General features: G+C 61.5%; 50 protein-coding genes and 2 pseudogenes (1 of these 52 running past the window's edge). 31 read left to right on the top strand and 21 right to left on the bottom strand.

The window, feature by feature from the left end:
• The 5 genes from ACI3K3_RS09180 to ACI3K3_RS09160 all read left to right on the top strand — a co-directional run.
• On the top strand, positions 1-211 hold the end of the coding sequence (locus tag ACI3K3_RS09180) for an SDR family oxidoreductase (RefSeq protein WP_404913284.1). It extends 536 nt beyond the left edge of the window; 211 of the gene's 747 nt are visible here — the last part of the coding sequence; the start codon falls outside the window, past its left edge; the stop codon is at positions 209-211.
• A 4-nt stretch (positions 212-215) separates the two neighbouring features.
• Positions 216-980, top strand: a complete 765-nt coding sequence (locus ACI3K3_RS09175) for a lactonase family protein (protein ID WP_404913283.1) — start codon at positions 216-218, stop codon at positions 978-980.
• A 276-nt stretch (positions 981-1,256) separates the two neighbouring features.
• Positions 1,257-1,649: a type II toxin-antitoxin system RelE/ParE family toxin gene (locus tag ACI3K3_RS09170; RefSeq protein WP_404913282.1), complete on the top strand. Its 393-nt coding sequence runs from the start codon at positions 1,257-1,259 to the stop codon at positions 1,647-1,649.
• Positions 1,646-1,966 carry a helix-turn-helix domain-containing protein gene (locus tag ACI3K3_RS09165; RefSeq protein ID WP_404913281.1) on the top strand — a complete coding sequence of 107 codons (321 nt, stop codon included), beginning with the start codon at positions 1,646-1,648 and terminating at the stop codon, positions 1,964-1,966. Before ACI3K3_RS09170 ends, ACI3K3_RS09165 begins: the two co-directional genes overlap by 4 nt.
• A gap of 154 nt (positions 1,967-2,120) precedes the next feature.
• The gene (locus tag ACI3K3_RS09160) at positions 2,121-2,330 is read left to right on the top strand and encodes a hypothetical protein (protein ID WP_404913280.1); all 210 of its coding nucleotides are present in this window, start codon (positions 2,121-2,123) and stop codon (positions 2,328-2,330) included.
• Here ACI3K3_RS09160 and ACI3K3_RS09155 read toward each other — a convergent pair whose 3' ends face one another.
• The 6 genes from ACI3K3_RS09155 to ACI3K3_RS09130 all read right to left on the bottom strand — a co-directional run bounded on the left by ACI3K3_RS09155 (position 2,331) and on the right by ACI3K3_RS09130 (position 9,180).
• Positions 2,331-2,726 carry a tyrosine-type recombinase/integrase gene (locus ACI3K3_RS09155; protein WP_404913279.1) on the bottom strand — a complete coding sequence of 132 codons (396 nt, stop codon included), beginning with the start codon at positions 2,724-2,726 and terminating at the stop codon, positions 2,331-2,333.
• Positions 2,727-3,108: 382 nt separating this feature from the next.
• Positions 3,109-3,231, bottom strand: a complete 123-nt coding sequence (locus ACI3K3_RS09150; protein ID WP_404913278.1) for a hypothetical protein — start codon at positions 3,229-3,231, stop codon at positions 3,109-3,111.
• A 144-nt stretch (positions 3,232-3,375) separates the two neighbouring features.
• Positions 3,376-5,583 (bottom strand): hypothetical protein, encoded by a 2,208-nt coding sequence (locus ACI3K3_RS09145; protein WP_404913277.1) that lies wholly within the window; start codon positions 5,581-5,583, stop codon positions 3,376-3,378.
• A 135-nt stretch (positions 5,584-5,718) separates the two neighbouring features.
• Positions 5,719-6,561 (bottom strand): MFS transporter, encoded by an 843-nt coding sequence (locus tag ACI3K3_RS09140; protein ID WP_404913330.1) that lies wholly within the window; start codon positions 6,559-6,561, stop codon positions 5,719-5,721.
• Positions 6,562-6,582: 21 nt separating this feature from the next.
• Positions 6,583-7,224, bottom strand: coding sequence for a hypothetical protein (locus tag ACI3K3_RS09135; protein WP_404913276.1), 642 nt, complete (start codon positions 7,222-7,224; stop codon positions 6,583-6,585).
• A gap of 630 nt (positions 7,225-7,854) precedes the next feature.
• Positions 7,855-9,180 (bottom strand): Crp/Fnr family transcriptional regulator, encoded by a 1,326-nt coding sequence (locus ACI3K3_RS09130; RefSeq protein ID WP_404913275.1) that lies wholly within the window; start codon positions 9,178-9,180, stop codon positions 7,855-7,857.
• Between the two features lie 290 nt (positions 9,181-9,470).
• On the opposite strand from ACI3K3_RS09130, the gene ACI3K3_RS09125 reads away from it, so the two are divergent.
• From ACI3K3_RS09125 to ACI3K3_RS09105, 5 genes are all read left to right on the top strand, one after another.
• Complete coding sequence (locus ACI3K3_RS09125) at positions 9,471-10,241, top strand: Crp/Fnr family transcriptional regulator (protein ID WP_404913274.1); 771 nt, start codon at positions 9,471-9,473, stop codon at positions 10,239-10,241.
• Positions 10,242-10,458: 217 nt separating this feature from the next.
• Positions 10,459-11,046, top strand: coding sequence for a cysteine hydrolase family protein (locus tag ACI3K3_RS09120; protein WP_404913273.1), 588 nt, complete (start codon positions 10,459-10,461; stop codon positions 11,044-11,046).
• Positions 11,047-11,624: 578 nt separating this feature from the next.
• The gene (locus ACI3K3_RS09115; protein WP_404913272.1) at positions 11,625-11,963 is read left to right on the top strand and encodes a hypothetical protein; all 339 of its coding nucleotides are present in this window, start codon (positions 11,625-11,627) and stop codon (positions 11,961-11,963) included.
• Positions 11,964-12,107: 144 nt separating this feature from the next.
• Complete coding sequence (locus ACI3K3_RS09110) at positions 12,108-13,601, top strand: sensor histidine kinase (RefSeq protein WP_404913271.1); 1,494 nt, start codon at positions 12,108-12,110, stop codon at positions 13,599-13,601.
• Positions 13,602-14,086: 485 nt separating this feature from the next.
• A complete protein-coding gene (locus ACI3K3_RS09105; protein WP_404913270.1) occupies positions 14,087-14,500 on the top strand; it encodes a response regulator in 414 nt (137 codons plus the stop codon).
• A 710-nt stretch (positions 14,501-15,210) separates the two neighbouring features.
• Here the strand turns inward: ACI3K3_RS09105 and ACI3K3_RS09100 are convergent.
• The gene (locus ACI3K3_RS09100) at positions 15,211-15,384 is read right to left on the bottom strand and encodes a hypothetical protein (RefSeq protein ID WP_404913269.1); all 174 of its coding nucleotides are present in this window, start codon (positions 15,382-15,384) and stop codon (positions 15,211-15,213) included.
• A gap of 312 nt (positions 15,385-15,696) precedes the next feature.
• On the opposite strand from ACI3K3_RS09100, the gene ACI3K3_RS09095 reads away from it, so the two are divergent.
• Together ACI3K3_RS09095 and ACI3K3_RS09090 are read left to right on the top strand one after the other, a co-directional pair.
• Positions 15,697-15,924, top strand: coding sequence for a DUF3072 domain-containing protein (locus ACI3K3_RS09095; RefSeq protein ID WP_404913268.1), 228 nt, complete (start codon positions 15,697-15,699; stop codon positions 15,922-15,924).
• Between the two features lie 4 nt (positions 15,925-15,928).
• Positions 15,929-16,321: a GFA family protein gene (locus ACI3K3_RS09090; protein ID WP_404913267.1), complete on the top strand. Its 393-nt coding sequence runs from the start codon at positions 15,929-15,931 to the stop codon at positions 16,319-16,321.
• 235 nt (positions 16,322-16,556) lie between these two features.
• On the opposite strand, the gene ACI3K3_RS09085 is transcribed toward ACI3K3_RS09090, so the two are convergent.
• Positions 16,557-16,922, bottom strand: a complete 366-nt coding sequence (locus ACI3K3_RS09085) for a hypothetical protein (RefSeq protein WP_404913266.1) — start codon at positions 16,920-16,922, stop codon at positions 16,557-16,559.
• Between the two features lie 899 nt (positions 16,923-17,821).
• On the opposite strand from ACI3K3_RS09085, the gene ACI3K3_RS09080 reads away from it, so the two are divergent.
• The 5 genes from ACI3K3_RS09080 to ACI3K3_RS09060 all read left to right on the top strand — a co-directional run bounded on the left by ACI3K3_RS09080 (position 17,822) and on the right by ACI3K3_RS09060 (position 23,489).
• Positions 17,822-18,412: a hypothetical protein gene (locus ACI3K3_RS09080; protein ID WP_404913265.1), complete on the top strand. Its 591-nt coding sequence runs from the start codon at positions 17,822-17,824 to the stop codon at positions 18,410-18,412.
• A 155-nt stretch (positions 18,413-18,567) separates the two neighbouring features.
• Positions 18,568-19,182 (top strand): hypothetical protein, encoded by a 615-nt coding sequence (locus tag ACI3K3_RS09075; RefSeq protein WP_313434754.1) that lies wholly within the window; start codon positions 18,568-18,570, stop codon positions 19,180-19,182.
• Between the two features lie 80 nt (positions 19,183-19,262).
• Positions 19,263-20,033 (top strand): hypothetical protein, encoded by a 771-nt coding sequence (locus ACI3K3_RS09070; protein WP_404913264.1) that lies wholly within the window; start codon positions 19,263-19,265, stop codon positions 20,031-20,033.
• 4 nt (positions 20,034-20,037) lie between these two features.
• Positions 20,038-22,533, top strand: a complete 2,496-nt coding sequence (locus ACI3K3_RS09065; protein WP_404913263.1) for a fimbria/pilus outer membrane usher protein — start codon at positions 20,038-20,040, stop codon at positions 22,531-22,533.
• Positions 22,530-23,489 (top strand): hypothetical protein, encoded by a 960-nt coding sequence (locus tag ACI3K3_RS09060; protein ID WP_404913262.1) that lies wholly within the window; start codon positions 22,530-22,532, stop codon positions 23,487-23,489. Before ACI3K3_RS09065 ends, ACI3K3_RS09060 begins: the two co-directional genes overlap by 4 nt.
• A gap of 13 nt (positions 23,490-23,502) precedes the next feature.
• On the opposite strand, the gene ACI3K3_RS09055 is transcribed toward ACI3K3_RS09060, so the two are convergent.
• Complete coding sequence (locus tag ACI3K3_RS09055) at positions 23,503-23,937, bottom strand: hypothetical protein (protein ID WP_404913261.1); 435 nt, start codon at positions 23,935-23,937, stop codon at positions 23,503-23,505.
• A 418-nt stretch (positions 23,938-24,355) separates the two neighbouring features.
• Here ACI3K3_RS09055 and nhaA point away from each other — a divergent pair, with 418 nt between their 5' ends.
• A complete protein-coding gene (gene nhaA / locus ACI3K3_RS09050; RefSeq protein ID WP_404913260.1) occupies positions 24,356-25,738 on the top strand; it encodes a Na+/H+ antiporter NhaA in 1,383 nt (460 codons plus the stop codon).
• A 342-nt stretch (positions 25,739-26,080) separates the two neighbouring features.
• On the opposite strand, the gene ACI3K3_RS09045 is transcribed toward nhaA, so the two are convergent.
• Positions 26,081-27,043, bottom strand: coding sequence for a bile acid:sodium symporter family protein (locus tag ACI3K3_RS09045; RefSeq protein WP_404913259.1), 963 nt, complete (start codon positions 27,041-27,043; stop codon positions 26,081-26,083).
• Between the two features lie 703 nt (positions 27,044-27,746).
• Between ACI3K3_RS09045 and ACI3K3_RS09040 the strand changes: the two genes are divergently transcribed.
• From ACI3K3_RS09040 to ACI3K3_RS09005, 8 genes are all read left to right on the top strand, one after another.
• Positions 27,747-30,158, top strand: coding sequence for a TonB-dependent receptor (locus tag ACI3K3_RS09040; RefSeq protein WP_404913258.1), 2,412 nt, complete (start codon positions 27,747-27,749; stop codon positions 30,156-30,158).
• Positions 30,159-30,376: 218 nt separating this feature from the next.
• Positions 30,377-31,678: a CynX/NimT family MFS transporter gene (locus ACI3K3_RS09035; protein ID WP_404913257.1), complete on the top strand. Its 1,302-nt coding sequence runs from the start codon at positions 30,377-30,379 to the stop codon at positions 31,676-31,678.
• A gap of 143 nt (positions 31,679-31,821) precedes the next feature.
• Positions 31,822-33,024 carry an SRPBCC family protein gene (locus tag ACI3K3_RS09030; RefSeq protein WP_404913256.1) on the top strand — a complete coding sequence of 401 codons (1,203 nt, stop codon included), beginning with the start codon at positions 31,822-31,824 and terminating at the stop codon, positions 33,022-33,024.
• A 220-nt stretch (positions 33,025-33,244) separates the two neighbouring features.
• Positions 33,245-33,730 (top strand): VOC family protein, encoded by a 486-nt coding sequence (locus tag ACI3K3_RS09025; protein ID WP_404913255.1) that lies wholly within the window; start codon positions 33,245-33,247, stop codon positions 33,728-33,730.
• Positions 33,731-33,864: 134 nt separating this feature from the next.
• Positions 33,865-34,647, top strand: a complete 783-nt coding sequence (gene ygiD, locus ACI3K3_RS09020; protein WP_404913254.1) for a 4,5-DOPA dioxygenase extradiol — start codon at positions 33,865-33,867, stop codon at positions 34,645-34,647.
• Between the two features lie 41 nt (positions 34,648-34,688).
• Entirely contained in the window at positions 34,689-35,801 is a 1,113-nt protein-coding gene (locus ACI3K3_RS09015; RefSeq protein ID WP_404913253.1) for an acetamidase/formamidase family protein, read from the top strand.
• Positions 35,802-35,874: 73 nt separating this feature from the next.
• Positions 35,875-36,687 carry a TauD/TfdA dioxygenase family protein gene (locus tag ACI3K3_RS09010; RefSeq protein ID WP_404913252.1) on the top strand — a complete coding sequence of 271 codons (813 nt, stop codon included), beginning with the start codon at positions 35,875-35,877 and terminating at the stop codon, positions 36,685-36,687.
• 16 nt (positions 36,688-36,703) lie between these two features.
• On the top strand, positions 36,704-37,975 hold the full coding sequence (locus tag ACI3K3_RS09005) for a serine hydrolase domain-containing protein (protein ID WP_404913251.1): 1,272 nt from the start codon (positions 36,704-36,706) through the stop codon (positions 37,973-37,975).
• Between the two features lie 57 nt (positions 37,976-38,032).
• Here ACI3K3_RS09005 and ACI3K3_RS09000 read toward each other — a convergent pair whose 3' ends face one another.
• The 6 genes from ACI3K3_RS09000 to ACI3K3_RS08975 all read right to left on the bottom strand — a co-directional run bounded on the left by ACI3K3_RS09000 (position 38,033) and on the right by ACI3K3_RS08975 (position 46,000).
• Positions 38,033-40,375, bottom strand: a complete 2,343-nt coding sequence (locus ACI3K3_RS09000; RefSeq protein ID WP_404913250.1) for an acetamidase/formamidase family protein — start codon at positions 40,373-40,375, stop codon at positions 38,033-38,035.
• 123 nt (positions 40,376-40,498) lie between these two features.
• Positions 40,499-41,884: a peptidase M20 gene (locus tag ACI3K3_RS08995; RefSeq protein ID WP_404913329.1), complete on the bottom strand. Its 1,386-nt coding sequence runs from the start codon at positions 41,882-41,884 to the stop codon at positions 40,499-40,501.
• Positions 41,885-41,913: 29 nt separating this feature from the next.
• Positions 41,914-43,152 carry an MFS transporter gene (locus ACI3K3_RS08990; protein ID WP_404913249.1) on the bottom strand — a complete coding sequence of 413 codons (1,239 nt, stop codon included), beginning with the start codon at positions 43,150-43,152 and terminating at the stop codon, positions 41,914-41,916.
• 36 nt (positions 43,153-43,188) lie between these two features.
• On the bottom strand, positions 43,189-43,857 hold the full coding sequence (locus ACI3K3_RS08985; RefSeq protein WP_404913248.1) for a cysteine hydrolase family protein: 669 nt from the start codon (positions 43,855-43,857) through the stop codon (positions 43,189-43,191).
• On the bottom strand, positions 43,857-44,981 hold the full coding sequence (locus ACI3K3_RS08980) for an LLM class flavin-dependent oxidoreductase (protein ID WP_404913247.1): 1,125 nt from the start codon (positions 44,979-44,981) through the stop codon (positions 43,857-43,859). The genes ACI3K3_RS08985 and ACI3K3_RS08980 overlap by 1 nt, the downstream gene beginning before the upstream one ends.
• 47 nt (positions 44,982-45,028) lie before the next feature.
• Positions 45,029-46,000 carry a ribokinase gene (locus ACI3K3_RS08975; RefSeq protein ID WP_404913246.1) on the bottom strand — a complete coding sequence of 324 codons (972 nt, stop codon included), beginning with the start codon at positions 45,998-46,000 and terminating at the stop codon, positions 45,029-45,031.
• Positions 46,001-46,215: 215 nt separating this feature from the next.
• On the opposite strand from ACI3K3_RS08975, the gene ACI3K3_RS08970 reads away from it, so the two are divergent.
• Positions 46,216-47,046, top strand: coding sequence for an oxidoreductase (locus ACI3K3_RS08970; RefSeq protein ID WP_404913245.1), 831 nt, complete (start codon positions 46,216-46,218; stop codon positions 47,044-47,046).
• Between the two features lie 8 nt (positions 47,047-47,054).
• Here the strand turns inward: ACI3K3_RS08970 and ACI3K3_RS08965 are convergent, their stop codons facing one another.
• Complete coding sequence (locus ACI3K3_RS08965) at positions 47,055-47,216, bottom strand: hypothetical protein (RefSeq protein WP_404913244.1); 162 nt, start codon at positions 47,214-47,216, stop codon at positions 47,055-47,057.
• A 171-nt stretch (positions 47,217-47,387) separates the two neighbouring features.
• Positions 47,388-48,482 (bottom strand): TauD/TfdA family dioxygenase, encoded by a 1,095-nt coding sequence (locus ACI3K3_RS08960; RefSeq protein WP_404913243.1) that lies wholly within the window; start codon positions 48,480-48,482, stop codon positions 47,388-47,390.
• 537 nt (positions 48,483-49,019) lie between these two features.
• On the opposite strand from ACI3K3_RS08960, the gene ACI3K3_RS08955 reads away from it, so the two are divergent.
• Positions 49,020-49,523 carry a hypothetical protein gene (locus ACI3K3_RS08955; RefSeq protein ID WP_404913242.1) on the top strand — a complete coding sequence of 168 codons (504 nt, stop codon included), beginning with the start codon at positions 49,020-49,022 and terminating at the stop codon, positions 49,521-49,523.
• A 394-nt stretch (positions 49,524-49,917) separates the two neighbouring features.
• On the opposite strand, the gene ACI3K3_RS08950 is transcribed toward ACI3K3_RS08955, so the two are convergent.
• The 3 genes from ACI3K3_RS08950 to ACI3K3_RS08940 form a co-directional block, all read right to left on the bottom strand.
• On the bottom strand, positions 49,918-50,751 hold the full coding sequence (locus tag ACI3K3_RS08950) for a glycoside hydrolase (RefSeq protein ID WP_404913241.1): 834 nt from the start codon (positions 50,749-50,751) through the stop codon (positions 49,918-49,920).
• Positions 50,752-50,891: 140 nt separating this feature from the next.
• Complete coding sequence (locus ACI3K3_RS08945) at positions 50,892-53,825, bottom strand: TonB-dependent receptor plug domain-containing protein (RefSeq protein WP_404913240.1); 2,934 nt, start codon at positions 53,823-53,825, stop codon at positions 50,892-50,894.
• Positions 53,826-54,472: 647 nt separating this feature from the next.
• The gene (locus ACI3K3_RS08940) at positions 54,473-55,090 is read right to left on the bottom strand and encodes a LysR family transcriptional regulator (RefSeq protein ID WP_404913239.1); all 618 of its coding nucleotides are present in this window, start codon (positions 55,088-55,090) and stop codon (positions 54,473-54,475) included.
• A 102-nt stretch (positions 55,091-55,192) separates the two neighbouring features.
• Between ACI3K3_RS08940 and ACI3K3_RS08935 the strand changes: the two are divergent.
• The 3 genes and pseudogenes from ACI3K3_RS08935 to ACI3K3_RS08925 form a co-directional block, all read left to right on the top strand.
• Positions 55,193-55,840: pseudogene (locus tag ACI3K3_RS08935) on the top strand (MFS transporter); the annotation flags it as partial.
• Between the two features lie 79 nt (positions 55,841-55,919).
• Entirely contained in the window at positions 55,920-56,387 is a 468-nt protein-coding gene (locus ACI3K3_RS08930; protein ID WP_404913238.1) for an MFS transporter, read from the top strand.
• A 600-nt stretch (positions 56,388-56,987) separates the two neighbouring features.
• Positions 56,988-57,068, top strand: a pseudogene (locus ACI3K3_RS08925) (IS5/IS1182 family transposase); the annotation flags it as partial.

Raw genomic sequence — 57,068 nt, 5'->3', positions numbered from 1 at the left:
AAGGGGCATTCGCGTGTCGGTCATCCAGCCCGGCTCGGTAGAAAGCGATATGCAGCCTTGCTCAGCCGAGGCGCAACGCGAAGCCATCGCCAAAGGCGAGATGCTGTTCGCAGAGGAGATCGCCGAAGCCATCGTGTTCGTACTGACGCGCTCGGCCCGCTGCGATATCCCCATGCTGCGGATCGAACCGATCCGGCAGAAGACGGCGTGACGCCATGATCTGGATCGGCACTTTTACGGCGAAAGGCGGCGCCGGATTGCAAGGTCTGGAGAGGGCTGGTGGATCATTGTCGCTTGTCCCTGGCGAGGCGCGGATCCTCAATGCCTCGTTCGGAGTGTGGTCGGCGGAACGAGGCATCGCCTATTTCGACGATGAGCGCGATGTGGGCCGCGTATCGGCATGGCATCGCCAGAGCGACACGTGGATCGCACTGGGCGATGTTGAGAGCGGCGGATCGGCGCCTTGCTACTTGTCCCTTTCCCCGGATGCGACGCGATTGGCAGTGGCCAACTATGGAGATGGCACCCTCGCTCTGATTGATCTCGATCCTGTGACGGGTGCCGTCAAGGCAAGCTGCGATCAATTTCGGCCTCAAGGGCATGGCTTCAATGCCGGCTCCGATGCAGATCGCCAGGACGGACCGCATGCCCATTGCGCCGTGTTTGCGCAGGACGGGCGAGCCATCTACCATGTTGACCTTGGGCTCGACCGCATCTTCCGGCACCGCGTCGATGGCCAGGAAATAGCGGATACACAAATCGCTTTCGAAGCGCCTGCCGGATACGGACCGAGACATCTCCTCTTCCATCCGGACGGCGTTCACGCGCTCCTTCTGTGCGAACTTGCCGCCGAAATCCTCTTGCTGAAGCGACAAAGCTTTGGCTTCGAACTGGTAGAGGCCGCGCCGAGCGCGCCGGAACCAAGCGAGTCGAAGAACCGCGGCGGCCACCTTGCAATCGATGCGGCAGGGGCCATCTGAGTTTCCAATCGCGGTCACGAGTATAGGTGCCCCGACACGGGTTTGGCCGCGAAGGTGGGGTTTTCTGAAGCGATATAGAGGCTTGCCGCAGCTTCGCCCTGGCGTGAACCGGGACGCACGGATTTTGCCCCCCGACGCGGTTTTGGGCGCAGGAATGAGCAGCGGCTGAGATGGTGATGTGCGCGAAGCCCCAACTATGAACATAAGGTGTGACGCGCGTCGGAGGGCGGGTCAAGGCGACCTTGTTATCAGTAGCACTCAGTGCTATATAATCACATGACCAGCATCGCTCCCGCTCGCGCCTTCAAGTCCGCAGGTTTCTCCAAGTCGGCGCGCAAGGCCGGGATCACGGACAAGGCGCTGTGCAAGGCCATTGCCCAGGTCATGGCGGGCCAGGCCGACGATCTGGGCGGCGGCGTGTTCAAGAAGCGGCTGCATGATAACGACTATCGATCGATCGTGCTGGCCAAGGGTCGGGACTATTGGGTGTACGAGTATCTGTTCGCCAAGAAGGACCGGGCCAACATCGACGAGGCTGAGCTGAAGGGCTTCCGGCAGCTCGCCAAAGCCTATGCCGGGCTGACCGCCTTGCAGGTGGAAGCGCTGCTGGCCGACAAGGACTGGATAGAGATTTGCCCGGAGACCGGGAAGCAGGAGACCGCATCATGAGCAAGCAAAGCTACAAGAGCGACGCCTTCGCCGCGATTCACGCCTCGGCCAGGGCGCTGCACAAGGTCGGCGCGATCGACAAGGCGACCATGCGCGATTTCGACGCATCGTGCCTTTCTGTGCCGCCCGCCTTCACCCCCGAAGCCATCCAGCATCTGCGCGAGGCGAACAACGTCAGCCAGCCTGTGTTCGCACGCTATCTCAACACCAGCGAGTCGACGGTCGAGAAGTGGGAGACCGGGGCCAAGCGCCCCAGCGGCATGGCCTGCAAGCTGCTCGCCATCGTCCAGAAGCACGGGCTGCAAGTGCTGGCTTGAAGGGGCTGCGATGCTGCGCATCGAGCCGGTAATTCAGATACACACACCTCACGCACGGGTGCATGACGGGATTCCGCCGTTTTTCGAGAGTGCGATCCGCACCCTCGGGTGAGGTGCGCGGAACGGATCGGCGGTTTTCCGGGCTTTGCGGAGAGTGCGGATCGCACCCTCACGCGTCTTCGGCGCCGGCCTCGGCATCAAGGAGGGCAAGCAGCGCCTCAGCTTCGTTGGAGGCCTCCTCGCTGGCACTGCCGGCGACGTGCTGGGCATCCTGGCGGGCGGCGAGGCGGGATCGGATCGTCTTCGCCGGATGTGTGGCGGTGTGTACGGCTTTCAGCGCCTTGATGCTGCCCTGGGTGTATAGCTAGGTGGTCTTGAGGTCGGCGTGGCCGAGCATGGCCTGGATGAACCGCACGTCCGCGCCGTTCTCGAGCATAAGCGTCGCCATGGTGTGGCGGAACATATGGCACGAACCACGCTTGCCGATGCCGCTGTCATTGACCGCCTCGCGCACGATTTCGGCCAAGCGCTCCATCCCCAGGGCCTGTCCGAACGTCGAGAGGAACAGCGTGCCGTCATCGGCGCCCGAGGCCAGATCGGGGCGCACGTCGGCCAGGTATTTACCGATCCATTGCAGCGCCCGCGCGCCGACCGGCACCATGCGATCCTTCTTCCCCTTGCCCTCCCGGATCGCCCGTCGATCGCCCCCGATCCCCGCGCTTCGGCAGGGCATCGGCCCGTAAGACATCGTGGGGCGCATGTTCTCTGAGAACACAGCCAGCCCATTGATCCGGCACAGCTTTCCGAAGCCGCAAAAGCTGTACCACAGGAGAACACACGCTCCGACGCGCGCAACCAATTGCTCCATAACGATAATCACCTACACGCTCGTGCGTAGGGTGTGCGCTCCATTCTTAGGATTACCCGCCTCGATCGCGTCCACCAGCTCGGCCGGTGGATCGGCACCGATCGCGGCCTCCGGCGGGGCAGCCAGGCCGGGAGATTTGCGGTGCCGGGATTTCCAGAACAACATCAACGCGTTGACACGAACACGGCACCACCTGTCTCGCGGGCAGTGCCGCTTGTCTCCCTAAAAAACGACGTCCAGACAATAGCTTACCCCAAAGGGGGAGCCACTGCTTTTATCTTGCTTCCACATTTTCCAGGCCAGCCTCGATTGCCAGGATGATCTTCTCGGCTTTCAGCGAGGAGAAGCAGATGCCCTTGGCAAGCTCGTGTCCCATGATATGGCGCTTCCAGCGCATGTTCGTGCTTGCGCCAGTGCCTGAGGTCAGTGCCGCATATGCCGGCCACTCGTACCCGGATCATCACCCAGTCCTCGCCAGGCAACTCAGGGCGATCGACATCCTCGACGCTGAACGTGCCTGCGGTCGTCTTGAGCGCGGCCTTCATGCCGCTTGCGTCCAGGAAAGTAGCAGAGCCACATTGGCCGGAACCCATGCTTCGTAGCGCTCCTCCGCCCACTTCATCTCCATGACTTCCTGGTCTGCCGTCCAGAGCCGTGGCGCGATCCCCTTGCCCTTCGAGACGGTCGGAAGCAGCGCGAGGCGCACCCTCGTCGTATCGGGGCCGTCGATACGCAGATTGAGCGTCCCCGGATCGAGACGATGGATCGCCCGCACGAAACTATCGCAGAACAACAGGAACGGCGCATCTTCGATGCGGTGAAGACTTCGCGTCGCATAGACCAGCGCCGCGCCGCTCCCGTAGATTTCCTGACCGACCTGCCCGGCCTTTTGTCCGTCCGCATAGAGGTCCTCGAGAGGGAAGTTCAATTCTGGATCGATGTGTCCGTTGCGGATCTCGCCCGCGAGCGCTTCGGGTGGAATGGCATCGGGGTAGTAGTACCAGGCCCTGTCGAGAGCATGCCGGCAGAATTCGTTGACCAGCAGCTTGACGCTCGGGATAAGGTGCGGTCCGCCATAATCCAGATAGCGCTCGAACGCGGCATAGCTGTCAAAACACTCGTAGGCGGCCATATAGGGCGCATCCTGGAGGCAGGTGACACCCAGGAAGTTCGACCAATGACGCGCCAGGCCGATGTCGCTTTCCCAGATCTGGCTGTTGTGGAAGAAGCTGGCAAGATAGACGTAACTTTGATCCAGATGCTCCTTGCGGTTGGTGATGCGCCAGAGACGGATACAGGCTGCTGCGCCCCACGCGGTCAGGTTGGCCTGGTAGTTGAGGTCGAAACGCATACCCTCCGCTGCGGCGATCGCCTTTTCGGCTTCGCCCAGGAAGCGGTCGTCATGGGTAAGCTCGAAGGCCTGAAGCATGACCCAAGCATAAATCCCGCCGACGTCGGTTTGCCCCCGCTCATCGGCTTCGGCCACGTCGGTGATGACGCTGAAGTCGTCGATCTTGTACATGATCGGCCACTTGTATTTAAAGTGCCGGGCTGCCCGGATGCCATAGTCAATGGACGCCAGGAACAGCTCGCGGGCTTTCTCGTCGCCGGCAAGCGCCAGGTTCGAGAGGTTCAGGAGCGGGTGATAGAGATACCAGCTATCGATAGCATCGGCATCCTTGTCCTTGCCGACGTTGGGCAGGTAGCGGCGCAGAGTTTTCAGCTCGTCGTCGTAGAACTTGCCGATCCCTGCCATGATCTCGCGCGAGAGCGAATGTGGCTCTCCGGTCCAGCGGCTCCAGTCCTGAAGCGCGGAGGCGATCGACAGCTGGACCATTGCGTCGGGATATTCGCTCGCCGTGTAAGGGTGGAAATAGGTATGGCCGTAATGCCGAACCTTGGCTTCCGGCGCATTTTCAAGGTCCCACAAGGTCGCTTCGGCCCGCGCGTTCCAGTCGTGCAGAGCAGGCGTCGGGGGTGACAGCCAACCGTACACTGCCCCCAGCATGTCCAGGAATTGCCAGGCGGAATCCGTCTCTTCCTGTTGCGGATAGGCTCGGATGGACAGGATGGTGTCGTAAAGCGTAACCTTCTGCCCTGCCTTTAGGATCGCCTTACCGGTCTCGGGATCGACCGGAGGCCGATAGCCCAGATCCGGCCAGTCGCCGCCCACCGCTTCCGTCGGCTTGCTGCCGGTCATGTTGAAATAGTCGTTCAGGGCCGTCAGGTTCTGGAGGTACAGCACTTTGCCGAAGGCCGGGCGTTCCAGCGTGAAATAGAGCAGCCCAGTGTTCGTCTTGCGCTGACGCGCCTCGATATGGCCAAGCGTCTGCGCCGCGTCCCCCTTGGCGTCGAACGGCACAAGGTCGCGCGGCACCCATTCGATCGACAGGTCGCGCTTGGGTTTGAACCGAAGCGTGGCCCGCAATTGTTCCAGGCCGAAAGGATCCGCCGTGAGCACGAGCCGGCTGGTGCCAAGCGACCCTTCGCATTCCACCGCAGCGATCGCGCCGGGAACCTTCAAGCCGCGGCAGCGCGCATCCGGGCTGAACACGGGCATGCGCAGGGCAAGTCCGCCGGCATCGCGCCGGCGCATCACGATCCACAGCGTGTCATCCACAAGCCGCACTTCAATGTCGAGACCACCCTGGCGCGCCTTTGCCACGGGCGTCTCCGACGTCTCCCGCAATATCGCGCTTGCCCGGACAGTGACGGGATCAATGGCCTGTGCCGTGTCGGCCTGCGACATTTCGTGCTCTCCTTCAGACGATCTCGCTTGTCTCCTCAATGCCGCAAAGCGCGACCGGTTTCGGAAACCCGATCCAGGTTTATAAGTCGTCAGTGCCATCCGTGGCCCAGGCCCGCCTTCACCGAAACGAAAAGGTCAGACAGCGGGAAAACGCCGAGCGTTCATGCGCTTCCAGCGGCGGCGGACTCGTTCTTCTCGCGCTAAGCCTGCGGGAAGCTCCGTTATCGCACGCAGACCGGTGACCGTCGAAAAATTCTGGAATGTCGATCGCGTGCGGACGAACATGTGGCGCACCACTTCGCTGCGATCGATCTCACCCTCCTCTCGAACGACCGAAAGACGGTGCAAGGCATAGATGCCAAGCACGCCAGAGATCAGAAAGTAGAAGTCCCAATGCATCAGCCGGGCATCGATCAGGCCCGTCACGCCGTTGGGGTCGATCCAACGTAGCGCCAGTTCGAGCCGCCGCGCGGAAAAGAAGTCGGCCAGCAATCCACCAATAATAGGCGCCACACCGGCTGCGATCGCGGAGACCAGGCTGTTGACTGCAATGTAGGCCGTAGACTCTCCGCGAGGCGACAGCTTGAGAGCGATGTTCGTCACGGCCAGGGTGGCCCCGCCCATTGCGCCGCCCATCATGAGGTGCAGCACTATGAGCCATGCCAGGCGTGCTCCCTCACCATCGATCTGGGAGGCGCCGGTCATGCCGATAATGCAGAGGATATAAACCGGCGCAGAGATCCGTAGGACGGACTTGTTGCTGAAGGCGTCCGTCAGCCGCCCCCACTGCTTCAGCATCAGCGCATTAGCAATTTGGCTCGCGATGTTGAGGCCCATGACACTCGTCATGCCGTATCCGAGTTGCTTGACCAGAAAGACGGTAAAGAATGGCGTAGCGAAGTTGATCGCGAATTGCCAGGCGGCGACGAACACGATCAATCGGCTAAAGTTGGGGTCTTTGAAAGGACGGCGCAACACTTTGGCCAAGTTCAGCCGCGCTCACTGGGAGGCGGTCATGGCCGGCTCAGGCATGCGGGCAACGATGACGGCGCTCAACATGCCGAATACGCAGCCGGTGCGGTAGAGCAGGGCGAATGTCGCATCGGCGGAGACCAGGCCCCGCTGGGAAAGTTCCAATCCTCCGGCCGCGATCAACCCGGCCGCCAGCAAAGTGATCGTGGCATAAACGGTGCGGCGTCCGAACAGATCGCCCATCCGTTCCTCGGGGACAAGATCTCTCAGCCAAGCGTTCCACGCACATCCCCCCACAGCGCCGAAAAGGCAAAGCACGGCCGTGGAAAGGACAAGCAAGGGTAGGGCGCCGTTGCCGAAGAACGGGAGCACTGCGATAACCGCCAGGGCGAGCCTCCCAATCACGCTTGAGATCACGGCGATGCGCTTGCGGGCACGTACACGCTCGACCAGCCAGATTCCCGGCAATTGGCCAAACTGCGCGAAAAATGGGACGGCGGCCAGCAAGCCGATCATCAAGTTGCTCGCGCCCAGATGGAGCGCAAGCGCAGGCAGGATTACGCCGGTGGTCAGGGCGGCTGTAGTATTGGAAAAGGCACCTTCCACGACAAGCTGGCGCAGCCCTTCTTCACGTCGTTCCGATGTCACATGGCCTTCCGGCGAAAGCATCGATCAGGATCCATCTACGGTCAAACCCGAGGAATTCAGGCCTACCCGTCAGCCAGAAGCTGCCAGGTCGTTTCTGGTTCGCCAAAATTAACATGAATGGACAATCTGGGGCTTTGGTGACCATTGGCATGATCGATGTTGGTCTGAGGCTCTCGTTGCTCGAACCAAACAGTTCTGATTGGTCACTCGGCTTCTTGAAGGGCCTAAAGGGCCCGTTACGCCGGGGTGCGCTTGGGGTGGGGTCCGCCGAAACTGCGATGTTTTCGGGGAGCGAAGCCGCCGCGACAGCGCAGGGATCCTTCAAAAAAGTAACTCATCATGCACACTATGATTATTTCCGCGCGGATCGGACCGCGCTGCCGGCAGCTGCTGCCTCAGCGCGTCCGATCTTCTGCCGCGTTTCAGCGTTGCTCCCCCTGATAAAGCCAGCGCGAACGACCTTTGGTGAGACCTTTTACACAAGTGTCGAAAATAATTGAGAATTGATGCATGCCTAAGCGGCCTTTCGAAGGCGCCGAACGACAGAGGAACGGTTTGAGCCCTGTCGGGCTGTAGCGACGCAGCTGACAGCGAGCGTATTCTGCGCCGCCGGCGCACTTTTGCGCAAAAGCGAAGATCGATTGGTGACGGCTATGCTTCGAGCCGGCGGCTCGCAGGCTTCGTCGGCGCGGGATCCGGATCCTCCAGATCAAGGTAGGCACCTTCAAACTGAGCGATGGCCATTATCGCTGCGAGCGAGGGAAGTGTGAGACGCTTGCTGCGCAGCTCGATGAGCCCGGAGCGACGAAGTTCCTGGATGACCCGGTTGGTATGTACCTGAGTCAAGCCGCACGCTTCGGCGATCTGGGTCTGGGTGACGGGAAAGGGGCAGACGCCATGCGAAGCCATGCCGATCTTTTCCTGCCGCAGGTAGATCTCGCATAGCAGATGCGCCACCCGCTCCTTCGCACCCATCTGCCCTATCACCGACGTCCAGCGGCGCTGGATCGATAGCGAAAGCATCTGGTTTCTCCAGAAGCTGCGGGCAAGGCGGGCGTTGCCCGTCAACAAGGCCCGAAATTCTAGTTTTCCGACAATCGACACGGTCAGGGTTGTCACCGCCGTTATCGATTGCTCCATAGGTGCCCGCGACGTAAGATCGTTGCAGCAAAGATCTCCCGGCATGGCGAAAGCGACGACTTGTCGCCGCCCGTCAGCGAATTGGATAGCCTGTTCAGCCCAGCCGCTGATAACGATCAAAACATGGGCGGTGCAATCACCCTGGCTGAGCACGAGTTGCCTCGGACGATAAGTGCGCAGGCGCTGCGCGGCCGCAAACTCCAATACGATCTCCCGGGAGTTTTGCCGGGTGGGCGGTCGTTCGGGATTAGTGCTGCTCTGCTGCGCGGTCCACATAGGGGCCTCCAGAATCGTGTACGGCGGATGAACAAACTCACACCCCTGCGACCAGCGCACATTCACATAGATTAGTGGAATGGAAGGTCTATTCTCCATTGACCCGTTGCACAGAGCGCTTAGGCCTTGCGGTGTACTCAAGTTAATTGAAGATAATGCAGCTGTCTTCGTATGGCCTTCTCCTGTCATTTCGAAAAAACCATGCAGACAACCAAGGATCGACTGCGCCAGCCCTTGGTTTGTCCGCAGCAACGGAGACGTCATGACCGTAGAGCAACAGGGCCCGGCAGATCCGGAAAATATCCGGCAGACATCAAGGCCGTGTCGGCCGAAACAATAAGCGATGCCATAAGCTATGTGTAAGGCAATACGCCCGATGACGTCGGGATGGGCAGGAATGTGCAGGTGATTGTACCAGGCGCGCCCGAAGAGGCGCCAGCGCCTGATGCGGCAGAGCACTTGCTCGTCTTCAGAAAAGCCGACCGAAAGCATGCTTTCGCAGCCCGCGTATCTGGAGCCGCGAACCGGCGGCAGATGGCATTGACACATCGTCACGCCCACGATCGCGGCGGCCGAACCATCACAGCTGACGTTCGCTAGCTTCTAGTCGGCATACTATTGTTGAGAACAAAGTTCCGATACCATCACCGCGAACGCGCGCGATGTATCTGATAGAGCTCATCAAATAGGCAAGTAAATGAAAGCTCACTACCGGCGAGGATGTGCCCTTTTTGGTGATTAGCCAACGCGCGCTTTGCGAAACTGTTCCGCTTTCGACACTTTGGCTAACTTATGTAAATGCCGCCATTTCACGAGCATCCGAATGGAACGGGAACTCTCGGAGCCCCTGAATGCAGTCACCTTACCATCATCCTCCTTACCACCGACTGACCGAATTCGTGCCCTTGAGCGCGGAAGAAATGTCCGTAGCAAGCCGGTGGCTAACCGATCGGCGCCGACTATGGAGAGGGAAAGCTATCCGCCATGAAGGCGAGGCGGTGAACGGGGTGTTTTTTCTTCTCGAAGGATGGGTCGGCTCTTCGCTGTTGCTGCGCGATGGAAGGCGCCAGATCGCGAAAGTTCACCTTCCCGGAGATATGCTGGGCTTTCCCAGTCTTGCGCTAAGCCATGCAGGAGAGACGCTGGAAGCACTGACCGATGTGACCGTCTGCTCTCTGCCGAACGCGGCGATTGGTCGGATTTTCGAGGAACTGCCTAGGCTGGCCTTGGGGCTATTTCTCAGCACGCAAAGGGAAAGAGTAGCCCTCATGCAGAAGTTGTCCTGGGTGGGTGCGACATCTGCGATCGAACGGCTTTCGGCCTTTCTGCTCGACCTTCATCACCGCTTGGAAGCAGCCGGCCTGACAGAATCTGGCAGCTTTGATCTTCCAATTACGCAGCAACAACTTGGCGAACTGCTTGGACTTTCAACGGTGCACATCAACAGGACCTTCAAAAGTCTGGACGAAACGGGGTTCATCGCCCGGTGTCGAGGTCGGTTAAAGATCGACGATTTCGAGGGGCTGCGTCGACTTGCGGCCACTTCGCCTCCGGAATTTGCAGGAACGGCGGCTTGGACCCGCTTGAGGGGATCAGAAACCTTCCGGAAAGGAACGCAATAAAGAGGCCGCTACCGGGGTAGTGGCAGCGGCCTCTCCCGTCCCGTCATACGATTCAGGATTGGAACCCGGACTCAGCGGCTTCTTGACGGATAACTTCAGGTAAACCGCAGGGTTCCAGAAATATGATCCATGCTATGGCGGGGCATCAAAAGTGACAAGGCAGGCACGAGCAGGGGAGAGACGCGTTTATTTGGTAGGCCGTAAAGGAGGCTAGGGAATGGATGACGAACTGCGAACACAGTCGAACAATCGCGCTGCCCTGTTGGTCATGGACATGATCAATCGTTTCGATTTCGAGGGGGCGGACGCCTTGGTAGGCAAAGCACGAGAGGCCGCTAAGGTTATCACGCGGTTGCGCCGGGAGATGAACGCTACCGGAAGCCCGGTCATCTACGTCAACGACAACTTCGACGAGTGGCATTCCGACCGATCCCGGCTGATAGCCAGCGCCTTGGATGGCGGGCGGGACATAGCCAGGATCGTCGAACCGGCCGAGGGCGATTTCTTTGTCATCAAGCCGCAGTTTTCTGGGTTCTACGCAACAAACCTCGCGGTCCTTCTGCCTAAACTGGGGGTTTCCCGACTAATCCTGACGGGGGTGGCGACCGATATCTGCGTGCTTTTCACGGCTGCCGATGCCCATATGCGCGATTACGACATATGGGTTCCGGCCGACGCGGTCGCCGCCGAATGCGACAAACGGTCGCAATGGGCGCTGGAGATTATGCGAAACAGCTTGGGCGCGCATACCGAACCCACTGACGAACTCACGCTCGCGAAGTGGCTGAGCAACGGTTTGCGGTAAAGCAAGCGCGATCGCGCATGAATATAAACGGGGCGGGCCCGCACCTTCGTGGCGTCCGGGCCCTCGACTCTTCGAGAGTCCCTTTCCAAGAGCACTGCACTGTCCCCGATACTCGGCTGCTTCCGGGATAGAGCCCAGATTTCCCGCTGTATCGCCGCGTATCTCTTCCGCGAACCAGGCGCAAGTTCGGGCGAGGCCTTCTGCCAAGGCCATGGGTGGTCGCAATCCGAGCAGGCTGCGCGCGCGATGTCTGGCCTGCGGCGGCGCGGATCGTCCATCGGCAAAGAAAGACGAGCGCGCTGGCCTCGCGGCCGACCATGTCCCGTACCGCCTCGGGGAGAGGTGTCTCAAGTACTAAAATTCGTAAACAGCTTGAAGATTTTTTCCGGAATTATGCTGCATAACTCGTCGGAAAATCGACATGTGTTCACTGACAATCCGAGGTTCATGTTAATCATACCTGTTCTCATCGTAGGTTGCCGAAGGCTTCAAGCCATCGGGTCTATGCAAGCGATATTATAAACCGGATATTGGCAGCTCTTGGATCGTTGCATGACTAGACGAGGCGCTTTGGCGCGATGTCGACAAGGACTTACAGCGTGGCATGGTACATAGACGCGACTCTCATCGAGGCGAGCGACGGGGACAAGTCTTGGTGGGACGGCGAGTTTCTGCCCGGAGCAAAGGTGCCTGTCGCAGGCATCTTCCGCTGCATCGGATGCAGCCGCGAAATAGCGCTCGCCCGTAATGGCAATCTGCCGCCGGGCGGCCATCACCAGCACGAGGAGAAAGCGAGGCCGATAGCCTGGCGGCTCATCGTCCGCGCGAATACGTCGGGCCATGCAACGATGCGCGCAATAGGCGGTTGCCAGGCGGCGGCCAGCAGGCGTCGTGGCGGAGAGACGGTGCCGACATGAGGCGGGAAGACCGGTTTCATCGCGTCTCGGGTGTTGCGCTTGGCGGAAGAGTGGCGGATAATCCGCGCAGGGTAAGGCTTTATCTATTGGCGAAGCCGCCCGCCCGATGCGGATCGAAAGTTGCTGGGTGGAGTTAAGCGTCTGATGTCGAAAGTGGGGTGCGAACCACAGGTCGCGGCGGACTCGATGCAGGAACGTGTGGCGCGGCATGACTGGGGCGCAGCGCTTGGGCCGAAGTCGGACTGGTCTCCTGTTCTGACGACCACGTGCGAGATGGTGCTCGCGCATGGCTTCCCGATGGTGCTGCTCTGGGGCGCCGATCTCATCCAGATCTATAACGACGGCTATGCCGTGATTTTGGGGCGCAAGCATCCCGCAGGCCTAGGTCAGCCGACGCAAGAGTGCTGGCCCGAAGTCTGGGACATCAATGGCCCTATCTACCAGCGCGTCTGGATGGGCGAGACGATCACCTACGAAGACAAGCTCTATCCGCTGGAGCGAGATGGAGCTCGGCGCGATGCCTGGTTCACGCTTACCTACAGTCCAATCCGGGAGAATGGCGTTGTCGCCGGGATTCTCGTCACTGTTTTCGAGACGACCAAGGCCCATGTCCTGGAGCATGAGCGCTCGTTCATGGAAGCCGATCTGCGAGAAGCGGAAGTGCGCTCGCGAACGCTGGTGGAGGGCATATCCCAGGCAGTTTGGGAAAGCGACGAACGGGGCATGGTCGTAACCGGCAGTCCCAGTTGGCAGGCTTACACCGGGCAGAAAGGGAAGACGGCGCGCGACGGAGGCTGGATGGAAGCCGTTCATCCTGACGATCGGCAAGGCGTTCTCAGCGCATGGCGGGAAAGCATGGAAAGACGGCACCCGGTCGATACAGACATGCGCCTCATGCACGCGCCCAGCGGTAGCTATCGCTGGAGCAACTTGCGGGCAGTGCCTTTGCTTTCTGATGAGGGCGCGGTCGAGAAATGGGTCGTGATGAACATCGACATCCATGATGCGCGAGTGCTGCGCGAACGCCAGGAGGCCCTGCTTGCGGAATTGCAGCACCGCGTTCGCAACATCCTGTCGCTGATCCGCTCAGTCTTTTCCCGAACTCTCGAGGCTGGCGGTTCACTAGATAACATTGCCGATCATTTTCGCGGAAGGCTCGACAGCCTGGGACGAACCCAAGTGGGCGTCGCCCGGAACGCCCAAGGCAAAGTGAACTTGGAAAACATCATTCGCGATGAATTGCTGAGCGTAGGGGAAAGTGACGGCCCCCGATTGTTAATTGAAGGGCCGGAAGTCGAATTGTTCGGCAAGCAGGCGGAAGGGATTAGCCTGGCGGTCCACGAATTGACCACGAATTCACTTAAGTTCGGCGCCTTGAAGTCGGGGCGTGGAAACCTGTCGATTTCATGGTCTGTGCATCACTCCAAGGCGGTTGGCCGCCATCTGGAATTCGTTTGGGAAGAAACGGGGGTGCCGGTCGTCGCCGTGCAGCCAGCCCATCATGGTTTCGGAACTGAACTCATCGAAGAAGCCCTGCCGTATCAGCTGAAGGCTGTTACCGTGCTTGAATTTCGTAACGGCGGGGTTCATTGCCGCATCCATCTTCCGCTTCCGGGTCCAGCCCGGGAGATGATCTGACGGCCTTTCAGCTCGCCGGGGCAGGGGGGTGCAACTTTGCGGCTTCCAGCTTGATAACACCCGCATAGCTGTTTTCCTCGACGAAGCCCGATGAAAGCCCTCGTTGATCCGCCGCGTGATCGCCGCGCGCTCATCTTTCATACGATAATCCGAGCGTGCCAGCTCCACGAACGACGCGCCAAAATCGGCTTCGGCTTGCCCGGTATGAAGTGAGGCATCAGGTTGTCACGCGGCTCTTTCACTTCGTTGCGCATGGCGAAGTTTCAATTGTAAACGAAAGCCTTGAAAGCTTTTGACACTGTCCGGAAGCCGCCCGGCATGCAGCCGATGATTGCTATTAGCCTCATTGTGCGGCGGAACGAAGATACAAGCTGGTGAGTTGAGGGTCAATGCACGTTCGAACAGCCCTGGAAAGTCATATTCAGCCCTAGAAAGTCATAATGTATTTACGGAGTGACGTTGGGAAAGGGATCGGAGAGTTCGACATGACGCCAAACGATCAATCGACAGTATCGTCATTCGAAGACCAGAAGTACCTGACGCGGAAGTCAATCCTGATCATTGAGGATGACTATTTTATCGCTTTCGACCTGCGCGGCGTTCTCATGGATCGCGGTGCAGACGTCATTGGACCGATCTCCGATCCCGACGCGGCGCTCAAGCTTATCGAATCCAATGCCTCTTTCGACGCTGCGGTTGTCGACATCAATCTGCATGGTGAAATGTCATTTCCGCTGGTTGACGAATTGATCAAGCGGGATGTTCCCGTCATGTTTCTGACGGGGTACAGCGCTGATGTCGTTCCCTATCGACTACGTCACCTGCCGCGCCACCAGAAGCCTTTATCGCTGAAATCGATCGCCGAAGTTGTACGCAACTTAATCGAGGGGCATCGCTGAACCTATGGGATGAGCAGCCTATTTTGCTCAAGTCGCAATGATAGCGAGGCTTCTCATTTGGTCTGAGCGCTGATCCGGAAATCTCGTTGCGGGAGTGACAGTGGTTTGGGGCGATCTGGCAGACAAGGACTGGGGCCAAGAGGGAGATGCGCGCGTCCTGGTCCTCATAAAGGGGCGGGATACGAGTGCCATTCTACGCCTTAAGGCTCCAAGGCGTCGGTAAGGCGTCAGACCATCTGTCAGTTACCTTCCGCAGACGTCATTCAGCTGGCGCACTCCGAATTGACCGATTCAGGTCGCTGGCGCGTTCGTAGGTAAGTTCATACCGCGCCGGCACTATGGCAAGATCGCTCTATCCTTCGCCAGCGTCCTCAACTTCGCCGTGATACCCAAATGGCTGCAACACTTTGATTTGGCAGGGTAGCGGCTTTTCCCATAGATTTTAACATAATGCTTATTATCCTTTCGGTCTTATGTACGCGCAATTTGGAAATGACACCCCCCGCTACAGCCACCGCATGGAGAAGAAAGCTCGGCCGTTCCGAACACGCCACCAGCTTGACTAGGATCGTTCCTCCGCCCGGAAGGTGATTTTCGTCGCGATGGCCTTCGTAGAACCAGCCGCATTGACAAACCAGATGGCTCAGCGCCCGGCCATCGAAGCCAACCTCAAACCAGTTCCGCCGACGAACTGGACCATGCCTTTCCGGCTACGGCAAGAAGTCGGCGATACACAATGGTCGATCGAAAGCCGCATTGTGTGCCACGATAAGATCGGCTGAGGTAAAGATGCCGCCAGCAAGCTGCTCGTCGATCGGCTCGCCTGCCAGGATTTCGTCAGTGAGACCGCTAAGCATCGTGATGCGCGGATCGAGTGTTCCCACTTGGGACGCCGGCCGCGAATTGATGATAGTTGAGTACGGCCATGGTCATGGACCTGCTCCTAACCATCAAGCCAGACTTGGGAAACACCGCCTAGCAGCAAAATAGGAATGTTGTCGCCGAACCGAGATTCTCGGGAATGCGCGAACACGACACCAAGGGAGAATTTCACCGATTAAGGCGGCGCGGCATCACCTCAAACTCCGACCTGTGATTTTCCGATAGCCAAGGATAACCTTTTTGGCAGTTAGAATCCGGAACCAAGTCGGTGAAACGGCCGTTATCAGAACGAACAGCGAACAAGGAGCGCTTTCATGGCTGAGGAACTGCATAATCCCAAGCTTGATGACAATCCGGGATCCAACACCGAGAAGAACCCGGCAGACTGGGTCTCAGGTGATGATCCTATGACGGGTGCCCAAGCTTCTTATCTTACCACGCTAAGCGAGGAAGCGGGAGAAGACCTGCCGCCCGAGGGTCTCAGCAAGGCAGAAGCTTCGCAGCGGATCGACGCCTTGAAAATGAAACTCGGCCGGGACTAAAGTCTTGGAACAGGTCTGCGGCGGATGCCTGTGCGGTTCAGTCCGCGTGGCCGCAGTCGGCCAGCCCTATCGGGTCGGGATCTGCCACTGCCTCGATTGTCGCAAACATCACGGCGCGCTGTTCTTCGCCGCCGCCATATTCCCTCAAGCTGCGGTGACGATCGCAGGCACCACCAAGCATTATCGAGGAAGGCATTTCTGTCCGGAATGTGGGTCGTCCGTCTTCGCGCGCCATGGCGACGAGGTTGAAGTGCACCTCGGAATTCTTGATGCCCCAAACCAGTTTGCACCGACTTACGAGAACTGGACAGTTCGTCGCGAAATCTGGCTGCCAGACTTCTCGGTCGGCCACCGCTACCCGCGTGATCGACAAAACCAAGGCCGTGCAGAAAACTAGCCGCTATCAGGAGAGGCAAGTCCGGCCCTTGTCTGTCGAAAATTGGTGCTCCCATGCGGCGGCGCCTGTGTTTTGTTTGCCTGCCTGTGTTTTGCCTGCCTGGTAGTTCACCAGCTTGCCGTAGAAATGCGGTCGAGAAGAGATTGCTATCTGGCCTGACGGCACAGCGATCGGCCCCGACATGCCTCAAGCGCCAAAAGCGTGAGCTCGTTCCCTACTTCCAGCATTGATCCATTCAGCGCTGTTCCCTTAGCTCCCCTGCCTGATCCTTCAGTGATTTAGCTCTCTGCTCAGCCGCCTTTCGGATATTTTCTGCCTGGTCTTCGAGCTTGTCTGCTTGAGCATCAGCTTTCGCCTGGATGACTTGCCCTTCGTATTCAAGAGCATCTGCCTGGGCTTCCCGAGCTTTCGCGGTGGCGCGATCGATCCGATCGGCTGCCTTTCCCGCGCGTTCGCCAGGACCATTGCCTTCGTAGCGCAATCCCGCAGCCTTTGCTGCCGCCTCATCTTTTGCGGCACCCGCTTTCTCCTGCGGGCCGTCACAGGCGGCGATCATGCAGGCCAATGCTGCAGCGGCTGTCAACGTGGTTATCATCTTCATGCAGCGTTAACTGCCTGCCGCCCGTCTCGTTCCGCGCGCATCATGAAGCTGGGTCTTGTCAGCAGCGCCGTGAACTTCCTGCTCACGGGAGATTATAATCCTGATGGGTAACGACAGATGCGTTTTAGGCACCACGAAAGCACAGGTTCGAGAACACTCGCTCGCCTTCCTTCAGGAGTTTGTAGAGCTGTTCTACGGTGCCGGCTTCATCTAGGGACTAGTCTGCTAAGGTCGTCTCGACGAAAGCTTCCTGCTTGCCGCCATGGCCAGGCACAAGGCTACGATCGAATGCGTCGACGCGTTCGCACAGACCAATTTCAGGCCTTGGATGGTTCACCGTTCCCGCCGTGACCTTTCACGGCACCGCCGATGAAGCCTTTCCTATCAATCCTTCAGGTCGCGTCGGCGCGGCCGGCTTCGCTAGTGCGCAGTTCGTCTAGCATGAGAACGAGCCGCAAGCCCTCTTCGCCGCGCCTGCAAGCTGAACGAATATCTCAGCAGATTCCTCGGTCGTATTCCGCGCCAAGCGTCGTAACGAGGCTCGGCCTTTCTCCCATGACCCTGGAGCTCGCATCCTTCACAACCTTTTCCCCTGACGTGCGAACAACCCCATTTGATTCAAAATTTAGCTAACTCCGCTTAAGCCGATGCGCGATTCGCGTTCACTCGCTAGCAGCACGCGTTAGAGGAACGACCTGAACGTACGACATAATTAGAGATTCGCTTCATAGTTCCCCTGTAAACTGTCCCAAAATGAACAAAGTCGGTGTTAACTAACATTTAGCAATTGCCTCTTGGGCTTAGCCTTTCTAAGCCCCCGACGGCGCCCGGTGCGGGGCGTACTGATGTGGACGACAGGGGCTAATCATGCCGTTCACACATTAAGCGGGGGCTTGATGATGATTGACTATTCATGGCGGCTGTCGCTTGCCGCCATCAAGGCCGGCAGCATACTGCTTGCCGCGTTTCTCATCATCGTGCCGGCGCAGGCTGCAACCGAGTCCGTGGCGATAGATGTCGTTGCCCGCATCAAGGAACGGTGTGGCTTCGCCGCCAATGGCCCCACCAGCATCAACGCGCCGCGCGATCTCGAAGGCGCCGCCAACTTCTTTCTGGCAGTTGGGCTCGACTGCAACACACCTTATGCCCTGGGCGTAACGTCGCAGCGCGGCGCGCTGACGAATGTCGATGCGAACGACGACGGATCGGGCTTTTCCTTCAGCAAGCGCTACCGGGTTTCGGTCATGCTCGAAACCGACAAGGGTGCCGTACGCAGTGCGCCCTGTGCGTCCGACGAGATGGCGGACGGCGGACAGTGCGCTTTCGCAAGCCTCGTTCCCGGACGCGGCCTCAAGTCCGGCGCTGGCATCAGTGTCGGTCGCAATGCCGTGATCTCGATCGAGTGGGCGGCGCAAGCTCTTAACCAGCCCCGCCTTGCGGCGGGCCGCTACAAAGACACCCTCATTCTGGTGGTTGGGCCACGCGCATAATTGCAGTCCAGCCACACGGAGGGCGGAGCGTTGGGTCGACGCACCGCTCAACCATCGGCCGCCTGTCCCGGTAGCCGGTGCAAGTCGCAAGACCCGCGAAAGCGGTCTTCAATTCTCCGACGCGTTCCTGCGTCAAGATACTCAAGGAGTTGAATATGAAGCGTTCGATCCTCGCCGCCAGCGCGGCAGCCGTTTTCGCAGTCGCCGCCGGTTCGGCCCACGCCGCCGATACGCGCATCGACATCAATGCGCAGGTCGACAGCAAATGCGGCATCTCTTCGCAGGCTTCGTCGATCACCCTGGGCGATCTGACCGATGCCAATGCCAAGGTCCGTTCGACCGTTACCGAAGAAATCGCCCAGAAGCTGACCGACGCGCGCGTCGTTGCCTTCTGCAACAACGGCGGCAGCAACGTCCGCGTCGCCCGCGCCGTGCTCGCCCTTGACGGCGCTTCCGGCACCGGCCTCGCCCAGGGCGATTTCGCCCAGTTCATCCGTTACAACCTCGACACCTCGATCAACGGCCTTGCCCTTGACTCGACCTCGACCGACGGTGGCTCGACCGTGGCTCAGCGCTTCGGCGGCCACGACAGCCTCAGCTCGGCCGCAACCCGCGTCCAGTTCGTCAAGGCTGCCAGCCAGGGCGCCGCTGTAGCCTCGTCGAACGGCTCCAGCCGCACCGCCACCAACTGGTCGTCGCTGACCGATCGTCGGCTGGCTGCCGGCAACTACTCGGGTTACGTCTCGATCGAACTGACCCCGGCTGCCTGATGTTGCTCGGAGGCGGACGCTTGCGTCCGCCTCCGGCTTCTCCTGCCCCTGCCCTTGGCCCTGCTTCCCGAGACCTCCTCATGACCACGCCTTTCGCCCGGCGCGCATTGCGCCCGCTGCTGTCGTTCCTCGCGCTGATGGCGACCACCGGCCCCAGCCTGGCTTTGAACGTGCAGCCCGTCGTGGTCGACCTCCAGACGGCAGGTCGCCGGACTTCGGCCATCGTCACATTGCAGAATACCTTCCCCGACACCGTGCCCGTCGAAGTGACGGTCCACCCCGTCAACGTCGTGAATGGGGAACTGCGCGAAGCTGAGGACGTCGAAAGCGACGATGTCCTCGTGTTCCCCAGCCAGGCGACCCTTGGCGGCAACCAGTCCCAGGCGTTCCGCGTCCAGTGGATCGGTCAGCCGCTGGAAGGCGAAAGCCGTCACTTCTATGTGACCATCGCGCAGCTTCCGGTTGCCATGCCGGAAAGCCAGAACGCGATTCAGGTCCTCCACCGCTTCAAGGTGCTCGTCAGCGTCGGGACGAACGGCGACATGCCTTCGCTCAAGATCGTCGAAGCCAAGGTCGGCACGGATGCAGCCGGAAAGCCGCAGCCGGTCATCACGATCGCCAACGACGGTGCCAATTACGGCTACGTCGCCACCAACCGCATGACCCTGATCGAGCGGCGCGGGGACGGTTCCGAGGCTTATCGCAAGACCTTCGAACCCGAAGAGATCCGCGAGAGCATGGGCCTCGGACTGGTGCCTTCCAAAGCCAGTCGAATTTTTCCTATCAACGTCGAACTCCCGGATGCCGGCGGCACCCTTTCGGTCGAACTGAATTCAGCCGGAAGCAAATGACGCCGTGGCGAACCGCCGTTCCCTCTATCTCCTGGGCCTTGCAGGCCTGGCGCCGGGATTGACGCTGTTCGGTTCACTCGCTGCATATGCGCAGACGAATGCGCCCTCGCTGGCTGAAAAGCCGACAGCTCCAGGCGAACAACCCGCCGTTTCCCCAGAGCGCCTCAACCGAACCGGGCGCGACATCCCCATGGGAGGGCCGCTGTCCGACAACGGCTTCGTCCTGGGCGAGGTGTCCTACACGCTGACTGCCGACGACCGCATCTTAGTCGACACCCAAGAACTGCTTGCACTGCTGCGCGGCGTTCTCTCCACCGAGGCGTGGACAAGGGTTGCCGCCGGTATCCAGAGCAAGGCTGCAATCTCCACCGGCGACATGCAGGCGCTAGGCATTGGTCTCGCTTACGACCAGGCCAGCCTCGGCCTGCTGATGACGCTGGACCCCACCCTTCGCGTGCGACAATCAATCCGCGTCATGGGCTACGACCCCGTGGCAGGACCGATCCAGCCTGCTGAAGACGTCTCTGCCTATCTCACCGCCTTCGTGAACAGCGACTACGTGCACAAGGGCAGCCGGACCGGGTTCCAGACCCCGAATATCGTCTTCGACAGCGCGATACGGGTCAGCGGTTTCGTCCTCGAGAACGAAGGCAGCATCCAGGACCGCTTCCGGCGTGAAGGCACCCGCATCGTCTATGACGACGCGCGAGGCACCGCCCGATATACCGCAGGCGATCTGGAACCGGTATCGCGCGGTTTTTCCGGATCCAGCCCGATGGCGGGCCTCTCGCTTTCGCGGGTCTATGCCGACCTCGATCCGCAGCGCAACATCCAGCCGCGCGGGCAAAGGTCGTTCACTCTGACCCGTGCCTCCACGGTGGAAACGATCGTCAACGGGCAATCGGTTCAGGTGACCCGGCTCAATCCGGGCACTTACGACATCGGCGATTTTCCCTTCGCGCAAGGGTCCAACGACGTGAGGCTGATCGTCCGTGACGACAGCGGCCGCGAGAACGTAATCTCGTTTTCCATCAATTTCGATCGGACCCTACTTGCCGCCGGCCTCAGCGAGTTCGGGCTCTATGGCGGCGTGAAAGCGCCGTTCGGTACCGGCGGCCGCCGCTACAGCGACGATCCGATCGCTTCCGGCTTCTATCGCCACGGCCTGACCGAGGAATTGACGGTCGGAGGAAACTTCCAGCTTCAGCGCCGGGGCGGCGTGGGCGGCGCCGAGGTTGTCTGGGCCTCGCCCGTCGGCACCCTGGCCTTCAACCTCGCCGGCTCGCATAACAAGGACGTCGGCAGCGGCTATGCCGTCAATCTTGGCTACGAGCTTTCGCGCGTTGGCACGGGCGGCAACGCCCGCTCGCTGACAGCTTCCATCCAGGCGACCAGCAGGAACTTCGCGCTGCCGGACAGCCTCTCAGCCAGCAACCCTTACGCGCTGGATCTGGGCGCAACGTACTCCCAATCGCTCGGCGCCGACCACTATTTCAGCCTCGACGGGTTCTATTCGGTTGCTCGCGGCGATCGGAAGGATCAGTCCACCGCCCGCGCCACGTACGGGTGGCGGCCCAACCAGCGTCTGCTTTTAACGGCGGAAGCATCCTACCAGAGCAGCGAGCGAAGGTCCGGGCCGGGCGCCCGGGTGTCGCTGATCTACCGCTTCGACCGCAGCTCGAGCGTCACCGCCGATCTCGATAGCCAGCGCGAGCGTGCCCGCCTCAGTTACCAGCGCTCCAGCGGCACCGGTGTCGGATCCTACAATGCCTCGGCAAACATCGACCGGGTCGAGGATTCGGTAGGCGTCAATGCCGCGGCAAACGTGCTCCTCAACCGAGCGGAACTCGGCGCGGCCCACAACACATCGTTCTCGAACAGCGGCGCGATCATCGACCAGCGCACATCGCTGCGCACGGCTTTCTCTGTGGCCTATGCCGGCGGCAGTGTCGCCCTGTCCCGGCCGATCTACGACAGTTTCGCGATCGTGAAGCCTCATGCCTCACTGGAAGGCAAGTCCGTCTACATCGATCCCCGCAAGGACGAGTACGTCGCCAAGTCCGGCAGTTTCGGCGGCGCGGTCATGTCGCAATTGACGTCCTATTCTCCCCGGCTGCTGACCTATGACGTGCCCGAGGCGCCCGCCGGCTATGACATCGGATCGGGCATCGTCCAGTTCAGGCCGCCCTATCGCTCAGGCCATCTGGTAGAGATCGGGTCGGACTACTTCGTCACTTATACCGGCCAATTGCTGATGCCGAGCGGCGCGCCGCTCGAGCTGGTGGGCGGCAACGCTTTCGAACTCGCGGCGCCTGATCGCAAGCCGGTACAGATGTTCACCAACCGCAGCGGCCAATTCGCTGTGCAAGGTCTGCGTCCAGGCAAATGGCGCATCGAGATGCCCATGAACGATGGCAAGCTCGTCTACATGATCGACGTGATGACAACCGAAGCCGCATTGCAGCGCGGCGGTGCATTGAAGCCCGAGGGAACCCCATGAAGATCGCCGCCACGCTCCTGACCTGCGCCGTCCTCACCTTGGTCCTGCCTGGGGCGGCCAAGGCCAACTGCGCCGATTTCCGCGCCTCCGCGAGCGAACTCACCCTCGACTACGATCCGTTCAATCCGGCCGAAGTCGAGCGGAACTTCACCATTCACGTCCGGCGCCTGGATCCGCGCGTCACAGCCGTGCGCCTCGTGCTTGCCAATCCCGGCGCGATCAATCGCGGCGCGGCGCTGGGGCGGAGGGATTCGGTACGCTACGATATTCGCTGGGTGCGGGATGCTGGCCGCATGGTCTTGGTCTCCGGCGCGGAACAGCCCAATCCGACCAACGGGGCGGTCGTTCAGTTCGGGGCCGGCGCCAGCGGAGACAACGTCAACGAAAGCTTCCGCATCCAGGTACCGGCGGGGCAGGGAATCGTCGCCGGAAACTATTATCAGCCGCTCGAACTGCGGTTCGTATGCCTTGCAGGCCGCGAAGAGCTTGATCGCGGCATGCAGCTTGGCAGCCAGGTCGCGGTCGATCTGACCGTGCCGGAACGTATTGCAACGTTCGTCGGATCGATGGGTACGCAGCGCGGACGTATTGATTTCGGAGATGTGGACGGCTCCAGCGGCAACGTCATCCGCGGTCTCACAGTGACCGCCCAGTCGACAGTGCCTTACGAAATCCGGGTGGACAAGGAGCGCGGCACCATGAAGCGCTTTGCCGGAGATGACGCCGCCCTTCCCTACGCGCTGAAGGTGTCGGGTTTCCCGGTGGCCGACCGCTCGATGATCGCTTGCAGCCAGACGCCGGCTCCGGGTGGGCGAAGCCATGGCGTGCAGGTGGAGCTTGCCGGAAACGATCTGCATCGCCTGCCGGCAGGTCAGTATGCCGACGTGGTCACCCTCACGTTCTCACCCCGCCTTGGACTTTCGGGCGGCGAGGGCTGCTCGTCGGTCCGCCCCTGATTGGCCTTGCAGCTTAAAACACTGCGCCCTTGGGTTCGGCTTCGAGACTAAAGTCCATATCCACGGCCGGCGCCTGGTTCAGGACCAGCCGGAGCTGGCGCTCCCGATACGCGGGGGTGCGATTATCGACGATCACCGTGTGCGTCTGCGTCGGTGAGAGCGGTACACGAACGCCGCCAACATCCACCCAGGCATCCACCAGCCCGGCAGGATGGTTGAGCGTGATCTTGTAGCCGGCGAGGCTGTTGCACAGTTCGCGCATCATGCCGAGATCGTTGGCACCGGTTTGGATGGCATGCGCGGGCGGCGCGGAGATGCTCACCTGACAGACTGTGGGTACGCGGCCGGTCACGGCAATCGAAGCGCCGTCGTAAGCGGTGGCGGAAGCTGCGGGAAAAAGCAGCAAAGCTGCTGCCAACGCGCAACGTTTCATTCCAGACGTGAGCATGTTACCCTCCTGCTGAAATCGACAATCGCGTGCCGAACTGAAATCGACGTAAAGCGCTTTAGTTAACAAGTTCCTAGGCTCGCGAAGGCTGCGTCTGGGTGCGATCCCAGTCGTCCGATCTCCCAAGTTTTGCCGACACTCTGCTTCGAACCGAAATGGTGGAAAGCTTCCCTGCGTTCATATAAATGCGCGACCTTGCCAGGCGTTGCGGCGCGCTGAAGGCGCGGGGCGACACTGCACGGCGCCTCCCGGATGCATCCTTTCCAAGCCACGGGCAAATATTCCGCTTTCGGAAATCAGCATCGCGGGTCGAGGCGCATATGTTCTGGGTTAAGTGGCTGCAACGTAAGCGCCGCCGTAACCGTTTCATAAGGGTGACGATACATCACAAACTGATATCTTATGAAGAGCTAAAGTCGTGGGCCTAAATCCACGCGTATCAGGCCGGGTTGCGGCGCGAGCTCAGCACTCGCCGGCTGCTGGCATAGTCCAGAGATTCTCGCCGTTCTTCGCATTGGGGGAGATTTCTGGAGGGCCCTTGCTAGTGGCCTCGTTGATCGCGCTGGTTGCGGTGAATTCTCCTTGGGGTGGGGCATTTGAAGCGATATGGGACGGTGTTCTCCGGTTCAGTTATGCCGATCTCGAGATCGGCATGTCGTTGGCCGAATGGATCAATGACGGATTGATGCCGTTGTTCTTCCTGATCATCGGCACAGAGGTTAAGCGCGAATTCGTCAAGGGTTCGCTCTCTTCCTTGAAGACAGTAGTTTTGCCGCTAGCAGGAGCAATTGGCGGACTGGTTATTCCGATCGCGTGCTTCCTCGCCATCAATTTCGGTCAGTCTACAAGCCACGGCTGGGGGATTGTCGCGGCGATGGATACAGCCTTCAGTCTCGCGATCGTAGGAGTTTTCGGCACCCGGCTGCCGGTAACCGTTCGCGGTATTCTGCTCGGCTTCGCAGCGATCGACGATGTATTCGGCCTGCTTGTTATTGCCTTCGCCTACACGCCCACATTCCATCCCTGGTATCTTGGTGTTGCTGCTGGAGCCTTTGCAGCCATTCTCGGCCTTCAACGGCTGCGCTGGGTGAGTTCACCTCCTTACGTTGTCCTTGGAATCCTCGTCTGGATCGGCGTCCTGGGTTCCGGCGTTCATCCAACTATCGCCGGTGTGGCCGTAGGTCTGCTGCTACCAACCACATCGCGGCTCTCCGAACGTCGCTTCGTCGAGCGGGTGCAGCGACCAATCGATAAGGTGAAAGAGGCAGCGATCGCCGCCAGTGAGGCGGGCGACGCTAGCGAGGCGGACGCACATCGCCTGCAAGCTCAGCGGGGTCTCGGATATATCCACGAAATGGCTGCAGCCACTGACGAAGCGGCGTCGCGCTTGATTCGCGTTCTGACCCCTTGGGTGTCTTATGCAGTGCTGCCCCTTTTTGCGTTGTCCAACATCCGCGTTCGGTTTGCTACAGAGTTGCTTGCCGATGCCTGGCAGGCGCCGCTGGCGGCGGGCATTATCGTGGGCTTGGCGATCGGCAAGCCCGCCGGCTTCCTGTTCTTCACATGGCTTGCAGTCCGATTGCGGTTTGCCGTGCTACCGGAGGGCATGACATGGACGGCCATGGCGGGAATCGGCGGGGTCGCGGGGATAGGTTTCACCCTCTCGTTCTTCATCGCCGAACTCGCTTTCTCCAATCAGGTTCAGTCCGAAGTTGCGGGTCTCGCCGTCTTCAGCGCATCGCTGCTCGCCGCCTTCGCGGGATTTGGATTGTTCAGCCTGGCGGCCCGCAAGGAGGTTTAGGCACATGAGGCATCCCAGCAGCAAGCTCAGCGACAGCGCCGCGTTGATCGAGAGGAGGTCCGCTTCCGCCACCCCGGCTGTCTCGTTAGTGCTCGCAACAGGCAGACTTGGTCGACAGCAAAGCGTCCACATTTGAGCCGACTTTGGGCCGATAGGGGAAAGTCCGGTTCGGCGCGCAAGCCAAGAATAGTTGCCATTTACCCATCATGGCTCACAACAGATTGCGCCGTTTTAGCAGTTGGCGAGACCGTCACCTTAATGCGAGAAGCGCTGATCGGCACATATGAGCCCCTGGTCAGAGATGTCGCCCGCAACTGAAGCTCCAGATTGAGTCACGAATGATCAGAGCTCTCGCGTGGCGATCTTTCGAGCAAGAACCGCACAGACCATCAGCTGAATCTGATGAAAAAACATCAGCGGCAGGATGATAGCGCCGACTTGCGCCGCCGGAAACAGCACTCCTGCCAGCGGGACGCCGGTCGCCAGGCTTTTCTTCGAACCACAGAACAGAACGACGATCCTGTCCTCCACGCTGAAGCCGAACATCCGGCTCATCAGGCTGCCGATCGTCATGATTGCCGCTAGCAAGGTCAGTGAAAGCGCCACAACCAAGCCCATCTCGCCGAGCGTGACCTTGCGCCAGATACCTTCAAGAACGGCTGCTCCGAATGCCGAATACACGACCAGCAGGATCGAGGCTCGATCGGTGTAGCCTAGCACCTGCTTATGTCGCTGCACGAAACTGCCAATCCACGGGCGGAGCAGGTGACCGGTCAGAAAGGGCAACAGGAGTTGCAATGTTATCGTGACGATTGCATCCGTCGAGAAACCTTGCGCATTGCCGGTAATGAACATCGCCGTAAGCAATGGCGTGATAAAGATGCCTGCAAGGTTCGAGAACGAGGCGCTGCATACCGCGGCCGCCACATTGCCCCGCGCGATCGCCGTGAAGGCGATGGAGGACTGGACAGTGGAAGGCAGCATCGTCAGGAACAGCAAGCCATTCCGCAAAGAGGGCTCGACCCCGGGGATCGCCCAGACGCCAAGGCCAAGCACGGGAAAGATCACGAAGGTGAGGCAGGCGACTGTCAGGTGCAGCTTCCAGGCGCGCACCCCGTCCAGGACCGCCGCACGCGAGAGCTTGGCACCATGCAAGAAGAACAACAGCGCGATGGCGGCACCTGCCACGCCGCCCACGATTTCGGTCGCCGCGCCCTGCGGCGGGACAAGCGAGGCCAGCCCTACAGTCGATAGGAGCAGCAGCAGATAGGGGTCAACGTTCAGGCGATGGAAGAGAGGGAGCATGGACGTTCCTGACAGCAGGGAGAGGAAGATGCGGTTTCCTGACGCGCTCGGGTCACGCTCAGTTCTGACTTCGCGAAGACATGAGGCCCTTGCGATCCGAGGTGTCGCGATCGGAGGCGTTGCGACAAGAGCCTGCGCCAACTACCGAGGCTTCAGGGTGCACTAGTAGCGATGGAATTTCCTTCCGCCGAAGCAGACCTGAACCAGCGCCATCGTCTCGCGCGCTCTGCCGGTCGTCGCATCCGGATGGCCCATGTACAGGTGCCGACCTTGCCCAGCTGATCGCCATCCCAGTATGCCGCGATCGCGCGCAAAATGTGCAGTAGCAGAAGCTTGGGTCATAGCAGTGCATCTTCCATCGATATGGGCTCACGCCTGACCAGCCTGTGACAGCAGAGAGCCGGCGCGTCTTGTCGCTGGCAACCTGACGACTTTGACCGGGCACGCCATAGCCATGGCTTTCGCGGTGCAACACGACATCCCTTCCCGGTATCGGCACATGCTTCAGCACCGAAATACCCGCGCGGCTGCCTTCAAGCCTTTGCGCCTCGCCATCGCCTGCCGTGGTGATCAACTACTTATTCGCAAGTGCACAAGACCGCACGCTCGCGCTGCGGCCAAGTTCATCGTCAAGCGGCCGATCCAGCAGCAAGCATGAGCCGCAAGCCCGGGAATCGACATACGACCTGTTCGGGGACCTGATATGAGAACCAAATCTACTTTCGCCTACGCCCTGGCATCGGGCATCTCGTTACTTGCATTCACTTCGGCCAATGTTCAGGCGGCGGAAACCGACGTCGCGCCCGCAGCTGTCGCCGATGCTGCTGCCGCCGAGGGCGGCATTACCGACATCGTCGTTACCGCAGAGCGGCGTGACGTCAGCCTGCAACAAGCCCCGCTTTCGGTAAGCGCGGTCACTGCCGACATGCTGAGGGCGGCAAACATCAACGATGTGACGGGCCTAAACGGTACCGTGCCCGGCCTCGTCGTGGCAAAGAGCGGCGGCGGCGAGCGCATCATCACGATCCGCGGGATCGGCTCGGAAACGCCGGAGAACACCAATACTCAGCCAGGCGTATCCTACCACATCGACGGCGTTTACATTTTCAACTCGATCGCCGCGAGCGCGGCGTTCATCGACGTGGCGCAAGTCGAAGTGCTGCGCGGACCGCAGGGTACGCTGTTTGGTCAGGGATCGACCGGCGGCACCATCAACGTCGTCACTATCGAACCGAGCACCGACCGCACGACCGGCAACGTCAACGCTGGCTTCGGCAACTACAACTACATGGAAGGCTCGGGTGCGCTCAACGTACCGATCTGGAATACTCTCGCGATCCGCGGCGCCTTCCAGTACACCAAGCACGACGGCTATGCCCATGCCACCCAAGTGCCCGGCATCAGCAAGTACGATCTCGACGATCAGGACGAAACCGGCTGGCGCCTTGCCGCCAAGTGGCAGCCGGCGTCGAACTTCTCGATCGTGCTGAACACGATACAGTTCACTTCGAACACCAACGGCCCTGCGCAGAAGAATATTCTCGATCCGAACCCCGATCCGCGCGAACTGACGCAGGATTACCCAGGCCGCTCGAAGGTCAAGACGCAGCTCTACACTGGCGTGGTGAAGTGGGAAACGCCATTCGCCACGATCAAGTCGATCACTGGCTACCAGAAGCTTCACTCGGAGCAGGCCTGGGATGCGGACGGCCTCGACACCGCGTTGTTTTACCAGAACTCCTACAATCCGATCAGCTTCACCGGTGTCAGCTACGACCACGTGCCGCTTTGGGCTTCCGACACCAAGAGTTGGAGCCAGGAGCTTAATCTCACCTCGACAGCCGAGGGTCCGTTTCAGTGGGTGCTCGGCGGCGTCTACCTGCATTCGAAGAACAGCCAGTACATCAACGAGTATCGCAGTGACGACGACAACTTCCTCCAGGCCGCCCTTCCGCAGGACACGACCTGGAACGATCCGCTGGTCGCCAACCTGACTTACGCCGAGCTGTCGCAGATCAAACGCGAGCTCTACGCCTTCTTCGCGCAGGGAACCTACAACCTCACTAACCAGCTCAAGCTGACCGCCGGCTTGCGCTACAACCACGACAAGGCCACCGGGATGTATGATTCGATGTCGGGTGGCACGTCCAACCAGACATCGGGCGCCTATCTCCAAGCCTCACCAAGCGGCAGCCGCCGGGCCGATGCCTGGACCGGCAAAGTGGCATTGGACTACCAATTCACGCCGCAGAACATGCTTTATGCAAGCTGGACGCGCGGCTTCAAGCCTGGCGGGATCAACTCGGCAGCTTCATCAGGAAGCAGCGCCTACTACGCACTTGGCTGGACGGATGCCATCCAGCCGACCTACAAGCAGGAGACGGTCGATTCCTTTGAGATCGGCTCCAAGAACCGCTTCCTGGGCGACACCCTGCAGCTGAACGCCTCGGCATTCCTGTACAACTACAAGAACATGCAATTCCTGGAGGAAGACCCCATCCTCTACGGCGAGGGCATCAGCAACGCTCCCAAAGCGCGCGTCTACGGCCTCGAGCTCGAAGGGATCTATGCGCCGACCGAGCACTTGCGGTTCGATGCCTCGATGTCCTGGCTGGAAGGCGAATTCACCTCGCACTACGCCGCCCTCGATCCCTCTGCGGCAGCCTCCGCGCAGAATGCCGCCGGTTTTCCGGATTGGCTGTTCTGGACCAACTACTACGACGCCGCAGTGGCCCGCAACACCGCCCGCGCCGACATCAAGGGCAATCGCATCCCCAAGCTCCCGCGATGGCAAGGCAACATCGCGGCTACCTGGAATGGCGACGTTGGCCCAGGCACGCTCACGGCACGCGCGCAACTGATCTACCGCGGCAAGTACCAGTACCGCCTGTTCAACAACGGCGATGTCGACCTCACGCCCTCGTACACGCAGGTGAACGCGATGCTGAAGTACGAACCGGCCGGCACCAATACCAACGTAACCCTGCGCGTGATCAACCTCTTCGACGAGGACGGCATCAATTCGCGCTTCTCCGATCCCTACGGCAGCGCGCAGGTCATGGACACCTACATTCCGCCGCGCCAGGTGATCCTCTCGGTGGGGTACAAGTTCTAATAGCCCGGCGGGTCGCACCGACGGAATGCGCAGAACGCGCCGGTCTCGTGGCCGGCGCGTTTCTTGTTGCATCGCAAAAAGATGGCGTCTCTCCTCTGCGCGACAGCTTCGATCAACTATCTAGGCGCCGACCATCAAGAGTGTGCAGTCGCAGCATGAGAGCCTGCAGGGCGTATGGAACCGGTGATTCCGCCCGGATCGAGCCCGCAGGAGTTGCAATGCCGCGCAGTGTCATGGTCATGTTCGCCGCCTCGCTGGGCTTCTTCTTCGTCACCGCGACCACGTTCACCTCTCTTGGCTACGTGCTATATTCGATGGTGGGCGACCTCGGCTGGTCCAAGGCCGCCGCCGGCCTCAGCTTCTCGCTGCTGGGCCTGGCCTGCGGTCTAGCGAGTCCGCTGCCCCCGATGCTGATGAAGGTTATCGGCACCCGCATGACGATGTTCGCAGGCTGCCTCGTGCTGGCAGCCGGCTTTTTCATCGCCTCTCAGATCGAGCACCTCTCGCTGTTTTTCGTGGCGACGGCGCTGATGGGCATCGGATTTTCGCTCGTCGCGCCCTCTCCTGCGGTTTATCTCCTGGCCACCTGGTTCCCGCGCGCTTCGTCCCGCATGATCGGGTTCTACTTCATGACCGGCGCGGCAGGCGGCATAGCCGGACCGCTGATCGTAGGCTCGATAGTGGGCTTGACCGGCGATTGGCGCCTGCACTGGATGGTTATGGCGGCCGCCTCGCTCGGACTGGGCGCGATCTGCCTGCTCTGCATCCGCGACGCCGTGAAAGTGGAGAGCATTGAGCAGGTCAAGGGTGCCGGCCACCACCAGGACGGGGCTCCCGCGGCTTCCACCTGGACCGTGCGCCAGGCGCTGCGCACACCGTCCTTCCTGATCCTGGCCGCGATCATGTCAGTCGTGCAGTTGGTCGTCACCACCACGCATTCCACGCTCGTCTCGCATATCGCCAACCTTGGCGCGGGTGCGGCGCCGGGCGCAATCGCGATGAGCCTGCTGGCCTTCGCCGGAACCGGCGCCAAAGGCTTCACCGGCACGCTCAGCGAACGGATCGATCCGCGCCGTATCCTGATTGCAGGCCTTTCCTTGCAGGCGGCGGCCATGGCGCTGCTATGGAGCACGGGCGATGTGCTGGTAGCCACTGCCGCCGCCGCGGTCTTCGGTCTCGGCTGGGGCATGGCCTGGCTTTCGGCGCACATCCTGCTGCTGCGCTATTTCGGGGCAGCTATTGCCGGAGACATGACCGCGATGGCGACGACGGCGACCACCGTCGCCGTGCTCGGCCCGATTGGCGCCGGACGCCTTGCCGACTTGACTGGCAGCTATGCCGAGGCGATGCTGGTCTTTGCAGTGCTGCTGGCGGGCGCCACGTTGGCCGCCATCATCGCCCTGCGCGCGCCGGCCGCACCGCCGCGCGCAATCGGCGAAAGCCATGACGGCCGTCCCGCTCCTGCCGGTATCGTGGCAGCCGAAGCGCTCGAGGAAGGCGAGCTCCAGCCAGCCGAATGAAACCCCGAGCGCGGTTCGCGCAAAGTGCCAAAAGTCCCGGCGTCCAGTGCAAAGAGCCCGCACCGCCCACCCGCTAGTTTGCCCGAATTGACCGAGGGCACCGACAGGGTCCTCTAGGTTCGCATGAGACGGGAAGGGCAGGAATGACCATACTCAACGACCAGTTCTTCGACAGCCTGGCAAGCTCCACGCTCGACACGCTGGAAGCCGAAACGCTTCCCGCCGCCTGCTATTCCGACGAGGAGTTCCACGAATTCGAAAAGGCCGCTCTGTTCGAGCATGAATGGCTCTGCGTCGGGCGCGCGGAATGGCTGGAGGAGCCGGGCGACTTCTTTACCGTCACCCGTGCCGACGAACCCATCATCGTTTCGAAGACGCGCGACGGGTCGATCAAGGCGCTCTCGGCGGTGTGCCAGCACCGGGCCATGCTGGTCGCCGAAGGCCACGGCAACGCGCGCGCCTTCGTCTGCCCCTATCACCACTGGACCTACGACCTCGACGGCACGCTCGTAGGTGCACCGGCCATGAGCCGCACCTGCAACTTCGACAAGAAAAGCGCTGCGCTGCCCGAGATTCGTCATGAAATCTGGCATGGCTTCATCTTCATCAATCTCGATGCCGAGGCCGCCCCACTCGCCCCGCGACTTGCCGGCGTGGAAGATGTCGTCGCCAACTACGCGTTTGAGAACCTGCGCGGCCCGCGTCCCGAAGAGCCCACGATCTTCCCCTGGAACTGGAAGGTCATGCTGGAAAACAACAACGACGGCTATCACGCCAGCCGCCTCCATGCCGGGCCGCTGCACGATTTCATCCCCAGCGGCCTCGCGAGCTTTCCCGAAGTGCCTGCCGACTCTGCCGGATATTATCGACTGAACGGCACGCTCCACAAGAATGCCGCTTTCAATGCCACGCAGAAGGCGGTTTTCCCGGTGTTTCCGAAGTTGACCGAAGAGGAGCAGAATCGCCTGCTGTTCGTGAACCTGCCGCCCAGCCTCTCGCTGGTCGTGCTGAACGACACCGTGCTCTACCTGATCATGGACCCGCGGACTGCCGGCAGCCACGCGCTCACCATAGGCACGCTGATGGTGCCCGAGGCCATGGACGATCCTCTTTACGAGCTGAAGATGAAGATGAACGACACAGCGGTCGAAGAAATCGTCGGCCAGGATTTCCACGTCGACGAACTCGTCCAGCAAGGCCTGCGTTCCCGGTTCGCACCACGCGGCCGCTACTCCTGGCAAGAGGGCGCCCAGCGGTTGCTCAATGTCTGGCTGGTCGATCGCTATCGCGCCGAATGGGATCGCCGCCGCGGCCCTTCCGCACCGATCACGCGCCTTCACGCCTGACATATCAGCTGACCAAGCGGCTGCACCGCCCACCATTCCCGACGGCTGCGGCGTCCGACTTCGGTCGGGCGCCGCCTTTTTTTGTTCGTCGCGGTCGCAGCGCGGCCACGTCGCGGCGGCGCGCTAAATCAAGGATTCGTGCGCCCTGTGCCGCGCATGCAAACTCCGCACCGCTAGGCCTTGGAGCGCAAGATCATCTGGTGCCAAGGGAGCCCTCGCAATGACCAACACGCTCATCTTCGTCGACCTCGCAACCGACGATCCCGCCAAGGCGGGCGAGTTCTACGCCGAAGTCTTCGGTTGGGAAAACGATGCTCGTCCCCACGGGATCTACCATCGCATGGTTCCCGGAGGCTTTTTCCAGCACAAAGACGGCACCGACAGCCAGATCGGCAACCTTCACCTCGGCATTTTCGACGCGAACAATGCCCGCCCTCATCCGCGACCCGAGGGCGTCGAGCCACGAACACTGGCGAACGACGGCCGCAAAGCTCGTATCTGGGTGCTCGTCTCGGACGACGACAGCCACGAACGCATCCTTTCCGCCGCCGAGAAACTGGGCGGACGGGTGCTCTGGCGCGATCATTACTGGGCCGAATTCAATGGCTATAACCACGCATTCGCCGATCCCTGGGGCAACGAGATAATCCTGTGGGGCAAAGCTGGCGAAAATGCCGTGGTCCCGGAAAACTACACCAAGGAATGAAGGAGCTTACGGGCTGCCGCGTCGGCGGCAGCCCTCCACGAAGCTCGCGCCAAGTTCTTGTGCGCTTGTCCGCAAGACCATGCTTCCTCGCTGTCCCTAGCTTCCAGCCTTGAGCACAACGGAGAATTACGCGAATGAGCCGTCTTCCGATCGTCTTCTACGGTCACGGCAGCCCGATGGTGGCGCTGGAAAAAAGCGACGTGACCCGCAGCTGGAATGCGATCGCCGGCCGCATTGGCAAGCCGCGCGCGATCCTGTGCATCTCGGCCCACTGGCAGTCGCGTGGCACCGCCGTGACGGCTATGGCGCAGCCTCGCACGATCCACGACTTCGGCGCTTTCCCGCAGGCGCTGTTCGACGTGCAGTACCCCGCGCTTGGCGACCCGGAACTGGCAGAGCGCGTAAGCGAACTGCTGAGCCCTATGCCGGTTAAGCTGGACGCCAACTGGGGCCTCGACCACGGCACCTGGTCGGTCCTGGTACACGCCTATCCCGAGGCCGACGTGCCGGTGATCCAGCTCGGCATGGATCTGGGCAAAAGCGCATCCGAACACTGGCTGGTCGGCCGAATGCTGCGCCCCCTACGCGACGAAGGCGTGCTGATAATGGGCACCGGCAACATCGTCCACAACTTGCCAGCAATGGACTGGTCCAATCCTCTCGCCACGCCTTACCCTTGGGCTGAGCAATTCAATTCCACGATGTGCAAGGCCATAGCCGAGAACGATCCCTCAGTCGTGATCGACTATGCAGCGCTCGGCGAGGCGGCGCGTCTTTCGGTGCCCAGCGAGGATCATTTCCTGCCGCTGCTCTACGTGCTCGGCGCGCGCCACGAAAACGAGGCCGCCGAGTTCGCGCCCCACTTCATCCAGCACAAGTCGCTCAGCATGACGAGCGTCCTCATCGGCGCGGAATAAACGCGCCAGTTTACGATTTTCCCTGCGTAACAGGAGTTTCGATGGCACTGATCAGCCTTAAGCCCGCGCTCGAGAAGGAAACCGTCCAGCCCAGCGCGCTGCACCACCTCCGGGCGACGCCCGAGACCGTGCATTGGGGCTATTTCTCGCCCGAGATCAAGCCAGCACTGACCGTGAAGAGCGGCGATCTGATCATGGCGCAGGCCGTGACCCACCACGCGGGCGACGATCCGGACCTGATGTTCGACGAGGACATTCGCCGCATCTTCACCGAGATCGATCCGGCCACGCGCGCGCCGGGATGCCATATCATGACGGGGCCGATCTACGTGGAAGGCGCCGAGCCGGGCGACATGCTGGAAGTGCGCTACTTCCAGATGAAGCCACGCTTCAACTACGGCTCCAACCTGGCGGCCAACTGGGGCCATCTCTATGAGGAGTTCGGCCAAACCGAGCGCGTGACGATCTACAAGCTCGATCCCACCGCCAACACTGCCGCCGCGCTCTACGCCTATGATGTGGAGGAAAAGTACGTCGTGCCGGGCCGCATCACCCATTGCCCCGAATGCGATCGCTCGACCGCGCTGCCCGGCATCACCATCCCGGCGCGTCCCCACCTCGGCACCGCCGGCGTGGCGCCCGCCGTCAACGACCCGGTAAGCACCATCCCCCCCGGCCTCCATGGCGGCAATATCGACAACTGGCGCATCGGCGCGGGTGCGACGATGTACTATCCGGTGCAGGTCAAGGGCGGCCTGTTCTCGATCGGCGACCCTCACGTTTCGCAAGGCGACGGCGAGATCAGCGGAACCGCCATCGAAGCCTCGCTGGACGTGCTGTTCCAGATCGTGCTGCGCAAGGATTTCTCCTTCCCCTCGCCGCTGTTGGAGACGCCGGACTGCTGGATCGTCCACGGCTTCGGGGAAAACCTGGACGTCGCGATGAAGTCGGCGTCGATGGACATGCTGCACTTGCTGACCGAGCACCAGGGCCTGTCCCGCAACGATGGCTACTCGTTGATGAGCGTCGCCGCCGATTTTGGCGTGACGCAAGTGGTGGACGGTACACAAGGCATCCACTGCCGGATCGAGCGCCGCATCTTCCCCCACAAGGGCAGCGTGGCAGATCCGGCCGGCAGGAACCTCGAAGGCTGAAAAGAACCTTCGGTGCCGGGCGGATCCGTCCGGCACCCGATACTCAGAAGCGCTACTCTGGAGCCACCGAGAAATGGGCTATGAACTGATCAACGTGCGCCCGATGACCAAGCGAATCGGCGCGGAAATCTTCGGCGTGGACCTCACCCAGCCACTCGGAAATCAGGCCTTCGCGGAAATCCACGATGCGCTGATGAAGCACCAGGTGGTGTTCTTCCGCGACCAGCCCATGGACCACGACGCCCACAAGGCATTGGGCCGCGCCTTCGGACGGCTAGCCATCCATTCCGGCGTCGCGGGCCTGGCCGATCACCCCGAGATCGTGGCCATCCATGCCGACGAGAACTCGAAGTTCGTTGCGGGGGAGAACTGGCACTCCGACCTTTCCGCCGATGCCGAGCCGCCGATGGGTTCGATCCTCACCCTCCATACCCTGCCCGACGACGGCGGCGACACGCTGTTCGCCAGCATGTACGCGGCTTACGACGCGCTTTCGCCGGCCATGAAAGCCTTCCTCGATCCGCTGACCGCCGTTCACGACGCCAATCCCGTCTACAAGGCGATCTTCCCGGATTCGACCAAGACCTATCCGTGCAACGCGCACCCGGTGATCCGCACCCATCCGGTGACAGGGCGCAAGCTGCTCTTCGTGAACTCCTCCTACACAACCAGGATCAACGGGTTGTCCGCCCCCGAGAGCAAGGCCGTGCTCGCTTTCCTCTTCGAACACGTCAAGGACGCCAATTTCCATGTCCGCTTCCGCTGGGAAAAGCACTCGGTCGCGTTCTGGGACAATCGCTGCACGCAGCACTTCGCGGTCTGGGATTACTTCCCCGAGGTTCGCTCCGGCTATCGGGTTACGGTGGCAGGCGACAAACCGTACTGAGAACGGGGTCGTTTCGATGAAGCCATGCCATCTGATTGCTGCCTCGGCACTTGCCCTCACGAGCCCGGCGGCGGCAACCGCGCCTGTGCCGCCCGCCAGCGCGGCGGCACAGGCGCTTCGTTCCGAACTGGAGAGCATGGTGGCGGCAGGGGAATTGGCGCAGGCGCTGGTGCTGGTGGAACAGAACGGCAAGCCGCTGATCCGCATCTCCACCGGATACGCCGATGTCGAAACCCGCAAACCCATCACCGATGACGCGATCTTCCGGCTCTACTCGATGTCGAAGCCGATAACCTCCGTCGGCGTGCTCATGCTTGCAGAGCAGGGCAAGCTTTCGCTTGCCGATCCTGTCGCCAGGTATCTGCCCGAAATGGCGGACCTGCGGGTGTGGGACGGCACCGCCCGCGATCCCGCCGCAACAGTGCCTGCGGAGCGTCCCGTCACTATCGCGGACCTGCTGCTCCACCGCTCGGGACTTACCTACGAGTTCATGGGCGACACTCCGGTCCAGCGCTGGTACCGGGAGCACGGGGTAGCGCGCACAACCGCCGTCGCCAGCACCAAGGCGCAGATCGCACCGGCCGCCACGCTCGGCCAACTGGTAGAACGGCTCGGCAAGGCGCCACTGCTCCATCAACCGGGCGCCCGCTTCAGCTACGGATTTTCGACCACGGTGCTGGGCGCCGTGATCGAGCGCGCCTCCGGGCAGAGCCTCGAGGCCTTCCTCCAGACCCGCATTCTCGATCCGTTGGATATGAAGGACACGACCTTCGTCCTCAGCGATACCCAAGCGCCTCGCCTCGTCACCGGCTACGTCGCCACGGCCAAGGGTCTGAAGGCGGTGGACCGTCCCGAGACTTCCGAGTACCGCGATCCAGGACGCCTGCGCGACGGCGGCGGCGCCTTGGCCGGAACGCTGGAGGACTATCGCCACTTCGCGGAAATGCTCGCCGAGGGCGGCACGTGGCACGGTCGTCGCCTGCTCCGGGCCGAGACGCTCGCGGCGCTCTATACTCCGCATCTGCGCACCGGCGGAGGCGAAGCCCTCGACACGCCGTTCGGCTACGGTCTGGCGATCGGCGATGCCGGCACCGAAGCGCGCGGTGGCCTGCCGGACGGCGCGGGGAGTTGGTCGGGCTCGGCCAACACTTACTTCCTTGCCGATCCGAAGCACCGCGTGGTGGCGATCGTGATGACCAATGAATTGACGCCCGGCCCCTTCGAGGCCCGCACCTGGCGCCTGCGCAAAGCCGTCAATCGCGCCGCTCTGGCGGTCTCCCGTCGCTGATCAGGCGCGAAGGAACGCCGGAAGCGGATCGCGGCAATGGCCGACAGAACCGTGACCTCAGCTCGTGAACAGCGCCTTGCGGATCACCGCGTGGACTCCGAAATTGCCGTTGACCACTTGGCTCACGCCGAAATCCACGCCCACTGACAACAACGAAATCGCCTCATCCTCGGTGAGTTGCTTCGCAGTCATCAGGAACCGGCGCGCCTTGCGGAAAGCGTCGCGCATGGCGGCGTCGATCGAGGACTGCTTGTAGACTTCGCTCTGCGCGTCCTCGCCGAGCTCCTTGAGATAGTCGGGATGACTGAAACCCATGACGACCCATTCCGTCTCGGTCTCGATCAGCGGGTAGTCCACGTCCTTGAGCTGCTCCATCAGTCCTGCCGCCTTGTGGTGGACGATCTGGACAAGCCCGGTCATCGAGCATTCGATGGCGGTGCCGCAAAGCTCGCTGTCGCCTTGCGAGGCATGGGGATCGCCGATCGACAGCAGCGCCCCGGGAACCTGCACCGGCAGGAACACCCGCGCGCCTGGTCCGGTACGCCAATTGTCGAGATTGCCGCCGAAGCTCGCGGGCGGCACCGAATCGACGAGCCCGTTATGAGCGGGGGCGACCGCAATCACGCCGAAATGCGGACGTATCGGAATTTCGACGTTGCGCAGCACATCGTAATTACGCTCGATGGTCTCGGGATCGACCGGCACGCCGGGATAATCGTAGCGCGCGTGAGTAACGCCCGAAGGATCGACCTGCGGCGTCCATCGGTAAGAATAGACCGCATGGGCAGTCGGCAGGCGCCCGCCTGCAGCTTCGACTTCGTAGATGGTCACTACCTCGCGCTGTTTCGGCTCGGTCAGCAGGTCGTTGTAGTGGAATCCCCAATAAGTCGCCGCGTTCGAGCCGAAGCATTTTCCCGCAAAGCGCGGATTGCCGCTTGGCCGAGGCTTGAGATCGAGGATGCGCACTTCGATCAAATCCCCAGGTACCGCACCTTCGACGTGGATCGGGCCGGTGCAGATGTGGACGCCGAAGCCCTCGCCCGGCCCCCGCCCTAGCGCGCTTGCATCCATTGGCCCCGCCCCGCGCCGATCAACCGCCTTGCCGGTCTCGTCCCAGCGATAGACGCTCTCGATGCCGGAGTCGCCCTCGACCATGCGCTCGTGATCGTCGTTGGCATGATGTGTCAGCGCCTCGATCGTCACGAAGTCACCCGACCGGATATGGAGCGCAGGCTTCAGGTCCTTGCTGAAGTGGCCCCAGTGGATCGTCTCGGGGGTGGCGGGAAGATGATAGTGCCGCGAGATACCGGTATCACCGAGCACTGCCGGTCCCATCGGCTGGTCGGAACGCTCTGCTGCCACCTCGGCATCGGCTGACAGATCCGGCTCGTTCTCCGCCTCGGCGGGCCTCATGCGGTTTTTGCGTGCGGGACGGCCCCGGCGCAGCAGCTCGACCGCTTCCTGTTCCTGCGGAGGTGCCTTGCGATATTCGCGCGGGGATATGCCGTATTGCTCGCGAAAGGCACGGCTGAACGAGGCGCTGTCGTTGAAGCCCCATTCGAACAGGATATCGGAAATCGACTTCTGTACGTGGAGCGGACTGCGCAGGTCCAGCCGGCAGCGTTCGAGCCTGCGCACTTTCACATAGTGCCCGAAGCTGTCGTTGATCGATTCAAACAGCTTTTGCAGATAGCGCGGCGAGATGCCGTGCTCGGCGGCGACCTGCTGATAGCTGAGGTCCGGGTCCGACAGGCGAATCTCGATGGTCTGGAATATCCGTTCCAGCAGTGCGGCACGCATCCCCGCCGCGCCGCCCATGGCCTTGGCGGGAGCATTGTCGAGCAGGCTGGTGACGAGGAACTCGGGAAAGGCCAGCTCCACCGGACGCGCCTGGTCGGTGGTGATGTCGGAAATCGTGTCCGCCAGCGAACGCAGCATGCCCGAGAACACGCGTGCCGCGCCGCTGTCGGTCGCGATCTTGCGCGGGGGGCCGCTGATCGGGGTCTTGAGCCGGGCGCTGAGTTCGCTGTGCGGCACCTGGACGATCAGACTGCGGTTGTCGCCGGTGAAGGCAAGGTGGACCGGGCTGTCCCCGCGCCCGCAGATCATCTCGCCGTCGGCAAGGCGCAGCTCCTGCCCGGCATCACGCACCATGGCGCTGCCATCCAGCACCATGGCCAGCCAGTAAGTGGCGGGCTGATCGCGGAAGTCTATCGTCCAGGATTGGGGTGTTCCAGTGACCCGGATAAAGTCGATCCCGGTGCTGGCGCGGAATTGGATGAGTTCGCCGTAGAGTGCGGCATCGTCCGCCTCGTCGAGCGTCAGCGACAACCGTTTGAGCGCAAAACGCCAAGCGTCGCGCCGCTGTTCCTTGGGATAGACGTTCGTCGTTATACGCAAGCGAGAACCACCTTGAAGCGGGTGGCACCCTTCCCGGACGGGCGACAATTATTCAGACCTTGGCGACCTTTATAACGAAGGTCTATCGGCCAGATCGGTGCCGGGCAAGGGTGCGGAGGAAGCCTATTCGAAAGGCGTCTCGTTACCGTACACACTGGTCCCGGTCTCTGCCGTCGGCGCCGGTCCCCGACCGCAGACCGCCAGCATGGTGAGCGCATAGACCAGCGCGCTGGAGGCCATATCCTGGCCCGTCGGACGCCAGCGTGGCATGCCGGTGGTGACGGCGGGAACGCGGTGCATGTTGAACACGTTATGGTCGCGCCACATGCTCGAATAGACCGGGTGGGCAGGCTCCACCGCCGCGCCGCGCGCCAGCCGGGTCGCGGCATCGACGGCCCCAACCAGCGGTGCGACTTCGGAAGGCCGCGCCTCAAAGCCGTGGCGCACGACCATCGGCTCCACGTCGAACGCCTCCACGTCCACGTCGCGCATGGCCTCCATGATGCCGTGCCAGGCATCGGCAGCCTTCTGCCGCGGGTTCAGCGAGACGTCGATATAGAGCGCGCAGACCTCGGTGCCCGCACCGAAATCGATCGGCATGCCGCCGCGAACCGAGGCGATCTGGACTTTGGGATGGATCGCGCCGCTGGCGGTCTCCATCGCGGACTCGCGCTCGAACTTCAGCCCCCAGGCGTGGAGCGCATCGATCACCGGGCCGAGCCGGTAGATCGGATTCGGGTGACGGCGCGGATCGGCGGGGGCGTCGAGGATTGGCGAGAATACCCCCTGTCCGAAGATCCGCACGCGGTAGAGCGCATAGCCGCAGCCCTGCCAGGTCAGACCGAAGTCGGTGCCCTCGGCGGCAATCGCATAGTCCGGTGCGACGCCGCCGTGGTGGAACAAGTAATGCGCGCCGATATCCTTGCCGTTCCAGGCGATGCCGGAGAATTCCTCGATTGGTTCGGGTCCGATCTCGCCAGGGCAGGCGGTGAGCCAGGTCTTGCCAGCAAGGCCGATGCCCGCCTTGCGCAGTGCCTTAGCGGCGATCAGGAAACAGGACATCGGCCCGCGATCGTTGCTGACCGGATAGCCGCGCAGACGCCCCTCCTCGTCCAGCCAGCACCGGGTCCATTCGGGATCGGCCAGGGTGGAATCGCGGTAGCGGAACTTATCATGCTCCGGCATGCCGCTCGGAGATTCGGTGTCGAGATGCGCGGTGAAGAGCAGGTTCGCACCGCGTCCACCTCCGCCATATTCGCCGATTACATTGGGCCGTTCCGGGGTGGCACCGGCCTTGCGCGGCTTGAAGCCCTCTTTCGCCATCCACTCGTGGACAAACTCCGCTGCAGCCAGTTCCTCGCGCGAACGGCTGGGGATGTTGCCCAGAGTCAGCGCCAGCTCGACCAGCTCATCGGCGTCGATGGCTGCGGTGATGGCATCGCGCTCTTCCTCGCTGACGGCATAGGGGGCCTTCCCTGGATCGGCGAAAGCAGGGACAGGATCAGGCATGTCGGCCACGGTCTCAGGCTCCTTAAGAATCAGTGACCGACCGCGAAGAGCGCGTCGCTCTCGGCCTCGCGGCCGTAACGCGGCAGCAGCGTCAGCAGCAGCGCCCCTGCCAGCAGCGCCGCGCCGACGCCGACCAGCGCCGGGCGATAGGAATGGCGCGCGTCGAACACCAGGTCGAGCAGGATCGGAGTCGTCCCCTGCGCAGCGATCACGGCGGAATACATTGCACCGATCACCGAGCCAAAATGCTTCGTGCCGAAATAGCGGGCGATGAAATAGGGTAGCGCCCCGAACTGACCGCCCAGCCCCACGCCCAGCAAAGCGCCGCCCAGGATCAGGAACGGCATGCCCTGCGCGGTTTCGAGCAAAATCAGCCCTACCACCGCCATGAGGTACATCAGCACCGCTACACGGGGCGTGGGTATCCGGTCCATGATGCGCCCAGTGGCGATCTGCCAACCCGACGTCACTAGCGCGAAGACACTGACCACCGCCGTGCCCGTCGCCACCGAGAAGCCCCGATCGGAAAGGATCGGCACGACATGGCTGAACACCGCCGTGGTGCCACCTGCTCCGGCTGCCAGTGCGATCAGGATCAGCCAGAACATCGGCGTTTGCGCCGCCTCGCCCAGAGTCATACCCTCGCGCGCTGTCCCGACATCGGTGCCGCCCACGCTCGCACGGTCTTGCAGCAGCACGAAGAGCAGCGGCAGCGCGACCAGCAGCATGAAACCGGCAATGCCGAGATAGCCCGCGCGCCAGCCCCAGGTCTGCACCAGCACGGCGGAAAGAACCGGCAGCACTACCGAGCCGATCCCGCAGCCGCCGCCCGCGCTGATGCCGAGCGCGGTGCCGCGATTCTCGTCGAACCAGTCGGCGATCACCTTCTGGAAGATCGGGGTCCCCGCCATCGCCCCGAATACCGCAAGCGCGGTGAAAGTCGCATAAAACTGCACGAGGCTACCGCTCGTCAGTGCCAGTGCTGCAATCGAGAGCGCGAGGCCGAAAGTGCCGACCAGCAGCGTCGTGCGCGCGCCCGCCTTGTCGATATGGCGCCCAATCAACGGATACGCCACCGCACCGACCAGCGCGAGAATGCCCAGCACGCCCGACACGCTCGCCCGGCTCCAGCCGAAAGCCTCGGTCAGCGGCACCAGGAACAAGCCGAAGACGGCATGGACGGCAGGCGTCACGCTCACCGAATTGCCGAGCGTACAGGCGAACAGCACGCCGCTCTTCGATCCGTGCGGAGACAGGTTCACGGGCATCGACGGCAACTCCTTACTGGATTCAGATTGCTCGATTCAGGCCTCTGCGCCCTTGCCCCAGGCAGCTTCGACAGCCTCGGTGGTGGTCAGCAGCACACAGTTTTTTTCCATCGCCGAGAGCGAGCTTTCGTGAAGCCCGGGCTCGTAGGCCGCGCAGGCATCGGAGACGAGGAACACGTCGAAATCGTGATGGAAGGCCGAACGCGCGGTCTGGTCCACGCAGCAATCGGTAGAGAGGCCGCAGATCACCAGCGTCTCGATACCCCTCGCCCGCAGCCGAGCGTCGAAATCGGTGCCGTGGAAGCTGTCGTAAAGCAGCTTGGCGATTTCGATATCACCCGGCTCGGGGAATATGCGGTAGTAGTCCGCGCCGCCGTTCTCGACGCGGCAAATCGCCTCGCCCCCCGGATGACCGCGCCGCGCCATCAGCGTTCTCAGCGCGCGCGAATCCGTTTCGGCGCTGGTTACGACGCGCATCAACGCTACCATCGCTCCGGCGCCGCGCGCTGCCCCCACCAGCTTCTGGCAATTGTCGATCGCCCTCTCGGCAGGCGAAAGATCGACGCCGTAGCGACCCAGTAGCCCGTGCGGCGCGGCGAAATCGACCTGGATATCGACGACGACCAGTGCCGTGGTCGCCGGGTCGATCATTGGAGCCAGCCCCGCCGGTTCGACGTGGGGAAGGTCCTCGGTGCGCAGCGGCATCAGCTCGCCACCGGTGCCGCGATCTTGCCGGGGAACCGTTCGCGCAAGACCGGTAGGATCTCTGCGCCAAGCACTGGCAGACTCTTGATGTAATCGTCGAAGATCAGCATCAGCCCGTCGGTGCCCGAAGCCTCCAGCAGGTCACCGAGCTGCTCGGTCACGCTCTTCGCGCTGCCGACGATCTGCGCCGACATGAACGAGCTGCGCGCCTTGCGGGTGAAGTCATTTTCTTTGCCGATCTCGGCATCGAGGAAGCCGTAGGCGCGCATCATGCCCGCCAGTGCCCCTTCGTCGAGACCCGCCGCGTAAAGCTTCGCGCGGCTCTTCGCTGCCGCATCGCTCTCGTCGATAACCAGCGTCATCATGGAATAGGTCCGGATGTTGCGGCCATATTCGGCGGCAATGGACTTTGCACGGTCGCTGTTCTTCGCAAGCTCCGCGCCTGTGCCGCCAGAGAGGAAGATCGCGTCCATCTCCTCCGAGGTTAGCCGCATGCCAATATCGGACGACCCCGCACAGACCAGGAACGGGCGCTGCTCCGGCTTGGGCCAGGATTCGCAATCGTCGAGGCTGAAATAGTCACCCTTCATGGTGACCGAATCTTCGCTCCACAGCGCCTTGACCGCACGAACCCATTCGTAAGCGAGATCGTAGCGCTGATCGTGATTCACATCTTCGGGCCAGGCACCCATCTGCGTGAACTCGCCCTTATAGGAGCCGGTGACCACGTTGAGGCCGGCGCGGCCGCCGCTCACCTGTTGGAGCGTCGCCATCATCTTGGCCGCCACCGCTGGGTTCTGGAGCAAGGTGTGCAGCGTGGTGACGATCCGGGTCTTCTGCGTCACTTCGCTAAGCGCTGCCATCAGCACGAGCGGATCGAGCGAGGAATCCCAGTGCTTCGTATCGCCGCCATAGCCGCGGAACTTCGACATCGACATGATGAAGTCCAGGCCCGCCTGCTCCGCCAGCAGTGCGCACTGACGGTTGTAGGCGTAGGACCCGTCCAGTTCGGGCTTGTTCCTCGACAGGATCCAGCCGCCGTTGGCCACCGGCAGGAACAGACCGAGGTCCTTGCCGCCATTGTCCGAGGGTAATCCGAAGGGCGTCATGGGAAACTGGTTCATCATGTCCTCTTGTGACCGGGCAGATCGGAGCCGGACTGCTTGATGAATCAGCTTAAGGAAGCGGCCGAGGGCTTCTTGATCGGTAGCGCATATTCTGTTGCGGTCCTGTCGGTAGAGGAAGGGCCCACAAGGTCCTCCACCGCCTCGCGCGTGGGCATCGCGGGCGCTGCCCCTTGCCCCAGCGTGCAGAGCGCGGCGGCGGCCGTGGCATAAGGCAACGCATCTTCCAAGCAGCGGCCTTCGTCGAGAAGGGCCGCCAGCGCGCCGCAGAAGCAGTCTCCTGCGCCTATGGTATCGACGGGTATCACCGGCAGCGAAGGAACGTGAAGATGCCGATCGGCCCACACCGCCAGAGCGCCCGCCGCGCCAAGCGTGACGATGGCGGCCTGGCCTTCGCGGCACAACAGGCCGCGCGCGGCCCCCGCAATTACGGCCATGTCGTCATTCCCCTGCACCGCATCGAGGCCGAGAAACGCCGCCATTTCGTGCTGGTTCACGATCAGCAGGTCGACGTACTCGAACAGCGTCTTGCCTTCGGCTACCGCCGGAGCGCCGTTCAGAATGCGGATCGCCTTCGACTTCGTGAAGATCGGCAGCAGCGCCGCAACCGGCACTTCGAGCTGGGCCAGCAGCACGCCTTCGCTGACCGGCAGGGAATCGCGCAGGAAGGCATTGGCGCCTTGCACGACGATGATCTGGTTCTCGCCGTGCGCATCAACAGCGATATAGGCGGTGCCAGTGTCCACACCAGGCAGCACGGCGACGCCGCCGACATCAATCCCGTCCGCCTTGAGTCGCGAGAGCATCCAGCTGCCGGCATCGCCCTCGCCCACGGCGCCGACCATGTAGGTCTCAGCGCCCATTCTCGACGCCGCGACCGCCTGATTAGCGCCCTTGCCGCCAGGCAGCCGGGCCGTGGCCGTGGCCAACACCGTTTCGCCCGGTCGGGGGAGATGCTCCAGCGAGGTGATGATGTCGAGATTGATCGAACCGAAGATGTGAACTGCCAAAGCCGTCACCCTAGTTTAGCGCCAATTAGTTTCGCGCCCTCAGTTTTTCAGGGGCTGCATGGCGCTCCCGAGGAGGTCAAGCACGACCCGGCTGCGTGCGCGCTGCCGCAACAATTGCGGTTGCCAGCGCAAAGAGCGCGCCTCAGCCCTTCCCCTAGTCTGATGCTTGACGGGGCCGAACCGGCCCCGGCAAGCCACACTCCCAATCCGAAAGGATACGAAGCATGACGAACTGGCTCATCACCGGCATCGGCGGCGGCCTCGGCCGCGCCGTGGCTCAAGCGGCGCTGGCGCGCGGAGACATGGTGGTAGGCACGACCCGTAGCGCGGAAGATACCGCCTTCACGTCGCTGGCACCGGGCCGCGCGCATGTCCTGACCATGGACCTCTCTAACGAGTCGTCGGTTCAGGCCGCCGTCGCCGCAGCCGAAGACCTGACTGGCGGGATCGACCGGCTGGTCAACAATGCCGGTTACGGGCTGGTCGGCGCCGTCGAGGAAGTCTCAATCGACGAAGCAAAGGCGCTATTCGATATCAACCTGTTCGGTGCGGTCCGGATGATTCAGGCCCTACTCCCCGCCATGCGCGCACGACGGGCCGGGCATATCGTCAACGTGACTTCGGTTTCCGGCCATGCGCCTTGGTCCGGCACCGGCATTTACGGCGCCACCAAATATGCGCTCGAATGCGTCGGGCAGACCCTGGCGCAGGAAGTGGCGCCGCTGGGTATTCGCGTGACCAATGTGGCCCCCGGCGGCTTCCGCACCGGCTTCGCTGCGTCGGGCCTCAAGATTGCCGCAAGGGACATCGCCGACTACGAGGACGGCGCTCATTTCGCGCGCCGTAGCCTGACTGAGGGCGCGGGTGCGGAAAAGGGCGATCCTGCGCGCGGAGCCGAGGCTATCCTGGCCGCGCTGGATTCGGTCGAGCCGCCGCTGCACCTGTTCCTCGGCGAGGACGCGCTGCACTATGCCCGCGATCAGGTCGCCTTCGTTGTCAGGCAAATGGACGAATGGGAACCGCTGTCGCTCTGTACTGCGTTTGAACCAGCGTGATGCATCCGCTACGCCTCCCGAACGGCCCGTGAAAGCGGCTCGGCTACAACAGTGTCCGTGGGATCAGTCATGCACGCTGCATTCTCGTCGTGATTGACATGCAAACCGTTTAAACGGTCGAGGACGAAATCTTCAGCAATGAAAACCCCCGCCGTGATTTTGTCGATCATCGGCCTCGCCTGCCGGGCACGCTGCCGGCGGCGGGTGATCTGGACATGCCAGACGGTGAGCCAGGAAAAGCATTGGCCGTGCCTCCCAGGCAATTGAAGTCTTGTTGATGCTCGCGGCCGGCTAACACCGGATATGGGAGAACCGTGACACGGACCGCCCTGCGAACTCCTTCAACTCGTCAGGCGGGGCACAGAGACCGAAAACACGTCGAAGTGCGCGTCAGGATGCTCGTCTTGCCCATCACGCGGCGCTTGGCGGACCTGCACAACACCGCTCTTACCAAACCCGCTGACCACCGGTCGGCCCGCATCCCGGCTCAACCAGAGGCGCAGAAGGTGGCGCTTGCGCTGCGGTTCTGGCCAATCCCAGAACGTTGTACGGGCATGCAGCGCGGCATAGTTGGAAAGCCACTGGATATCACCGGGACGGAAATCCATTTCAATGGCCATGCCCTCTTCGTAAGTGATCGTATCAAAGAGTTCGAGCACTTCAATCTGCTCCGAACTAAGTTTGGGTACCCCTTCGTACTCTTGAGCCGTCAGAATGTAGAGCGAACCCGCATACATTGAGAATACGCCGTCAACCAAGCTGACGATCGGCGAGGTATAAGTGTCTGCAGGCGCATTGTGGTCCTGTCGGCGCCAGTCCCAGTGGAACGGCTCAAGCAGGAGCGGCGCCAGGTCCGGACGGCGGCGCAGGATCTCGTTGTAAATTTCCGCACCCGAGACGAGGCAGGATAAGCCGCCCTCCTTGGCAGGACGAAGACACATGAGCGCGACTATGTCTGAACTGTCGGAATGATAGACCAGCTTGTCCCGCACCTTGGAAGAAAGGGCGGTTGGATCGTCCATAGTCTTGTCGCTGGTGGCGTAAACGTGGTCGATCAAATCGCCCATCTCGTTCTGGCGGATGGGATCGCCCATGTGTAGACCGAGGATATAGTAAATTGCGCTGGACAGTGCGTCTGAATAGAGCTGTGTACGCAGGCCGCGCACCAGGACGAAGCCGCGGCCATAATCGACATCTTCACCCCAGGATTGCACAGCCATAGCGCACTCAGTCAAAGGATAATCCTGGACGGAAACCCTGCGCAGGTCGGGATTGTCGGACAAAAATCGCGCACCTAGCGTCTCCAACTCTTCCACCTGCGCTTCGGTAAGGTTGTAAACCCACTCCTCGGTTTCGGCGAGTCCATCGCCTCGCCAAGCTGCGGCCGTCGTCACAAGTGGAACAGGCTTCAGCGAGGTGGTTGCGGAACTTGCCATGCGTGCACTTCCTTCGTTTAGCGCCGGTCTTGGACCGGAGGCGCTGCTGTCTGATTGCAGATAATGTTAGGCCGAAGACGACCGGAAGACTTGTCGCGCAATGTCCGAAAGCTTTTCCGCCCGCGAACTGGCTCGCCAATCAGCCGACCGCAGCGCTCGCAGGCTGCCCGATCACGTGGTAGTTTCCAGCCACCTCCGAGACGTCTTCGATTTGGGACAATGTCTTGGCGTTCACCATTGACCGAGAATACTGCTCACCTATCGACATACCAACGGTCGCATTGCGGGGTCGGATCTTTGCTAGATTGATCGGCAGGTTTACGGGCGCAACCCTAACGGCACTACTTTGGTACGGATAGCCCGCTGAACAGCGGCCATGGGCATATCTTCGTTCAAGGCGCCTGTTGCGGTTCATGTTCGCGCGATATTGTTCATGGATGGGTCTTGTTGTTCGTGGCTCAGGTCCTGCTTGGAGCGACCGGGTCGCTTGCCCTTCATCGTAAACTGGGGTGGCTGGCGGTGGGGTGGCCTCTCGCGATGGTCATCGTCGGCACCTTGTCGACGATATGGATTGCTCAAAAGGCTGCAGTGTCGTTCTTTTTCCTACCCGCACAATTTGTGCTGATGAACCCGCTGAGCATGATTCTGTTCGTAGCGCTATTGATTGGGGCTGCGGTCAAGCGGCGCGACCGCGAATGGCATCCACGCCTGTTCATTTGCGGCATGGCGGCGATCATGGGGCCGTCCTTCGGGCGGCTGCTACCCGCTCCCCTATTTATGTACTCGATGCTGACTGCAGCCTTCATTGGTATGATCGCTTTTCCCGTTGCCGGCATCGTCCGGGACAAGCTTCGCTATGGCCGCGTTCATCCGGCGTGGTGGTTTGGCTTGGGTTCGATCTTGCTATTGCAATCGGCAACCGAGACCCTGGGCCGAAGTGCAATTGCAGGTGCAATCTACGCGCGCGCAGTGGTGGGAACGCCCGGCGCGCGTGTTCCCGGCCTCAGCTATCAACGGCCGCCGTTTCCAATAGCTTCCTGACGTTCGGTAAAGCTGCAAGTGCACCATTTCACCGAAGACCGACCCTTGTGAGACATTCAGCGGCAAATTTCCCCTGTCGAGATGCAGACGGTTTGCTTTCCCATCGAAGCGGTCGGGTCAATCAGGCTTAGGCCTAAACTTCGTCCGGCCTCATGTCGCTTGGGTCAGGAACCGTTGAAATGCCATCGCAGCAGCAACGACGTTGCGAGGCGTCACGCATCGCGCATCTCCGGCGACATGATGATAGCGATGGGTGGCGAACACACCGACCACGGTTCCGTACCTCGCCGCGATGACCTCGCTCAGTTCTCCTGCTGACAGGACGTCGCTGGCATAAGGGGCTTCCAGGCCGGCAAGGCCGCGGTTCGGGGGCTCTAAGTACAATGACGAACTTTCAGCAGCCTTTCGTGTGTTGCTTAGGAAACTCCAGTCGCGCCGGGTGATCACGAAACACATCTGCCCCGATCCTGTGGGTGTTCGCGTATACCTCGCTCAGGACGGAGAAGAGCATCGGATCGTAGGTCTGCAGATCCCTGTCGGAAACGACCATACGGCCATCGTGCCGGAACGCCTTGTTGGAATTGAACCAGAACTGCGTGCCCTCGGCCCAGTATTCCTGCACGGTGACCGAGGCATAGTCGCCTTTCCACAAGCCCTGCTCCAGAGCATGGCGATAAGCTGCCTCGACGCGGCCGTAGAGGGCGGGATCGACCCGTTCGATGGCGGACAGGATATTATGCGAGAATTCGTGAACGAGGATGTTCTCCCCGAAATAGCGCGTGCCCGGCACGCCCAGCAGGTTCTCGGCGGCTCCGGTCGTATACAGACCGCCCATGCCGCGTGCCCGGCTGTTCCAGTACTCGGCATCGCTCATGGCGGCGATCCTGGCGTAGCCCGCGCGTTCGCAAGGCGTCAGGCGCGGATCGTCCGCGGCCGGCTTCTTCCAGTCCCGCTGCTCGGGAAGATCCATCGTCCCTTCGTCGATCGCCATGACACCAACCTTCGCACCGCTGCGAACGAGTTCGCGCCGGATGTCTGGGCGCTCGGCAGTCTCGGCAAGAACGATATCGCGGGCGATCAGCAGAGCGCTGTCCGGGACTTTCGCGGACGAGATCACCGGGATGCCGCCAGCATCGGCATACTTGGCGTAGAACGGATCGAGACCGAGCGCGGCCTGTGGCGCGCTTATCGACCAGCTTTCATAATTTCCTATCGCGGCATTGGCCATGCGCGCATCCTCCCTCTGCGGATGCGAACAAGCCGCAACGAGAAGCGGAAGGACGAGGACAAGGCGAGAAGGAAACATCGATCTGCTCCGGGTTTCAGGACAAGCCCGGATCCGGCAAGGGGATCCGGGCCCACCCGATGTCAGCGGTGGAAACGCAGGCTTAGGAAGAACGTGCGACCGATCACGTCGTAGACGCCCGACTGATAGCTCAGTTCGAAGTTGGCGCCGCCGGCCTCGGCGCCCGGTATGCGAGGGGGCTTGCGGTCGAAAGCATTGTTGAGGCCGCCCGACAGCTCGATATTGTCGGTAAGCGCCACGAAGGCCGAGAAATCATTGTAGAATACGTTCGGCGTCCAGACCTTGCTGTACTTGTCCGGCGTGATCGTGGTGGCCGCCTTCATCGGCGAGAAATGGCGCAGTGTCCAGGTGACACCCATCCCTTCGCGCGCATAGCTCGTGCGCACGACCCCCTTCCACTTGGGCGACCCGAAGATACCGGCGTATTCGGTGATCGAATTGGGATCGGTGGGATCGAGCGTATAGCGACGCTTGAGCAGGCGGGTGTAGTTGGCGTCGATCGACAGCTTGCCCGCATCGTCAGAAAGCCCCAGCCGCGACAACGGCAGGCTATAGCCTAGGCCGAAATCGATCCCCCGCGTCAGGTACTGCGACAGGTTCAGCTTCTGCGTCATCACGGATTCGAGATTGCCGTTGGCATCGCGCTGGATGAGCGGGCAGAAGATATTGTCGAGGCTGGACTGGTCGACGCACTTGTCGATCAGCATCTGGGCTCCGAAGGCATCGATCGCGTTGCGGAGGTCGATGTTGTAGTAGTCGACTGTGAACGAGAGGCCCGGTACGAAGCGTGGCTGGAGTACCGCGCCGAGCGTCAGGGTCTTGGCGGTTTCCGGCTTGAGGTCGAGATTGCCGCTGGAAATGATGTCACGGTAGAGCCAGTAGCTGACGGTATCGGCCGGGTTGATCGCCGCGCAGTTGGCGGCTGTATACTGGGTACGGGTCGCCCGGTTGGCCAAGTTGTAGGTGTTGCACGGATCGGTGATCCACAGGCCCGAGATGCTGTCCGCCGTATAGAGTTCACCGATGTTCGGGGCGCGGACGGCCTGCCCGTAAGTGGCGCGGAAGCGGATATCGGAAATGGGAGCCCATTCGCCGCCGACCTTCCAGGTCGTGGTCGATCCGGCGGTGCTGTAGTCCGACAGGCGCAGCGCGCCGTCGATCGAGAGCGTATCGAAGAACGATGTATTCTTCAGGATCGGCACATGGACTTCGCCATAGACTTCCTTGACCGAATACTTGCCCACCAAAGTGCCCTGGGTGGTGCCGATCGTCGGATCGTAAAGCGGGTTGTCCGGGTTGTACTCGGGGATTGCGCCGATATCGTTGCGCTCCTTGCGGTATTCACCGCCAAGCACGACCTGCACCGCACCGCCCGGCAGGTCGAACAGGCCGCCGGAGACGTAACCCGAAAGCACCTGCTGGGTCAGCGTCGATTTCGACCAGTGCGAGGTATAGGTCATGTAGTCGATCATCTCCGGCGTCAGCGTGACCAGCGGGTTGATCGCCACGCAGCCGTTGCCGGGATCGTCGAGCGTGCTGCGGCAAACGGCCTCGCCGTTGGCACCGGTCGTGCTGTCGATACCCATGTACCAGCGGTCATAGGCGGTCGAATTCACGTCGCGCACGCGCTGGGTGGTCTTGCCGTAGGAATAATAGGTCGAATAGTTCCAGGGCTGGGCGAAGAGCGCGAAGTCGCCTTCCGCTCCCGCCACCGCCTGGAACAGCTTGCGGTCGTATTCCGTGCGCGGGGCGGGCAGTTCCAGGAAGCGCCGCGCGAACTGGACGCCGCCTGCGGGCACCGCGCCGCCATTGGCGGCTCGCATCTCATCGGTGATGAAGGGGCTGTCGGCCGGTACCACGTCGGTGCCGAACGCCGTCATCTGGAGGAAGCCTGCCTTCGAGGTATTGTGCGCGTAAGTTGCATTGGCGAAGAGCTTCAGCGCGTCGCTGACCTCGAAGCTGGCCGAGGCGCGGGTATTGATGCGTTCGGAAGGGACCGAAAGATACCAGCCGTCGTAGCGGCCGTTGTATTCGCCGCCGTCCGTCAACAAAGTGCCAAGCGGGTCGGTTGAAGTACCGAGGTTGACCGGCACGACATTAACGAGGCCGCCAGGCCCCAGGATCGGATCGCGCAAGGTGCCGCTGTCGCGGTTGACCGAATAGAGCCTGCCGCCCAGCACCACTTGCGCGGCATCGGCTGTGTTGATGTTGCGGACGTGGTCCTGGATGAAATAGGGGCTTGAGCTGCTGGTGCGGGCGTAGATTGGGTAGCCGTCCGCCGTCCAGGGCCGGTCGGAACCGCTGACCGTGCCGGGCGTGTTCTCGTAGAACCCATAGACGGTGACGTTGCCGCGCCCTTCGGAGAAGTTCGTGCCCGCGAGAAGATCGAACCCATAGGTGTCCATGTCGCCACGGGTGGAGGCGTTGTAACGGGTATTGGCCTCGATCCCCTGGAAGTCCTTCTTGAGGATGAAGTTGGCAACTCCCGCCACTGCGTCCGCGCCGTATAGCGCCGAAGCGCCGCCGGTGATCACTTCGACGCGCTGGACGAGGCTGGAGGGGATGTTGCTGAGGTCGACCGCCGACGTGCCCGGGATCGCGGCGACCTGACGGCGTCCATCGACCAATACAAGCGTGCGCTGCGTACCCATGCCGCGCAAGTCGAGCGCATTGACGCCAGCGTTGCCCGCAAGGTTGCTGGTCTGGTTGGTCTGGGTCACGGCGAGCGCCGGAAGCTGGTTGACGACATCGGCGATGTTCTGCGTGCCGGTTGCCTTGATCTGGCTGGCATCGACCACCGCTATCGGCGAGGGGCTGTCGGCAGCGGCACGGCGGATGCGCGATCCCGTGACAACGATATCGTTGGCAGGTCGCTCAGCGGCGGCATCATCGCCGGCAATCGTCGTCTCCTGCGCATAGACACCCGAAGATAAGCCGAGACAGCCGAGCATGAGTAGCGTCCGTAGCCCTGCTACGGTGGTTCGATGGTTGTTCATGCGATTATCGCTCCCTGATCCGCAACAATTTGTTACGAACGATTCGTATACGATATTTTTAATACGAATTTGTCAAGGAGCATTGGCTCTGGCAGCTAAGATGACCCGCAAATTTAACGACTTGGAGAAATCCCCTGCGGTTGGAGACACAGCTGCCAATATCTCGCGTCCGGCTGTGTTCCGTCAGCTTTCTTAATGCGGAAGCTCAAGACGCACCGTTTGCAAACGGACAACGATTTCAGCCACGATGGAATGGCAGCCACTCGAGGGTACACTATCCCGCTCAATCCAGCGGATCTCAAATACAGTGCCGCAGTGTGACCTTGCCTTCGCTGGGCTTAGCCAACGGCAACTGAGCAAGTGCCGTCATCGGAGGACATTATCAGTATCAGCAGTAGAGAGTGCCTTTCCAAGGGCACCTATGAACAAGCGCACCTTTTGCGGTATCATGTGGGAACTTGGATACACGGCCCAGATCCCTAGGGGTTCAGGCTCGGCATCTTCCAAGACGATTTGCTCGATCTCCCCCAGTGCAAGAGCGTGACTAACGTACTACTGCGACAAAGTGGCAATGCCCAAACCGCCACGGCATGCCTGATAGACTGCCTCGATCGAACTCGCAGAAAAGCGCCCGGAAACTTTCTGCCTCACCACCTTGCCCTTACAAACAAATGCCAGTGAGACCCTCCGGTAGCGAGCAGGCATTCTCGTGTGGCAAGATCCGCTAGCGTCCGCGGGCGGCCGTTGGCTTCAAGGTAGGCCGATGACGCGCACAGGACCTTGCGATTGTCGGCTAGACGCTTTGCCACTAGCCGATTGTCCTTGAGCGGGGCAATGCGGATGGCAACATCGATGCCTTGTCCGACGATGTCGACCTGATCATCCGTCGTCAAAAGATCGACCTGAAGCATCGGGTGCTCCGACATGAAGCATGGCAGCATCGGCGCGACTATCTTGCGCCCGAACGCCGCCGAAGTCGTGATCCGCAGGTGCCCCGTCAGGCCTTTCCCGTCCGGTCTCAGGTCGGTGAGGGCATTCGCGCGACCTTCGAGCAAGGCCCGCGCATGCGGCAAGAAAATCTCACCATCGCCGGTCGGTGAAAGTGAGCGCGTAGTCCGGTGGATCAACCGTGCGCCGAGTTCGGTCTCTAGATTGCCAAGACTCCGCGACGCCGCCATCGGGCTTATCCCCAGTCGCCGCGCGGCCCCGGCCAGGCTGCCAACCCGAACCGCTTCGACGAAAACCTCCAGATCATCGAAATTCATTATCACGCTTTCCGTTAGACCGGCATAACCGATCCTATATCTACACCTAAACCGGATCGCATTTTGGAGCCGGCATCAGGGCATTGTCGCAAAGGCAAGACCATGAGCAAGGTATCCACACTGCCGGCCGAGGCGCCCGCTACGACGCGGATCAGCACCGCGTTAACATTTTCAATGGCGGTCTCCTCCGGACTGGCCGTGGCGAACATCTACTACAATCAGCCGATGCTCGGTGTGATCGAGCGCGATCTTCCCGGCGGCCTCACTGGACTGATTCCTACCGCGACCCAGTTCGGATATGCCATCGGCCTGTTCGCGCTCGTACCACTGGGCGATCTCGTTGAGCGCCGCCGTCTGATCATCGCGCAATTCGCCGTGCTGGCGCTCGCCCTCGTCGGTGCCGCGCTGGCACCGTCGGCAGCGATGTTGCTGATCGCCTCGTTGCTGCTCGGCGTGGCCTCGACGGTAGCGCAGCAGATCGTCCCCTTCGCCGCGCAACTTGCCCCGCCCGAACGGCGCGGCGCCGTGGTCGGCACCGTCATGGCGGGCGTGCTTTGCGGAATCCTGCTCAGCCGTACGCTGTCCGGTTTCGTGGCGGCGCATGAGGGCTGGCGGGCGATGTTCTGGCTCGGCGTACCCCTGGCCTTGGGCGCGGGCGGATTGATGGCCGCAGCCCTGCCGCGCAGCCTTCCAGAAGGACGCAGCACTTATGCCGGCCTGCTGGTCTCGCTCATCCACCTCTGGCGCGAATTCCGCGAGCTGCGCATCGCAGCCTATACCCAGGCCATGCTATTCGGCGCCTTCACCGCTTTTTTGGACGATCCTGGCCTTGCGCCTGCAGGAGCCGCGCTTTGGCCTCGGTTCGGAAGTCGCAGGTCTGTTCGGCGTGGTCGGCGCCGTCGGCATTCTCGCCGCCCCGATCGCGGGCCGGATCGCCGACCGTCGCGGCCCTCACTTGGCGATCCTCGGCGGCACAGTACTGACGGTCGTTTCCTGGGCGATCTTCGGTCTTTGGGGATCGATCGCCGGGCTGGTGGTCGGCTGTATCCTGCTCGACTTCGCGGTCCAGAGCGTGCTCGTCTCCAACCAGCACATAGTCTACACGCTGCGCCCCGAAGCCCGCGCCCGGCTCAACACGATCTTCATGGGATCGATGTTCCTGGGCGGTGCCGCCGGAGCTGCTGCCGCGACCGCCGCCTGGAACTTCGGTGGCTGGAGCGCGGTCGCGATCCTAGGTATCTCGCTCGCCGCCGTCGCCACGCTCGTTCAGCTGCGCGCTGTCCTTCATCGGCGCTAAGCGTCCAACTTTTCCTTACTCACTGCCCGAACAAGGAACTCGGGGATGGGCCCGCTGGTCAACCATCTAACATTGCACAGCCTATCTAACATCAATGATGTTAAATATCTCACGGTCCAGCGTTCGCCCCAATGAAACCGATACTGCGAGGCTGAAGCCGAGGCGATGCTGGTAGGATGAGATTTCGTGACTATTCGGTAGAATAAGAAACCCCTGCCTCTGCTAGGCGCTGAACACCGCACTCGGGAATGCGACCCACGCCTCAAAAAAACGAGGTGATCCCGATCAGATGGTGGATTGCCTTATGGCTTTCGGTCTGTTTCGGCCAGACTCACCAAGCTGTAACTTAGGCCCCGCAGCCGAGTACACCTCTGCGGGGCCACTTTTCCTGATTAGAGGGCCTGAAGCCGAGATTTCATACCGACTGTCAGGCTGTTCTCAGCCGCCTGGCCGCACTGCCCAGGCGGTCGTTCGAGCGAAATGACCATACGTGCTGCCTCAACTTCTGCGAGGGTGCGGAGAATAAACTAGGCGACAGACCCATAAATTGGATTCCCAAAGAGGCGGCAGCATGATTCACTCTCCGGAAGGAGACGAGGCATGGCACGGTTTGATCTGACGGATTTTGAGTGGTCGGTAATCGAGCCTTTGCTGCCGACAAAGGTGCGGGGCGTGAAGCGG

Source organism: Novosphingobium sp. ZW T3_23 (assembly GCF_044987305.1).
Taxonomy (GTDB): Bacteria; Pseudomonadota; Alphaproteobacteria; order Sphingomonadales; family Sphingomonadaceae; genus Novosphingobium.
The sequence above is the reverse complement of the archived record's forward strand: the minus strand, read 5'-3'. Positions and strand labels throughout refer to the sequence as shown.

What these genes read in the sequence shown, in the direction of transcription:
- ACI3K3_RS09010 (WP_404913252.1), top strand. Translation starts at nt 35,875, where the DNA reads ATGGGCTATGAACTGATCAACGTGCGCCCGATGACCAAGCGAATCGGC.
- ACI3K3_RS09055 (WP_404913261.1), bottom strand. Translation starts at nt 23,937, where the DNA reads ATGCTCACGTCTGGAATGAAACGTTGCGCGTTGGCAGCAGCTTTGCTG.
- ACI3K3_RS09125 (WP_404913274.1), top strand. Translation starts at nt 9,471, where the DNA reads ATGCAGTCACCTTACCATCATCCTCCTTACCACCGACTGACCGAATTC.
- ACI3K3_RS09005 (WP_404913251.1), top strand. Translation starts at nt 36,704, where the DNA reads ATGAAGCCATGCCATCTGATTGCTGCCTCGGCACTTGCCCTCACGAGC.
- ACI3K3_RS09150 (WP_404913278.1), bottom strand. Translation starts at nt 3,231, where the DNA reads ATGCGCTGGAAGCGCCATATCATGGGACACGAGCTTGCCAAGGGCATC.
- ACI3K3_RS09165 (WP_404913281.1), top strand. Translation starts at nt 1,646, where the DNA reads ATGAGCAAGCAAAGCTACAAGAGCGACGCCTTCGCCGCGATTCACGCC.
- ACI3K3_RS09175 (WP_404913283.1), top strand. Translation starts at nt 216, where the DNA reads ATGATCTGGATCGGCACTTTTACGGCGAAAGGCGGCGCCGGATTGCAA.
- ACI3K3_RS08940 (WP_404913239.1), bottom strand. Translation starts at nt 55,090, where the DNA reads ATGAATTTCGATGATCTGGAGGTTTTCGTCGAAGCGGTTCGGGTTGGC.
- ACI3K3_RS08955 (WP_404913242.1), top strand. Translation starts at nt 49,020, where the DNA reads ATGGTCATCGTCGGCACCTTGTCGACGATATGGATTGCTCAAAAGGCT.
- ACI3K3_RS08985 (WP_404913248.1), bottom strand. Translation starts at nt 43,857, where the DNA reads ATGCCGCTGCGCACCGAGGACCTTCCCCACGTCGAACCGGCGGGGCTG.
- ACI3K3_RS08970 (WP_404913245.1), top strand. Translation starts at nt 46,216, where the DNA reads ATGACGAACTGGCTCATCACCGGCATCGGCGGCGGCCTCGGCCGCGCC.
- ACI3K3_RS09155 (WP_404913279.1), bottom strand. Translation starts at nt 2,726, where the DNA reads ATGCGCCCCACGATGTCTTACGGGCCGATGCCCTGCCGAAGCGCGGGG.
- ACI3K3_RS09045 (WP_404913259.1), bottom strand. Translation starts at nt 27,043, where the DNA reads ATGCTCCCTCTCTTCCATCGCCTGAACGTTGACCCCTATCTGCTGCTG.
- ACI3K3_RS09085 (WP_404913266.1), bottom strand. Translation starts at nt 16,922, where the DNA reads ATGAAGATGATAACCACGTTGACAGCCGCTGCAGCATTGGCCTGCATG.
- ACI3K3_RS08945 (WP_404913240.1), bottom strand. Translation starts at nt 53,825, where the DNA reads ATGAACAACCATCGAACCACCGTAGCAGGGCTACGGACGCTACTCATG.
- ACI3K3_RS09080 (WP_404913265.1), top strand. Translation starts at nt 17,822, where the DNA reads ATGATTGACTATTCATGGCGGCTGTCGCTTGCCGCCATCAAGGCCGGC.
- ACI3K3_RS09115 (WP_404913272.1), top strand. Translation starts at nt 11,625, where the DNA reads ATGTCGACAAGGACTTACAGCGTGGCATGGTACATAGACGCGACTCTC.
- ACI3K3_RS08995 (WP_404913329.1), bottom strand. Translation starts at nt 41,884, where the DNA reads ATGCCTGATCCTGTCCCTGCTTTCGCCGATCCAGGGAAGGCCCCCTAT.
- ACI3K3_RS09120 (WP_404913273.1), top strand. Translation starts at nt 10,459, where the DNA reads ATGGATGACGAACTGCGAACACAGTCGAACAATCGCGCTGCCCTGTTG.
- ACI3K3_RS09035 (WP_404913257.1), top strand. Translation starts at nt 30,377, where the DNA reads ATGCCGCGCAGTGTCATGGTCATGTTCGCCGCCTCGCTGGGCTTCTTC.
- ACI3K3_RS08950 (WP_404913241.1), bottom strand. Translation starts at nt 50,751, where the DNA reads ATGGCCAATGCCGCGATAGGAAATTATGAAAGCTGGTCGATAAGCGCG.
- ACI3K3_RS09040 (WP_404913258.1), top strand. Translation starts at nt 27,747, where the DNA reads ATGAGAACCAAATCTACTTTCGCCTACGCCCTGGCATCGGGCATCTCG.
- ACI3K3_RS08980 (WP_404913247.1), bottom strand. Translation starts at nt 44,981, where the DNA reads ATGAACCAGTTTCCCATGACGCCCTTCGGATTACCCTCGGACAATGGC.
- ACI3K3_RS09075 (WP_313434754.1), top strand. Translation starts at nt 18,568, where the DNA reads ATGAAGCGTTCGATCCTCGCCGCCAGCGCGGCAGCCGTTTTCGCAGTC.
- ACI3K3_RS09145 (WP_404913277.1), bottom strand. Translation starts at nt 5,583, where the DNA reads ATGTCGCAGGCCGACACGGCACAGGCCATTGATCCCGTCACTGTCCGG.
- ACI3K3_RS09030 (WP_404913256.1), top strand. Translation starts at nt 31,822, where the DNA reads ATGACCATACTCAACGACCAGTTCTTCGACAGCCTGGCAAGCTCCACG.
- ACI3K3_RS09105 (WP_404913270.1), top strand. Translation starts at nt 14,087, where the DNA reads ATGACGCCAAACGATCAATCGACAGTATCGTCATTCGAAGACCAGAAG.
- ACI3K3_RS09135 (WP_404913276.1), bottom strand. Translation starts at nt 7,224, where the DNA reads ATGCTTTCGCCGGAAGGCCATGTGACATCGGAACGACGTGAAGAAGGG.
- ACI3K3_RS09060 (WP_404913262.1), top strand. Translation starts at nt 22,530, where the DNA reads ATGAAGATCGCCGCCACGCTCCTGACCTGCGCCGTCCTCACCTTGGTC.
- ygiD (WP_404913254.1), top strand. Translation starts at nt 33,865, where the DNA reads ATGAGCCGTCTTCCGATCGTCTTCTACGGTCACGGCAGCCCGATGGTG.
- ACI3K3_RS09015 (WP_404913253.1), top strand. Translation starts at nt 34,689, where the DNA reads ATGGCACTGATCAGCCTTAAGCCCGCGCTCGAGAAGGAAACCGTCCAG.
- ACI3K3_RS08965 (WP_404913244.1), bottom strand. Translation starts at nt 47,216, where the DNA reads ATGATCGACAAAATCACGGCGGGGGTTTTCATTGCTGAAGATTTCGTC.
- ACI3K3_RS09095 (WP_404913268.1), top strand. Translation starts at nt 15,697, where the DNA reads ATGGCTGAGGAACTGCATAATCCCAAGCTTGATGACAATCCGGGATCC.
- ACI3K3_RS09025 (WP_404913255.1), top strand. Translation starts at nt 33,245, where the DNA reads ATGACCAACACGCTCATCTTCGTCGACCTCGCAACCGACGATCCCGCC.
- ACI3K3_RS09170 (WP_404913282.1), top strand. Translation starts at nt 1,257, where the DNA reads ATGACCAGCATCGCTCCCGCTCGCGCCTTCAAGTCCGCAGGTTTCTCC.
- ACI3K3_RS08990 (WP_404913249.1), bottom strand. Translation starts at nt 43,152, where the DNA reads ATGCCCGTGAACCTGTCTCCGCACGGATCGAAGAGCGGCGTGCTGTTC.
- ACI3K3_RS09070 (WP_404913264.1), top strand. Translation starts at nt 19,263, where the DNA reads ATGACCACGCCTTTCGCCCGGCGCGCATTGCGCCCGCTGCTGTCGTTC.
- ACI3K3_RS09110 (WP_404913271.1), top strand. Translation starts at nt 12,108, where the DNA reads ATGTCGAAAGTGGGGTGCGAACCACAGGTCGCGGCGGACTCGATGCAG.
- ACI3K3_RS08960 (WP_404913243.1), bottom strand. Translation starts at nt 48,482, where the DNA reads ATGGCAAGTTCCGCAACCACCTCGCTGAAGCCTGTTCCACTTGTGACG.